Consider the following 50085-nt stretch of genomic DNA (forward strand, 5'->3'; position numbering starts at 1 on the left):
TGGCGGGCGTGCTGCGGGAGCGCTACTTCGCCCGCCTCCTGGACGGGGAGACGGCCTCCGGAACCCATGGACGCCAGCGTCATCATCCCGACGCGTAACAACCGCGAGGTCCTGCGCGAGACGATTGCGGCGCAGCTCGGGCAGGCCTTCCCGCCCGATCGGTACGAGATCATCGTGGTCGACGACGGCTCGACCGACGGGACGGCAGAGATGGTGCGCGGGCTCCGCGGCGCGGCCCCGATCCGGTACCTCGCCCAGCCGCCGCGGGGGCTGGCGGCCGCGCGCAACACGGGCGCCCGGGCCGCGCGGGGGCGGACCCTCGTGTTCATCGACGCCGATTTCTGGGCGACCCCCCAGCTCGTCGCCGCGCACCACGCGCACTATCCGCCGGAAGCCCGCCGCCTCTGGGTGCAGGGAGCGACGCGTACGCATCCCGACGCCCTGGTCACCCCGTTCATGCGCGACCGGGTGCGGCTCGATCCTCCCGACCGCGGGTCGCACGCCCTCTCACCGTTCCACGTCGTCGGGCGAAACTTCTCGATGCTGCGCGCGGATCTCGAGGGGCTCGGCGGGTTCGACGAGAACTTCACCGAATACGGGTGGGAGGACCTCGACCTGGCACTGCGCCTCCGGGCCTGCGGGGGCACGTTTCTCTACGACGGGGGGGCGCTCGGGTACCACTATCACGTCGAGACGCTGGAGAGCGTCCGGCGCAAATTCGGGCAGGCCGGCGCGGGCGCGGTCTACCTTTGGCGGAAGCACCGCCGGGCTTTTCGGCTCGGCATCTTCTTGGAAATCGCCCCGCTCATGCTTCCGCTGAAGTGGCTGGTCTTCCGCACCCCCCTCTTCACGCCGCTGATGCGCCGGCTCCTCCCCCACGCCGAAGCCCACCGCTGGTGGTCGCTCGCGTTTGCCGCCTACACGCACCTCACCTGGGAGGCCTACTACGAGGGGGTGTTCCGGGCGCTGCGGGAGCCGGAGCCGGACGCGCGCCGGGCGCGCCGCTCGCGGGACGCGCGCGCCACCTAGCCCATGGACTGCAGCGTCATCATCCCCACGTACAACAACCGCGAGGTCCTCCGCGAGGCCCTGGTCCGGCAGGTCGGGCAGGACTTCCCCCGCGACCGCTACGAGATCGTGGTGATCGACGATGGATCCACCGACGGGACCGCCGAGATGATCCGCGATCTGCGCAGCCCGGTCCCGATCCGGTATCTGGCACAGGCCAACCGGGGCCGCGCCGCCGCCCGCAACGCCGGCGTCCGGGCGTCCTCGGGCCGGGTGCTGGTGTTCCTCGACTCCGACTTCTGGGCGGAGCCGACCCTCCTCGCCGAGCACGCCAAGCACTACCCGCCCTCCGCCGCGCGGCTGGGGGTCCAGGGGGCCAGCCGCACCCATCCCGATTCACTCGTCACGCCGTTCATGCGGGCGCGGGAGATCCGCCTCGAGCTCCCCCCGCCCCGGCCGAACGACATCTCGCCGTTCCGCATCAGCACCCGCAACCTCTCCCTGCTGCGCGACGAGTTCATCGCCGCCGGCGGCTTCGATGAGGGGTTTGGCGGATACGGCTGGGAGGACATCGAGCTGGCCTGGCGCCTGCGCGCGCGGGGGGTGACGTTCCGGTACGAACCCCGGGCGACCGGGGACCACTACCAGATCCAGGACCTGGAGGGGCTGCGGCGGAAGCTGCGCGAGGGCGGGCGGAGCGCGGTGTACTTCTGGCAGAAGCACGGCCGGCCGTTCCGGTTGGGGATGCTGCTCGAGATCGCCCCGCTGCTGCTGCCGTTCAAATGGCTGGTCTACCGGACCCCGCTGGTCACCGCCCCCATCCGCTGGCTGCTCCCCCGCGCGGAGCGACGGGGGTGGCACTGGATCCTGAGCGAGTGCACGAACCACATGGTCTGGGAAGCCTACTATGAAGGGGTCTTCCGGGCGTTGGCCGGGGATGGGGGACGCCGCTCCGAGGCGGGCCGGGAGGACGGCAGCCAGGCCGAGACGACGTAACGCGGCCCGATCCGCCCCGACGACGCTGCGCAGCGGAGCGCCGCGGGCTTCTCGAGCACCAGGGTCCCCACCCGCTGCGCCACCGGCTCGAGCGGGGGCGGCTCCCACGGGAGCCTCGCCAACTCGTCCCGGGTGATGACGAGGAATACCCGGCCGGGCGCGCAGAGATCGCGGCGCAGCTCGCCCGGCATCTCGGCCCACTCGACCCGGTGCCCCGTGTAGTAGATCAGCGAGGTCGCGGTGTTCATCCGGTACGCGACGATCCGGTCGCCCGGCCGGAGCGTCGCGTCGATCGCCGACGCCAGCGGCCTGATCGGCTTCTGGGCCTCCGCCAGCGGCAGCACCCAGGTCAGCACCGCGACCCACGTCGCCGCCAGCGCCGCGCACACCAGCGCGAAAGCGGCCCGGCTGCTCCCGCGCCGGCCGGCGACGAGCGCGGCGGCCAGCCCGACCACGAGCGTCGCGGCGGTCAGGAGCAGGTCGCCGCCGGCCGCGCGCAGCGGCCCGGGGTACAGGGCTCCCAGGACCGCCCAGGCCGCCCCCAGCAGCACCACGACGAACCCCAGCAGCCAGCCGAGCGCGCGCGTCACCCGAGGATCGGCGCCGCCCCGCTCAAGGATCGGCCCCCAGAACGCCGCCACCCCGATCGCCGCAAACGGGAAGATCGGCATGATGTAGCCGGGAAGCTTGGTCTGTGCCGCCGTGTAGAAAAGCACGGGGATGGCCGTCCACAACAGCACGACCAGGCTGCCGTCCGCGCTCCGCCACTGCCGGAGGTGCAGGCGCGCCGCGTCCGGCCAAAAGGCCGTCCAGGGAAGCCCCCCCAAGGCCGCCACTGGCAGATAGAAGTACCAGGGGGCGGAGTGCTTCTCGACGACCCCGAAGAACCGGCCGACCATATAGTAGCCGACGTTTGAGACCAGGAACGCCCCGCCGTGCCGCACCGTCTCCGCGGCGTACCAGGAGAGCCCCACGATCGCGTACACCGCGACCCCCGCCCCCCACGGAACTTCCCGCCATCGGGCCCACCCTCGGCGCAGGGTGACGAAGGCGACGATGACCAGTCCCGGGAGGAGCGCGCCGATGGGGCCTTTGGTCAGCGTGGCCAGCCCGGCAAACAGAAAGCACCGCAGGTAGTCCGCGCGCCGCCCCGACCGATACCCCTGGAGGAAAGCGTGAAATGCCAGGAGCATCCACGCCAGCAGGACCGTGTCGAACACGGCCAGCCGGGACTGTCCCAGGAACTGCAGGGTCACCGCGAGGATCGCCCCCGCGATCAGCCCCACCCGGCCATCGAACAGCGCGCGGCCCAGCAGCACGGTCGCGTACACGGCGAGCAGGCTGAAGAGCACGGACCAGATCCGCACGGTCCACTCCGAGAACCCCAGCGCGCGGCCTGTCGCCGCGACCAACCACATATAGAGCGGGGGGTGCACGAACCAGGGATGGCCGTTGACGTGGAGGGTCACCGGATCGCCGGTCTGGACCATCTCCACCGCGATCTGGGCGTACTCGCTCTCGTCCTGGTCGAAGAGGGCGGGCGCGCCGAGCCGGTACAGATCCAAGCAGGCCGACGCCAGCAGCAGGACGACGATCCACCGGCGCTCCCGGTGCGGGGTCACCTACGCGCTGAGCCGCGGGGCGGTCAGCCGATCGAGCAAGTACCGGGCGATCGCGGCGGCCGCGCCGACGCCCCCCTGGCGCTCGCGGCCGATCCGGCCCCGACGCTCGCGCTCGCCCTGATCCCCGAGCAGGGCCGCCAGCGCGCGGCCGGCCTCCGCCCAATCGGACGTCGCCACCAGCGCGTCCCCCAGCAGCCGCTGCTGCTCCTCGAGGAAGCTCGGCGTGAACTGCGGACCGCTCCCCGGGAAGGCGACGACGGGCTTGCCCAGCCCGGCCGCCTGCTCGTGCGCCGCCCCCGCCATGCCGAGGACGGCCGTCGCCCGCCTGAGGGCGTCGCCGTAGCGGTCGGTGACGACCATCACCTCGATCTCCTCGAACCGGAAGCGCCGGGGGGCGAGCCACACCCCCCCCGAGGCGGTGACGACCTCGGCCAGCCGATCCGTGGACAGCTGGGGCGACCACGCCAGGATGACGGCGGGAGGGGCCGTGACCAATCGGGCGGCGGCGTTCGTCGCCCGGAGAAGCGCGCCGAGGTTGTCGAACGCGGGAGGCTTGCTGCCGGGGAGGATCGTGATCACCGGGCGGGCGGGGGCGAGCCCGAAGTCCTCGCCCGTGAACTGCAGGGCGTCCATCACCCAAAATCCAAGAAACTCCGCACGCACCCCCCGCCGCCTGAGCGCCGCCGCGGTCACCTCATCCCTCGTGAACACCTGGCAGGCCAGCCTGCGGATCATCCACAGCTCAAGCGGCGTGTGCGGGGCGATGTGCTCGGATTTGGGAGCGGCCAGGAACACCACCGGCCGCCGCGCCAAGCTGGCCATGGCGAGGCAGTAAACGTCTCCGACCGCCACGACGAGATCGGCGTGCCCCCGCTGCGTGCGCAGCGACCGCCGCTGGGCCCGCCAAAACCCCAGCCACCCACTGGATAGATCTTCGCGGAGGGTGCGCAGGGTCCCCCACCCCGCGCGCAGGCCGAAGCCCCGGCTAGGGAAGTTCCGGCGGGGGTCGAGCAGGCGGATGCCGGCAGGGTACAGATGGCCGAGCCCGACCAGCGGGTACACGGAAACCTCGACGTCGTGAAGCGGCAGCGCTCGAATCACTTCCGCGGCACCGACGTCTTCCCCGTACCCGTTGCTGACGACCAGGATTCGCCCGAGGCTCACGCCGCGTGATCACCCGGGTGGCGGTCCAAGAACGGCGCCATCTCCTCCAGCATCCGCGCGGCCGGGGAGACGGGCGCGGCGTACAGCCCGCGCAGCTCCTCGGACATCTTCGTCAAGCCGGGCTGGTCCTCGAGCATCGCCACCGCCTGCCGGGCCACCTCGGCGGGGACGAGGCGCCCCACCAGTTCCGGGACGAGCATCCGTCCGGCGTGCTGGTTCGGCCACGCCAGCAGCCGGTGGCGGCGGAGATACTGCCCGACGACGATGGCCTTCACGAGGTGCGCGAGCCCCGGGATCCGGCCGAGCCACTCGCTCAGCCCCGGGGTGCGGATCGACGTCATCCGCGCCAAGGGCACCAAGACGATCATCGGCACCCCGAGGATCGCCAACTCGTCGTTGTTCGTGCCGGGATAGGTCAGCGCGAGCCCGCACTCGGCCATCGCGCTCAACCGGTCGTGCTCGATGAGGTCGATCCCAAGATCATCCAGCGAGGTGCCGCGGCGGGTGAGGGCCCGCGCAAAGTTCTCGCGGGAGAGAAACGGCGAGGCCATCAGCGAGAACCGGAGGTCGGGGCGCAGCGCCCGCATCGCCGGGACGAGGTCGCGGATGAACGGCAGCGCGATGCCGGCGATCCAGCGGCGGCTGCCGGGGAACAGCGCGACGCGGGATCCCGACCGCACGCGGGGCGCGGCGGCCCGGACCGACTGCAGATGCTGCACGCGAAGGTCGCCGACGACGGCCAGCCGCCGGGAGGGGACCCCGAGGGCGGTCAGGCGCTCGCCCAGAGACGGCGTGGGGAGGAACACCCGCTCGAACCAGCGGGCGCGGCTCCGGATCGGGTGCGTGGCCTCGACGTAGGCGAAGACGGCAAACCGGAACCGCCGCGCCAGGGTCGCCGAGTACCAGAGGTCGCCGCCGAAGTGCAGCACGCACCCGGGCCCGGCGGAGGGAAACCGCCGCAGCCGGGCGGCAAAGGCGAGACACTCGCGCGGGCTGAAGATGCGGTCAAACACCGCCGCGGCGCGCGCGACCGCGGCCTCCTGCCCGCTCGCCCACTGGCACGGAGGGAGAATCAAGGAGACGGCCAGAGGGAGGCCCCTCGAGTTCGCCCAGGCCTTCGCCGCGTGGGCCATCGGGATCGCCAGGTAGGAGACCTCGCCGGGGCTGTTGGCCAGCAGCACCAGCTGTCGCGCGCCCACCGCAGCGTCCCGCCGTTCGGCCGTGCCGTCCGCCGCGCGGGCCCCGGTGAGCACCGAATGCATGGTGCGATTATACTCTGCACGAAATTGCGACGCAAACCGGACGCCGCTCGAGCGGCGATCAGCGCGAGACGTCGGCGGTCCGGCTCTTCGGCCCGGGCCCGGAGAGCCAGAACGCCTGCGACCACGCCGTCCCTCGCGCGTCCAGGCACTCGACGCGTACGAATCCTTCATCGCCGCCCGGATGATACGCCGCCTCGGGTCCTCCGCGCTCGTGGCGGACGGCGCCGTGCGCATCGAGGAATCGAATCCTGGCGGCATCCGTCGTGCATGTGATCGCGCCGTCGCGCACCCCAAACTCCGCACGGGGGCCGGTCGACGCGTACAGAGCCAGACTCCGCAGCGCGTGGAGGAACGCCTCGGCGGTCACCTCGGCGGCCTTCACCATCACCCAGCCGGTGTCGAAGTCCCGGTCTCGGTGCAGGTCGTCGACGGCGACCGCGCCGACCGGGGCCTCGGGCCCGCGGCAGGCGAGCACCGCCGCCCACCGCTTCACGTCGGTGCTCGCCGCGCTGTGGTGATTGCTGACCTCGATCAGGTGGTACCCCCGCAGCCGCACCATCTCGGCGACCGACCAGGAGCCCGTCCAGAGGTTCCCCCTCCAACCCGGGTGGTGCAGGGACACCACGCCGCCGGAAGCGACCGTGGCGTCGATGCAGGCCTGCGCGCCGCGCACGCCGAGCGGCCCCGGCGTCCCCAACCGCCCCAGATGGGGCCCGAGTGGCCAGAACGGCCGGCCGACCGCGGTCTCCACCCCCGGCAGCGCGAGGAAGGCGGCGTCGTTGAGCGCGTCGCACCGGGTCACCCGCTCGTGGTCGGTGAACACCACGAAGCTGTAGCCCGCGGCCCGATACCGCTCCAGCAGTCGGAGGGGCGGGGAGGTTCCGTCGGAATTGGTGGTGTGGCAGTGCAGCTGTGCTTTGCGGTACTGGCCCGGGACGGCGTACGGGTCGGTGACCGACGGCGGCATCACCGTCGACAGATTCGCGCGCGGCCCGCGGTCACCTGTCGGGGGGGACGGGGCGCGACGGGGCGGCGGTCGCCCTCGCCGGGCCGGTGGGGGCCCCCCACGCCGGCAGCGGCGGGGCATCGGCCGGCGCGGCGACCTGATACCCCAGCGCGTGCAGCTGCTCACGCAGCGCCTTGATCCGATCGGGCGTGTCCGGATGGCTCTCGAACGCGTTGGTCAGGCCGGGCTGCGACTTGTCCAACGCCGCCAGCCGCTCGAAGAAGCCCAGCGACGCGACGGGGTTGAACCCGGCCTTCCGCGCGTAGATCACGCCGTAGTGGTCGGCCTCGAACTCTTTGTCCCGCGAGTACTTGGCATCGATCAGGCCGCGCGCCAACTGGGAGATCTGGTACGCGGCCAGGCTGCCGCCGAAGACGAACTGGGTGAGCAGCACCGCGCCGAACTGCAGCGCCATGTCGCGCTGCGCCAGGTCGACCGCATGGCGGTGGGCGACGTGGGTCGTCTCGTGCCCCAGCACAAACCCGAGCTCGTCCTCGGACTTGACGAAGCCCAGCAGCCCCTGATCCACGAAGAGAAAACCCCCCGGCGCGGCAAAGGCGTTCACGCTCTTGTCGCGGACGATGTGGTAGGTCCAGGGAAGGGTGGGCCGCTCGGAGACCCGGGCCAGCCTCAGCCCCAGCCCGGTGACGTACTTGGTCAGCCCGGGATCGGCCACGAACCCCGGCTTGCTCGCCACCTCGGTCTCGACCTGCCGCCCGATCTGGATCTCCTGCCCCTCGCTCATCCCAAAGAACTGGGCGTGGGCCCAGGGCGCCGGCGGCGTCCACAAGACCAAGGTCGCGGCGACGGCCATCGCGGCCGCGCCCCATCGGACCCGGCTAGGCATCGACCCCACCCCCCTCCACAGACGGCCCACACTTCCCACAACGCACGGCGAGCCGCAGAGCGTTCCCCATCCTCCCGATAGTATTGTACACGGTGCGCGCCGGGCCGAAACCTCCGGAGAACGCCTGTGGTACAATCGGGGCTGTGAAGATCACGGTGCGTTTGTTCGCCTCCTACCGCGAAGCCGTGGGTGCGCCCGTTGTGGAACTCGCCCTGGACGGCGGTGACGGAGGCTCGGCGGTCTGGGCGGCGCTGGTCTCCCGCTTTCCCGCCCTGGCACGCCTGCCCAAGCCGTCGGGATACGCCGTGAACGATGAATACGTGCACGGGACCCTGGCGCTCCGGGAGGACGACGAGGTCGCCATCATTCCCCCGGTCAGCGGGGGGGCCGTCACCCGCGCCGCGCTGATCGAAATCACCGATCGGCCGATCCAGCTCGACCGCCTCCTGGGGGCGACCGCGGATCCCGGATCCGGGGCCGTCGTCGTCTTCCTCGGGGTCGTGCGCGACAACGCGCGCGGCCGGCGGGTCGACCACCTCGAGTACGAGGCCTACGACACGCTCGCCCGCCGGGAGATGGAGAGGATCGCGGAGGCGATCGCCGCGAGGTGGCCGGGCGCGCGTGTCGCGATGATCCACCGCACCGGGCGTCTCGGGGTGGGAGACGCGAGCGTGGCGATCAGCGTCTCGGCTCCGCACCGCGCCGAAGCGTTCGAGGCGGGGCGATTCGCGATCGACACCCTGAAGCAGACCGTGCCGATCTGGAAGAAGGAAGTCTGGGACGGCGGGGAGGCGTGGGTCGGTGCCGAACCCTGACCGCCCGAGCCCATCCCGGGACGCGGTTGAGGCGGCGCCAACCCCGGTCCGGCCGCGCGGCATGAAGGCGGCGCTGTTCGGAGAGTACGTCCGCCACCTCCCCGCGGCGGTGGGCGCGGCGATCGGCCTCTACTCCGCCGTGCTGCTGTGGAGCGCCCACGAGACGGTGACCGGGGCGGTGGCGCTTGCCGCGGGAATCGCCGCGGGCCTGGCCCTGGAGCACGAACCGTCCCCTCGCCTGCGGGCGGTCGGGTATCTGCTCGGACTGCTCGCCGTCGGCCTCGCCGTGCGAACCACCGGCCTCGCCGTCCTCGCCTACGGGCCGTGGATCGTGCTCGCCGCCGGCCTGTTTCCTGCGTGGATCGCGCAGGTCGGATTCGGCGCCGCCGGGGTCGCCAGCTACCTCCTCGCCGCCCTCGTCGCACGACCTCCTGCGACCCCGGCCGACGTGCTCGTCCCGGCGGCGGCGATCGCCGTGCTCCACCTGGGAGCGGTCCTCGTGGCGCGCGAAGCGCGCGCCACCAGCCAGCTCGCCCTTACCGACCCCCTGACCGGCCTGGCCAACCGTCGGCTGCTCGACTGGCGGCTGGCCGAGGAGCTGTCCGAGGTCCAGCGGACGAACGGCACGTTCACGCTGGTCTATCTCGACATCCAAAATTTCAAGGAAGTGAATCACCGCGTCGGACAGCGTGCCGGGGATCGGGCGCTGATCCGCATCGCGCAGATCCTGCGGGACACGATGCGGACCCACGACGTCATCGCCAGGATGGGTGGCGACGAGTTCGCGATCCTGGCCCCCGCCCTCGCCGAGACGGACATCACCGCGGTCATCGAACGGATCCGGACGGCCGTGGCGCGCGCCACGACCCTCCCCTACCCGCTGCGCGTGGCGGCCGGGTGGGCGATCGCGCCGCACGACGGCCGAGACGCCGCGGCCCTCCTGGAAACGGCCGAAGCCGCCGCGTACGAACAGAAGCTTCAGGCGCACCTATCCGGACCGTCGCTGCAGATGGAGCTCACCGCCGCGCTCTGGAACCTGCCGGACGGGGCGCAGCAGCTGGTCCGCCTTCTCCACGCCGAAGGGATCGAACTCGAAGAGCACCTGAACCGGGTCGGTCAGTGGAGCCTGGACCTCGGGAGGGTCGCCGGGCTCGACCCGGAGCGCCAGCAGACGCTGGCGCAGGCGGCGGTGGTGCACGACGTCGGGAAGCTCGTGCTCCCCCGCTCGCTCCTCCGCAAGCCCGGCCCGCTCTCCCCTGAGGAGCAGGCGATGCTGGTCAAGCACGTGACCAGCGGCGTGGCGCTGCTGCGGGCGGTGGCCGTCGACGAAGGGGTGATCGCGATCGTCGCGGCGCACCACGAGCGCTGGGACGGCGGCGGGTATCCCGACGGGCTGGCCGGGGACCGGATCCCGCTCGAAGCCCGGATCCTCGCCATCGCGGACGGGTGCGACGCCATGACCGCCCGCCGCCCGTACCGCAAGGCGTGGACGACGGACGAGGCCATCGCCGATCTCCAGCTCGAGGGGGGCCGGCAGTTCGACCCCGAGCTGGTCAACCTGATCATCCCCGTCCTCGGGGCGGCGGGGTAAAAGGAGGAGAAGGATCGCACGCCCGCGCGTGCGGTCGGGGGAAATCTCACGCTGAATCGGAGGGTGTCTATGCTGCGGTCTGTCGCCACCACCGTCACATCCGTCCTCGTCGCCGTCGCCCTCGCCGCCGTCCCCGCGCGCGCGCAGCGCGCCGGTCAGAGCTGGAGGCCCCTCCTCCCCGGACTCAAGGCGGAGCTGGCCGCCAAGCACGATCCCGAGGTGGCGCTGCGGCTGGCCATGGTCTACGCGCACGAAGGCATGCTGATCGACTGGTGGCACACGCTCAAGCAGATCGACCAAATGATCGGCGGGGACGCCCACCGGGAAGGGATCGCCCGGCGGGTGTTGCCCAAGGCTACCGCTCAGGTCCAGCGGGATCCCGGCGACCTCCTCGCCCGGTACGAGCTGGCGTTTGCGTCGTGGTTCGCCGAGAGCGACCGGCACACCGCCCTCCGCCAGTTTCTGGAGATCACCCGGCAGGAACCGCGCAACGCCATGAATCACGGCTACCTGGGTTACCTCTACGCCGACCGCGAGGACGCCAAGGACACGGTGGCGCAGTGGGAGGAAGGGGTGCGGCTCGATCCCAACAACAACGCGATGCACTACCTGCTGGGGCTGGCCTACAGCCACGTCGGCCGGTCGCGCGACGCGGCGGTCCAGTTCGCGATGGCGTACCGCGACCGCACCGTCTACAACTACGTCACCCGCGGGGAGCTGCCGTAACAACGGGAAGTGAGGTCTAGCCGACTCTCCGCCGCGCCGCCCACCGCACCACGATCAGCACCGCTGCGCCCGCCACGGCCATCCCGGTCCACGACACGCCGAAGATCAGGATGACCGCCACCCCGAAGTCGGGCGGCAGGGCCACCCCGTGGAGCATCCCGATCGCCCGGTCCACCCCGATCCGGGCCCAGACCGTCGACGCCGCGGCGAGCATCGGGAGGATCACACCGCGCCCGCTGGCCCAGGCCGCCGCCGCCCCCGCAATCCACGGCGATGCCAGGCTGAGCCATCCCGCGGCGGGGAGCTGCGCGGCCAGCAGGTCGAGCCCGTCGAAGAGCGCGGCGCCCACACAGACGGCGCCGATCCACCGCAGCCCCGCTGGCATCTGCCCGACCGGATCCGGGGAGCGACGCCGGGCGGGGGTTCGGCCCCCCGCCCGTTCACCCACCCAGACCGCCGGACGACGCACTAGTGAGCGGAGGAATCCCCGGCATCCCCGGAATCGATGTAGGTGAGGTGGGTCGCCCCCTCGGCGACGAATCGCCGCGCGCGGTAGAACACCGTCACCCGGTCGGCCCACAGCGTCCCCTGCCGCCGCTTGACGATCACGCTCCCGGTGATGACGGCGATGCCCTGCCGGAGGTCGATCGTGGCGCCGGCCCCGCGCAGCTTCGCGTCGTAGACGTCCGCGTCGATGGGCCCCCGGATCACCGCCCGATCGGTCGCGCGGAACAGGTCCATCCGGCTGCCCAGCATGCGCCCGTCGCGGTTCTGGATCGTCGCCCGGGCGGATCCGCCGCCGAAGATCACCGCGTGCTGCGCGCGCTCATCGTAGGTGACCCGCGAGCCCGTGGCGATCAGATCGGGTTGGGAGAACAGCGTGACGTTCCCGTCGGCCGCGAGCGCGCCGGTGTCGCGGTCGGCGGCGATGCGGTCCGCCAGCAGCGCGTAGGATCGGCTTTCCACCGAGGCGTGGCCGGCCAGCAGGGCCCGGGCCACCCGCTGCTCGTGCACCACAAACAGGGTCACCGTGTCCGCGACCGCCTTGACCGTCGGATCCGCCACCGACACGTGCCCGGTGAAGACCGCCACGCCCGTGGGCCGGTACAGCCGCAGGGCGTCGCTGGTCGCGCGCAGCGAGCCGTAGGTGACCGCCACGTGCCCCGTGGCGATCAGGGTGCTGCCGCGGGCATCGACCGATACCTGGTCGGCGGCGAACGTCGCCGATCCGGCGGAAAACTTCGCGGCGGCCGACGCGGACGGCCCGCCCGGTCCGGGGAACCCGGCGAGGCCGACGGCGACCAGGGCCGCGGCCAGCCGGAGGCGGCGCGGCATCGCTAGCGCCCGGCGCGAGATGCGGCGTTCCGGCAGGAGGCGCAGTACCCGTAGAACTCGATGCGGTGGCCGACCACGACGAACATCCCGTCGGTCAGCTTTGACTGCTCCTGTTCCAGGGTCTTGGTGACCCGGCCGCGTGGGATGTCCACCACCGCGCCGCATCTGAGACAGGTGCCGTGATAGTGCGGGTGCACGTTCGGGCAGAACACGCTCCGCCCGTCGCCGTAGGTCAGGCGTCGGACCATGCCCAGCCGGCCGAACAGATCGAGGGTCCGGTAGGTGGTGGCCAGGTTCACGGTGGGGCAGACCGTGCGGGCGCGGCGGCAGATCTCCTCGGCGGTGACGTTCTCGCGGCCGGCGTTGAGCATGCTCCCCAGGATCGCCCGCCGCTGCGGGGTGGCGCGGTAGCCCTCGCGCGCCAGCACGGTGAGGCGTTCGTCGAGGGTGGCCGGCTCGGTCCGTTGAGCCGCCACCCCTGCGTCGGCCCGGTACGAGGTCGTCGGCACGGCGGTGCGCCTAGAAGAACTCTTGGCGGAGAGCGTCCGCCTGCGTCGCGGTGAGCGGCGCGAGCTCGCGCTTGGCGACCGGCCCGATCCGCAGCTCCGAGACCTGGTCCTCGTAGGTCGGCTCGCCCTGAACCTGGTACAGGATCCCGATGGGGATCTTCTCCCCCCACTCCTGCGCCTTGCGCCAGGCGGTCTCCCGATCCGCGGGATTGTGCCCGGCCTCCTCCAGCTTGTAGACGCGCTCCCGGTAGTAGTCGTAGGTGTTGATCTTGTTATAGATCACGCACGGCTGCAGCACGTCCACCAACGCGTAGCCCCTGTGCTGGATCGCCGCCATGATCAGCTTGGCCAGGTGCTTCGGATCTCCGGAGAACCCGCGCGCCACGAACGTCGCGCCGCCATTGATCGCCGTCGCCAGCGGGTTGAACGCGATCTCGATGCTCCCCTCCGGCGTGGTGCTGGTGACGAACCCGCGCTCACTCGTCGGCGCGTACTGCCCCTTGGTCAGGCCGTAGACCATGTTGTTCTCGGCGATGTGGACGATGTCGGAGTTCCGCCGCATGATGTTCATGAAGTGGTTCCCGCCGATGCCGTACCCGTCCCCGTCCCCGGTGATGCAGATCACGTGCAGGTCGTGGTTGGCGAGCTTCGTCCCCTGCGCCACCGGCAGCGACCGCCCGTGGATGGTGGTGAACGAGTTCGCGTTCATGTAGTCGGGGAGCTTGCTGCCGCACCCGATCCCCGAGAAGAACATCACCTCGTGCGGGTGGATCTCCAACTGCGCGAGCGCGCTCTTCACGGCGTTCAGGATGCCGTAGTCCCCGCACCCCGGACACCAGGTGACCTTGATTTGGTTGTTAAACGTCTTCTGATCAAGCATGGACCTTGGCCTCCTCCAGCTTCTCGATGATGTATTCCGCGCTGATCGGCCGGCCGTCCCAGCGCAGGATCATCCGATCCGCGCGCCGGCCGGTCATCGCCCGCACCAGGTGCGCGAACTGGCCGCTCTGGTTGCCCTCCACCGCCACCAGTTCGCGGGCCGCCTCGATCAGCGGCGCCGCCTTCGCCTCCGGGAACGGCCAGATGTCGACGAAGTGCAGGAGGTTGGCCCGGGTCCCCCGGGCGTTGAGCATATCGACGGCCTCCCGCATCGCGCCGTACGTGCTCCCCCAGCCCATCAGGGTGACCGCCGCCCCTTCCGGCCCGTAGAGGGTCGGCTCGTGGAGGTCCTCCACGATGTGCTGGAATTTCCGCCACCGCTTCCCGGCCATCTTCAGCCGGTTCGCCTGGTTCTCGTCCTCGAAGTGCCCGTACTCGTCGTGCTCGTCGCTGCAGGCCTGCTGCACCGCCTTCGGATGCCCGGGGATCGCCCGAGGGGAGATGCCGCTCGGGGTGTCGCGGTACCGCAGGTACGGTCCGGTGAGCCCATCCAGCTGTGCCGGCGTCAGCATGTCCCCGCGGTCGATCTGCACGCGCTCGATCGGGAACTCCGACGGCAGCAGCGTGCGCATCATCGTGGTGAGGTAGAACTCGGTCATGACGATCACCGGGCACTGCCACTTCTCCGCCAGGTTGAACGCCCGCACGGTGGTGTGGAAGCACGCTTCCTGGGTGCCCGGGGCCAGCACGATCCGCGGGAACTCCCCCTGGCTGGCGAACAGCGCGAAGAGCAGGTCGCCCTGCTCGGTCTTGGTCGGCATTCCGGTGGAGGGGCCGGGCCGCTGGGCTTCCACGATCACCACGGGCACCTCGGCCATCCCGGCCAGCCCGAGGGCCTCCACCATCAGCGAGAAGCCGCCGCCGCTTGTGGCCGTCATCGCCCGCGCCCCGGCGTTGCCCGCGCCGATCGCGAACAGGATCGCCGCGATCTCGTCCTCGGTCTGCTTGACGACGATGTCGAACTTCCTCTGGTGCCCCGCGATGTACTCAAGAATCGAGCTCGCGGGGGTCATCGGATACCCGGACATGAACCGGCACCCGGCGGCGATCGCCCCCACGCCGATCGCCTGGTTCCCGTTGATCAGCAGCCGGCGGCCCCGCTCCTTGAGCGGGGAGGCCTTCCATTCGAAGGAGGTCGAATACTTGTCGCGCCCGACCTTGTACCCTTCCTCGGCCACCTTGAGGTTGCCCTCGACGACCGCGTCGCCCTTGCGTTTGAAGTTCTGGCGGATGACGTCGGCCACAAACTCAAACGGGTACTCGACGATGCCCGCGAGCGCCCCCAGGCCACAGGTGTTGGCCATGATTTTGTTGCCGCCGATCTCCTGCGCGAGCTTCGTCAGCGGCAGGCCGTAGAGCTGCACCCCCCGCCGCGTCAACACGTCGTGATCGAACTTGAGCGCGTCGTCGAACACGAGCGCGCCGCCCTGAACGATGTGCGCGCCGTAGTCCGTCACCGCCTCCGGGCTGAACGCCAGCAGCAGGTGCACGCCTTCGGTGTGGGCCCACAGGGGATGATCGGCGAGCCGGATCTGGAAGAAGTTGAGCCCGCCCCGGATCCGGGACATGTACTCGGTGTAGGTGTGGAGCCAGAGGCCGCCGTGGCTCAGCGCCTGCGCGAACCCGGCCCCGCCGGACTCCACGCCCTGACCCGCCTCGCCCGCCAGCCTGATCGTCATGTTGTTGATCCGCTTACTCACGCTGTCTCACCCCCGATGAAGGCTGGGCCTCCCGCTCAGGTGCTGCGCGCCTTCGTGAGGCGCCCCCTTGCGATCACCCGACTCACCCACTCCCTCCGAACACACATTCCATGCGGCTGCCGCCCCACCCTCCGGGCAGGCAGCCGCCCCGGCTACTCTCGTCGCGCCGGACCCCGTCCCTCGGGCGCCGGGGAACCCGGCCCCTCCCCTTGGGATTCCTCCCACAGCGTGTCCAGCCGCCGGTACTTCTCCGGGAACTCTCCGGTGTAGCGCAGCCACGCCGGGATCGGGTACCGCACGCCGCCCTGGTGCGTCCCCCGGAGGCCGACCACGAGATCCTCCGCCCCCGCCCACGGAACCGCAAAGGCCATCTCGTGGTCCTCGGTCTGCCCGTAGATGCGATCCCCGTAGCACGGCAGGATCACCTGCGGCTGCCCGGCGCGCATCGTCTCGATCACCGCGTCGGCGCAGTCCAGCCGCGCGGAGAAGCTGCTGTGGATCCGGCCGCCCCCCCGGTACAGCGCCGCCGCCACCAACCGCATCACCTGCGCGGCGTTGCCGTACATCAGCACGACATGCGGCTCGAACGCCGACCGGCCGAGGGGAGCGACGATGATCCGCTCGTACGTCCCGAAATCGAACTTCGGGACCTCCGCCTCGGTGCGCTTCCCGGCCTCCGCCGTCTCCGTGTACATGCCGCAGGCCAGGTTCCCCTCGGCGTAGTACGGGAGCACCTCCTCGAACCCGAACGCGGTTTTGGCCAGCGGGCAGCTGAGATCGTCCCGGCCCACCGCGAGCGCCCACCCGTACCGCCGGGCGATCGAAAACGTCTGACAGATGGCCACCTTGATGCCCATGTCTTGGGCGGGACGCCGGACCTTGTCGGGCAGCGGCTCGCCCGGCTTCGCCATCCGGATGCCGAGGGGAAACGTCTGCGGGCGGACGAATTTCTCGATCTCTTCGTTCAGCGCAGCCGGCGTCATCGCGCCCACGGTATCCATCACCCGGTCACGCCCGCGCCTTCAGCAGCGCGTCCGCGATCGCGTAGAAGACGAGCGCGGAAGGAGCCTCGGGATGCGTCAGGGTCACCGGCTGCCCGGTGTCGCCGCCCTCGCGGATGGCCGGATCGAGGGGGATCTGCCCCAGCAGCGGTGCGCCGATCATCTCCGCCAGCCTGGCGCCCCCGCCCTGGCCGAAGATGTAGGAGGGCTCGGCCCCGGGGGTGGCGAGGTAGTAGGACATGTTCTCGATGATCCCGATGACCGGCATGTTCACCTTCTCCGCCATCCGTCCGGCGCGGAAGGCCACCGTCGCCGCCGCGGCCTGGGGGGTCGTCACGATCAGCATCTCCGCCCTGGGCAGCGTCTGCGCGATCGTCAGCGACACGTCGCCGGTGCCGGGGGGGAGATCGATGAGCAGGTCCTGGACGTCTCCCCAGTAGACCTCACCGAGAAAGGTGGTGACGGCTTTGTGCAGCATCGGCCCGCGCCAGACGACGGCCTCGGTCTCGTCCACCATGAACCCCATGGAGATGGCGCGGACGCCCGCGCGCTCGAGCGGGATGATCATCTGGTCGATGGTCGTCGGCCGACCCTTGATCCCCAGCATCTGGGGAATGCTGAACCCGTAGACGTCGGCGTCGGCGATCCCGACCCGCCGTCCCCGCGCCGCCAGCGCCACGGCGAGGTTGGTGGTCACCGTGGATTTCCCGACGCCGCCCTTCCCGCTGGCGATGACGAGCACCCGCGTGGTGGATGTCGGCGAAAGCAGCGGGGCCTGCCGCTGCGGCCCGGGGCGGAGTTGGCCGATGAGCGCCTGGCGCTGCTCCTGCGTCATCACCCCGAGCTGCACGTCCACCTGGTCCACGCCCGGGAGTTCCTGAACCTTGGTCTTGATGGAGTCGATGATCGTCTCGCGCAGCGGGCAACCGCTGATCGTCAGCAGGGCCTCGACCCGCACCGCCCCATCGCGGATCGCCACCTCTTTCACCATGTTGAGCTCGACGATGCTCCGGTGGAGCTCCGGGTCCATTACCCCCCGCAGCGCCTCGATCACCTGGTCTTTCGTCACGCCAACCCTACGGGCAAACACGATGCCTCCTGGGAGTCCAGCCGGGTGCGTTCGAGGTGGTTAGCCGGACGCGCGGGTGCTGAGAGTAATTATCACTTTCATCATGAGCGTAGCACCCGTCGCGGAACGCTGTCAAGGAAACGGGCGCGAGGGCGATCGGTCGCTACTGCGCGGGCGGCGCGCCCGTCGCCTGGCCGCCCGGACGTCGGCCGCGACGGCGGTGCCGTCGGCGGCGGCGACCCGAGGGCCGGGACGGTTCCCTCTGCGACCCCGCCGGGCCGACGGCGGTGGGGCCGGGCGAAACCGGGGGGCGCACCGCAAGGGCATCCCCGGCGGAGTCCAGAGGCATCGAGCGGTCGCCCTCCTCGACCTCGCCCGTGGACGCGTCTTCCGGGGCCGGCGCCAGGGTGTCGTCGGCGAGCGAGTCCACCTCCCCTTCCTCATCCGGGGCCGCGGGCTCGGGCGCACCAGGGGCCGGACGGGCAGCCCGACGCTGCGGAGCCTTGCGCTCCGCGGCCAGCTTGATCCGGGCGAGGAACCGCTCCACAAACTGCACGAAGAACTGACGGGCCGCATCGTCCGAGATCATCGCGATGGCGGGATCGACCTCGAGGCGGTACACCACCTCGGTCCCGTCCTCCACGACTTTCAGGGTGCACTCTCCGCCGAAGGCGCGCAGCGTCCCCCGCAGCTGCTTGAACTCGATGGAGTGCGGCGGCCGCAGGGTGACCCGCTGGACCGACTCGATCGGCAGGCCGATCAGATAGCCGGTCAGTGTCACCATCTGGCCGCCCCGGCGCTTCTCCACGGACTCCGCCGTCATCCAGAGGGGGGCGGCGTAACGGGGGAGGTGATCGACGCGCCCGATGTGAGCAAAGACCTTGTCGGGAGAGGCGCGCATCACCCGGCGCGCCTCGATGGCCAGGATCGGTGGCGCCGGGGCGGCTATCGGGTCAACTCCTCTCGGATGCGTCGGGTGCCCGCCACCATCGAGGTCAATTTGGCGACCGTCTCCTCGATTGTCCGGGTCTTCAGGCCGCAGTCCGGCGTGACGTAGATCTGCTCGAGCGGGATCACCTTCAGCGACCGGCGGATCCCGTCGGCCACCTCCTCGGGCGTCTCCGCGCGGTGGCTGTGGGCATCGAGCACCCCCAGGCCGATATCTTTGGTGAACCGCGGGGTCCGAAACGTCTCCAGCAGCGCGAAGTCGTCGTTCTTGAGGGCGAGGTCGATCTGATTCACGGCCAAGCGCAGCATCGCCGGATAGATCCGCGGCACGTCCCCGTAACAGACGTGGGTGATCGTGTAGGCGGAGAGCCCCCGGGTCACCATCGCCATCGCCTCAACGGCGAGATCGAAATCTTCGTCCGGCCGCGTGTGGATGGCGGGCTCGTCGATCTGGATGTACCGGGCCCCGGCGCGCTCAAGGTCCGCCGCCTCGTCGTGGATGGCCCGGGCGAGATCCAGCACCAGCTCCCGGCGCGTGGGGTAGTGTTCGTTGAACGACCACTCCGCGATCGTGTACGGACCCGTCAGCATCCCCTTCACCGGCCGGGGGGTCAGCCCTTGGGCGAACTTCCACCAGTCCACGGTGACCGGGCCGCGGCGGCCGACCGGCGCCACCACCGCCGGCTTCGGGTAGTACCGGTTGCCGTACGAGCGCACCAGGCCGGGGATGGCGAACCCGTCCATCTGGTCCGCGAAGAACGCGACCATATCCCCGCGGTACATCTCCCCGTCCACCAGGACGTCCAGCCCGATCTCCTCCTGGCGGCGGATCCACTCCTCGGTCGCCTGGCGCTCCAGCGAGCGCAGCTCTTCGTCCGGCAGCTGTTTGCGTGCGTGCTTCCGCCTCGCCTCCAGGATGTACGCCGGCTTGGGGAAGCTTCCGACCGTCGTGGTGAGCAGTGACGTGGTCATGCCGCCTCCTTCCCGGCCCGGCGGACCCCGGCCACCAGGACCTCCAATTTCCGCCGCGCGATCCGGCGGGGCAGGAACTCCAGCCCCGCGCTCGGCCCGACGTGGAGGTGCGGGGCGGGCACGATCTCCGCGGCCCGACGACACGCCTCCGCGATCGCCTCGGGCGTTTCCATCTTGGTATTCCGGGCGTCGAGGATCCCCAGCCCGAGTTGCTTGGTGAACTTCGCCCGGCGGAGCACCTCCCAGTTGCGGGTGCCGGCGACGAAGTCGACGCCGACGATGTCCACGGGGATCTCGAGGATCGCCGGGTACAGCCCGTCGATGTGGCCGAAGTAGGTGTACAGCGCGCGCGTCGCCGTCACCCCGTCCCACAGCACGTCCATCGCCCGCCGAAACAGCGGGAACCGATCGCGGTGTGTGAGCAGCCCAGGTTCGTCCACCTGAATCACCGGCGCGCCGGCCGCGGCCAGCGCCCTAAGCTCGTGGTTGAGGGCCGCGGCGAGGGCCATCACGAACTGGTCGAGGTTTCCGTAGAATTCGTCCCGGCTGAGGACCGCCAGCGTCAGCGGCCCGGTCACCACCGGCTTCACCGGACGCAGGCTGTGGGCGGCGGCGAACCGATAGTCGGCGACCCCGATCGGGCTGCGCCAGCCGATCTCGCCCACCGCCACCGGCTGCCGGTAGTAGACGTTCGTGTCGAAGTACCGCTGCAGGCTGTGGATCTCGAACCCCTCCAGCCCGTGTGCGAAATAGGTTTGGCCGTCCTCCCACCGAATCTGCCCATCGGTGAGGAGGTCGACCCCGGCCTCCGCCATCTCCGCGAGCACCTCGGACGTCACCTCGTCCTCCACCTGGCGCAGATCGGCCGGGGTGATCTCGCCGAGCTGCCGCTTTGCCACGCTCGTCCGCCACCGGCCCGGGGCGGGGGGATCGGGAATCTTCGGGTAGCTGCCCACAACCGTCGTCTTCAACTGCTGCACCTCCGGCCCGCATGCGCGGGGGAATTCGGTGGACTTTCCGCCGGCGACGGACCACCACGCCCGCCGCCCGCGCTCACGCCAGCACCTCACGGGCGATCAGCATCCGCTGCACTTCCGAGGTCCCCTCACCGATCTCGCAGAGCTTCACGTCCCGGTAGATCCGCTCGACCGGATAGTCCTTGATGAACCCGTACCCGCCGTGGATCTGCACCGCCCGGGTCGCCGCCCGCGCGGCGGCCTCCGACGCGTACAGCTTCGCCATCGAACTCTGCTCACGATACGGCAGCCCCCGATCGGCACGTGACGCCGCCTCCATCACCAGGAGTTCGGCGGCGTCCAGTTCGGTCGCCATGTCGGCGACCATCCACTGGATGGCCTGAAACTCCGCGATCGGCCGACCGAACGCCCGCCGCTCTCCCGCGTACGCCACCGCCGCGTCGAGCGCCGCCCGCCCCAACCCCAGCGACATCGCGCCGATCCCGATCCGGCCGCCCTCCAGCACGCGCAGCGCGTCGCGGTACCCTTCGCCCGGCTCCCCGAGCATCTGCGCCGCCGGGACGGCGCAGTCTTCCAGGACGACCTCCGCGGTGTCGCTCGACCGGACGCCGAGCTTGTCCTCGTGCTTCCCGACCCGCAACCCGGGGGTGCCGCGCTCCACGACGAAGGCGGAGATCCCACGCGGTCCCGCCTCGGGGTGCGTCCGGGCCATGATGACGTAGGCGCCGGCGATGCTGCCCTGCGTCACGAACACCTTTGTCCCGTTCAGCACCCACCGGTCGCCCCGGCGCTCCGCCCGCGTGACCAGCGCGGCGGCGTCGCTGCCCGAGCCCGGCTCGGTCAGCCCCCACGCCCCGAGCGCCTCACCGCTGGCCAGTCGCGGCAGGTAGGCCCGCTTCTGCGCCTCGGTTCCCGCGCGCACGAGGTGCCCCGCGCACAGCGAGTTGTGAGAGGCCACGGTGAGCGCGATCCCGCCATCCCCCCAGGCCAGGGCCTCGATCGCCAGCGCCGTGCTCACCGCATCGAGGCCGGTGCCGCCGTAGGCCTGAGGGATCACCATCCCGAACAGCCCCAGCCTCGCCAAACTCGGAATCAGCGAGACCGGAAACGCCCCCTCGGCGTCCCACCGCCGGGCATGCGGACGCAGCTCGCGGGCGGCAAACTCCCGGAGGGTATCGTGGATCAGCCGCTGCTCGTCGGTGTAGTCGAATCGCACGCCATGCTCCCGCCGCGCCCGACGACCAAATGAAAAGCCCCTCATGCCGTTCCATGAGAGACCCAGGGTTCCTTCCGACCTACCCCTTCCCGACCGGGACGTCGGGCCTCCGGCTCGGGCCGTTCAGAAGGGCGCGGCTTCGACCGCCTTGATCTCCGGGACCTGTTCCTTCAGCATGCGCTCCACACCGGCCTGGAGCGTCATCATCGAGTACATGCACCCCACACACGACCCCGCCAGCCGGATCTGCACGATCCCGTCGACGATGTCCACCAACTCGAGATCGCCGCCGTCCTGCTGCACGGCCGGGCGGATCTGGTCGAGGACCTTCTCCACTCGAGCGTGGAGGTCGTCGACGTCCGCGGTCGCCTGCCCGGTGGGCCGGTCCATCGCCTACTCCCCCGCCTCGGCTTCCTCGCCGCAGGGGTCGGCGTGCCCCGCCTCATCAGCGGTCTTGAACGAGTGCCCGCACCCGCAGGTGGCCACGGCGTTCGGGTTGCGGATCGCAAACCCGGTCGCGGTCACCGAATTGACGTAATCGACCTCCGACCCGCGCAGCAACCTCGCGCTGGTCCGGTCCACCAGGAGGCGCACCCCACCCCGCTCGATGACCTCGTCGTCGGCTTCGGGCGAGTCGAACGTCATCCCGTAGGAAAATCCGTCGCACCCGCCCGGCTGAATGAAGACCCGGAAGCAGAGGTTCGGATCGTCCTGCTCCGCCAGCATCTCCTTCAGCTTGGCGACCGCGCTCTCCGTGAGCAACACCGTTGGACGCCCGACTTCAACCGACATCGTGTGTCACCCCGTCTGATTGAACTGCCCTACATTGCTCCTCAATTGTATCTATGCACCGTCCGGTTTGTCAAACCGCGTTTGTCAAGCCGACGAGGCCTGTGCTACAATCCAGTCGATTTTCCGACGGGAACCCGCTCCCGAGGAGGCCCGACGCGTGCGACAGACACTCACCGCGGCCAAGGCGTTCACCACGACCCTCACGGTGCCGACGCGCGACCCGGTGGAGATCGTCAACCTCACCGACCAGATTCAATCGCTCGCGGAGATGCGCGAGATCGTCCGCGGATTCGTGCTGGTGCACAGCCTGCACACCACCACGGGACTGTGCCTGAATGAGTTTCAGGAAGCCCTGCTCCACGACATCAAAGCGTTTCTCGCGCGCCTGGCCCCGCGGGACGGGGGGTACCGCCACAACGACCCCGCCTTCTCCGACGACACTCGCAACAACGCCGCCAGCCACCTCGGCGCCATCACCCTCGGGCAGACGCTGCAGATCCCGATCGAGCAGGGAACCCTGGTCCTCGGCACCTGGCAGCGGATCCTGTTCTGCGAGCTCGACGGTCCGCAGACCCGCCGCGTGTACGTCCAGGTGATGGGGGTCTAACGCTCGGCTACTCGGTCGGCAGCTGCGCGTTCACCCAGGCCAGGATTCCGCCCGCCAGGTTCACCGCCTTGCCGTATCCCTGCTCGCGCAGCAGCGTCACGATCTTTCCGCTCCGCCCGCCGGACCGGCAGTAGATCACGGCCGGCGTCCCCTTGTCGATCTCCCGCAGGCGGGCGACCACCTCGCCCATCGGGATCAGCCGGCAGCTCGGGATGTGGGATTCCTCGTGCTCCCACGGCTCGCGCACGTCGACGAGCTGCACTCCGCCCCGGTCCAGTAGCGCCTTCGCCTCCTGCGGGGTGACCTCAGGGATGTCGACCTTCACCGCCTGAGTCCGATCGTGGGCGGGCATCCCGCAGAACTGCTCGTAGTCGATCAGCGCGCGAATCGTCGGCCGGTCACCGCACACCGGACATTCCGGGTTCCGGTTCCACCGCACGACCCGCGTCTCTCCCTCCAGGGCATCGAAGATCAGCAGCCGGTTGGCGAGCGTCTCCCCGGCTCCCAGCAATAGCTTCATCGCCTCCAGCGCCTGCCGGCTCCCCATGAACCCGCACAGCGCGCCGAGGATCCCACCCTCGGCACAGCTCGGCACGGCGCCGGGAGGCGGCGGGGTCGGGAACAGACAGCGGTAGCATCCCCGGCCGGGCACGAACGTCGTCGCCTGCCCCTCCCACTTCAGGATGCTCGCGTCGACGAGCGGCTTGCCGAGCAGCACGCAGGCGTCGTTGATGAGGTAGCGGGTCGGAAAGTTGTCGCTGCCGTTGATCACCACATCGTAGGGGCGGATGGTGTCCATGGCATTGGCGCTCGTCAGCACGGTCTGGTAGGTCACGACGGTCACGTCGGGGTTGAGGCCGGTGAGCGTCCGGCGTGCCGATTCGGTTTTGGGCTGTCCGATCGCCGGGGTCGTGTGGAGGATCTGCCGGTGCAGGTTCGTGAGATCCACCTGGTCTCCGTCCACGATCCCCAGGGTGCCGACCCCGGCGGCGGCCAGGTACAGTGCGGTCGGCGACCCCAGCCCGCCGGCGCCGATAATCAGCACCTTGCCGTGGAGCAAACGCGCCTGCCCCGCGATCCCCATCTCCTCCAGGATGATCTGGCGGGAGTACCGCTCCATCTGGCCGGCGGTGAGCAGCGGGGCCTGCGGCTGCGCGCCGGACACCCTCGTCGTGGCCATCTCATACCCTCCGTCCAACCGTCCTGCGGGCTACACCCCACGATAGGGACTGCCCCTTGGGCTGTCAAGAACGGAGAACGCGCGGCGGAGCCCTGCGCTTCCCCCGGCGGCGCGCCCCGCGTGAAGCCTCGGTGCTATAATGTCCCCTGGCCCCCGCCGCGCCGCGGGCCCGCCCCGAGCACGACCGGCGCAGGGCGCGGCGGGGCATAGTAGGGATGGGCAGAAGTTCAAGTGGAGGGTCGCGATGGCTTCGGAGTTGTACGACGTCACCATTCTCGGCGGCGGTCCGGTCGGATTGTACGCCGCGTATTACGCCGGCTTCCGGACGCTGCGCACGAAGATCGTCGAGAGCCTCAACGCGCTCGGCGGACAGATCACCGCGCTCTATCCCGAGAAGTTGATCTTCGATGTCGCCGGATTTACGCGCGTCATCGGCCGTCAGCTGGTGGACAACCTGGTCGAGCAGGCGATGCAGTACCAGCCCACCGTCTGCTTGGGGGAAACCGTGGAATCGCTGACCACCCTCCCCGATGCCACCCTCGAGCTGAAGACGGGCGCCGCCACCCACCGCAGCCGGACGCTCTTGATCACCGCCGGCATCGGCGCGTTTCATCCGAAGATCTTCAAAAATCCGCAGATCGACGGGTTCGACGGCCGGGGGCTCTACTACTTCGTGCGCAGCTTCCAGGACTTCAAGGACAAGCGCGTCCTCATCGTCGGCGGCGGAGATTCGGCGGTGGACTGGGCGCTCGGGCTGCTCGGGGTCGCGCGGTCGATCACCCTGATCCACCGACGGGACGAGTTCCGCGCCCACGAGGACTCGGTGCAGAAAATGCTCAAGTCGTCCGCGCAGATCAAGACGTTCTACGAGTTGCGGCGCCTGGAGGGCGGCGCGCAGGTGGAGCGGGCGGTGATCTACCAGAACAAAACGAACGCCGAGGAGACGCTGGAGGTCGACGCCGTCATCGCCTCGCTGGGGTTCCTCAGCACGCTCGGCCCGATCCAGGACTGGGGGCTCGAGCTGGAGCACGACAGCATCCGCGTGAACACCCGGATGGAAACGAATCTCCCCGGGGTCTACGCCGCCGGGGACATCGTCACGTATCCGGGGAAGGTCAAGCTGATCGCGACCGGCTTCGGCGAAGCGGCAACGGCGATCAACAACGCCGCCGGCTACATCAACCCCAAGGCGAGCCTCTTCCCCGGGCACAGCAGCTCGCAGGCGGTGCACGACAAGCAGAAGGCCTCGGTCGGGACGTAAGCCCTCAGCGCGCGCCGGCCCCCGCCGCCTGCTCGTCGGCGTGGTAGCTGCTGCGCACCAGCGGCCCGGACTCGACGTGGCGGAAGCCCATCGTCAGCCCCTCGCGCTTCAGCGCGGCGAACTCGTCGGGATGGTAGTAGCGGACGATCGGCGCGTAATCCCGCCCCGGGCTCAGGTACTGGCCGACCGTCAGGATGTCGCACCCCGCCTCCCGCAGGTCGCGCATCGTGTCCAGCACCTCCGCCCACCCCTCGCCGAGCCCCACCATCATCCCGCTCTTGGTGAGCCCGCGTCCGCCCCACGCCTTCGCCCTGGCGAGGAGATCGAGCGAGCGCCGGTAGTCCCCGCCGGCGCGGACCGCCCGGAACAGCCTGGGCACCGTCTCGATGTTGTGGTTGAGGATGTCCGGCCCGGCGTCGAGCACGGTGCGCAGCGCCGCGGGGTCGCCCTTGAAATCGGGGATCAGGACTTCCACCGAGCAGGCGGGCCGGCGCTCCCGCAGCAGCCGGATCGTCCGGGCGAAGAGCGCGGCGCCGCCGTCGCGGAGATCGTCGCGGTCCACCGAGGTGATGACGACGTGGCGAAGCCCCATCGCGGTCACCGCCTCGGCCACCCGCTCCGGCTCCTGGGCGTCCACTTCCGTCGGCAGCCCGTGGGCGATCGCGCAGTAGGCGCAGTGCCGGGTGCAGACATTGCCGAGGATCAGAAACGTCGCCGTCCCCCGCTCCCAGCAGTCCCCGATGTTGGGGCAGCGCGCTTCCTCGCACACGGTGTGCAGCGCCTGGGTGCGCATGATCCCCACCAGCTCCCGGAAATGGGGGCCGGTGGACAGCTTCACCTTGAGCCACTCAGGCCGTCGCCGTTCGTTCATCGTCCCTCCGCGCCGCCGGTCCCCGCCGGGGAACGACGGCCCACCTAGAATTCGGGGGAGTCCCCCACCGGCGTGAACCCCTCCACCTGCTGCTTGATATGACCGAGGAACTGCATCCCCACGGCGCCGTCGAAGATTCGATGGTCGAACGCCAGCCCCAGGTACATCATCTCGCGGACGGCGATCCCCTCCCCCACCACCACCGGGCGCCGCACGATCGCGTCGGTGGCCAGGATCGCCGCCTGCGGATGGTTGATGATCGGCATCGACATCACCGACCCGAACACCCCGGCGTTGGTCAGCGTGAACGTGCCGCCGGAAACCTCCTCCAGCGTCAGCGTCCCCTCGCGCGCCCGGGTGGAAAGCCGGGCGAGCTCCTTGGCCACGGCCACGACGGGTTTCCGATCCGCGTCCTTGATGACCGGGACGATCAGCCCGTCGGGCACCGCGACGCCCACCCCGAGGTTGATCGCCTGCTTGTACAGGACCCCGTCCGCGGTGAAGGTCGAATTCACCATCGGAAACGCTCGAAGCGCCCGGGCGGCCGCGCAGACGATGAAGGCCGTGATCGAAATGTTCACGCCCTCCCGGGCGCTCCAGGCCGCCTTGTGCGCCTCGCGATGGCGGACGATCCCGGTGACGTCCGCCTCGATGATCCCGTACGCATGCGGGATCTCGCGCTTGCTGCGGGTCATCCGCTCGGCGATCGCCCGGCGGAGCGGGGAGAGCCGGTGGAGTTGGTCGCCCCCGGCGGAGGCGGGCGCGGCCGCCTCCGCCGGGCGCGGGGCGGAAGCGCGGGCGTCGAGGTAGCGGAGGACGTCGTCTTTCGTGATCCGCCCCCCCTCCCCGGTCCCGGAGAGGCCTGCCAGTTCCTGGGCGCTGAGACGGTGCTCCTCCGCCAGCCGGCGGACCAGCGGCGTGAGCTTCACCCCTTCGGGGCGGGGACGCGCCGGGGCGCGACGCTCGCCGTCGTCCGCGGAGCGAGCCGCGGCGGGTGGGACGGACGCGGTCGCCGGAACCGCAGCTCCCTGGACGGCGGCCCCGCCCTGCTCGTCGATCACCGCGATCGCCGTGCCGACGACCACCGTTTCCCCTTCCGCGACCAGAATCGCCCGCAGCAGTCCGGCGGAGGGTGACGGCATCTCCACGTTGACCTTGTCGGTGATCACCTCCACCAACGGCTCGTACTTGGCCACCGCCTCCCCGGGCTGCTTGAGCCACCGGCCGATCGTCCCTTCGTGCACACTCTCGCCGAGCTGGGGCATTTTGATCTCGGTGGGCATCTGCGAAATCCTCCGGACCGCGGACGGGCTAGTAGACCACCAACGCGCGGGCGGCGTCGGCGATCTTATCGGCGGTGAGCATAAACCACGCTTCGAAGGGCGCGGAGAATGGGACGGCCGGAACATCCGGACCGGCCAACCGCGTGGGGGGGGCGTCCAGGAATCGGAACCCCTCCTCGGCGATCGTCGCCGCGATCTCCGCCCCAAAGCCTCCGAACCGGTTGTCCTCGTGGACGATCAACGCGCGGCTCGTCCGCTCGACGCTCGCCAGGATGGTCTTCGTGTCGAGGGGGCGCAGGGTCCGCACGTCGACGACTTCCGCTTCGATCCCCTCGCGCGCCAGCGCCTCCGCGGCTCCCAGCGACTCCTGCAGCATCAGCCCGTAGGCAAAGATGCTGAGATCCCGCCCCGGGCGCCGGGTCACCGCCGGGCCGATCGGAACGGTGACGTCGGCGTCGGGGACGTCGCCCCGCAGCGACCGGTACATCTTCTTGTGCTCAAGGTACAGCACCGGGTCGGGGTCGCGGATCGCGGACTTCAGCAGCCCTTTGGCGTCCGCGGGGGTGCCGGGGACCACGACCTTCAGCCCGGGGATGTGTGCGTAGAAGGCTTCGATCGACTGCGAGTGGTAGAGGGCACCGTGCACCCCTCCGCCGAACGGCGCGCGGATCACGATCGGACAACCGAAGTCGTTTTTCGACCGGAACCGCATCCGCGCCGCCTCGCTCAAGATCTGGTCGAATGCCGGATGGATAAAATCCGCGAACTGGATCTCCGCGACAGGCCTCAGGCCGTTCACCGACATCCCGATCGCCACCCCGACGATGCACGACTCGGCCAGCGGCGTGTCGATGACCCGGGCCTCCCCAAACGCCTCGGACAGCCCCTCCGTGACCCCAAAGACCCCGCCCTTCAGTCCGACGTCTTCCCCCAGAACCACGACGGACGCGTCCCGGGACATCTCCTCGTGGAGGGCGTCGTGGATGGCGTCGATGAAGCGCTTATCGGCCACGGCTACCGGGGGACGTCGGGAGATTCGGCGTAGATGTAGCGGGTGACGGTCGCCGGGTCGGGCAGCGGGGCCGCCTCGGCGAGTTCGCTGCCCCGGTCCACCTCGTGCTGGATCCGGGTGCGGATCTCCTGTTCGCGGGCGGGGGTGAGGACCCCCCGCTTCCTGAGCTCGGCGGCAAAGACGTGGACGGCGTCCCGCTCCCGATCACGTGCCAGCTCCTCCGAGCTGCGATACTTCTCCTGGCGGTCATCGCTGCTGTGCGCCGTCAGACGGGGCACCTTGACCTCGAGGAGGGTGGGCCCCTCCCCGCCCCGGGCGCGCGCCACCGCTTCCTTGGCGGCGGCGTACACCGAGAGCACGTGGCTGCCGTCGACGGTCACCCCCGGCATCCCGTACCCGGCCGCCCGGGCGGACACGTTCGCCACCGCCATCTGCTTGCTTTGGGGGACCGAGATCGCGTACCCATTGTTCTCCACGACGAAGATCACCGGGAGGCGGTGAACCGCCGCGAAGTTCAGCGCTTCGTGAAAATCCCCTTCGCTCGTCGCTCCCTCGCCCAGCACGACGAGGCAGACCTCCCCCGTCCCCCGCAGCTTCGCCGCGTAGGCGATCCCCGCGGCGTGAAGCAGCTGGGTGGCGACCGGGCTGCTCGTGGACAAAATCTTGTGCCGGGAGTGCCCGTAGTGGCCGGGCATCTGACGTCCACCGCTGCTGGGATCGCTGTCCCGACCGAGCTGGATCAGAAAGATCTCCTCCGGCGGCATCCCCTTCAGCAGCACCGCCGCCACCGAACGGTAGTACGGGACGAGCCAGTCACGCTCTCGGTCCAGCGCGTAAACCGTACCGACCTGGGCGCCCTCGTGCCCCTGACCCGAGATCATGAACGCCGCCTTGCCCGACCGCTGGAGCGCCCACATGCGCTCGTCGACCGCGCGGGCGAGGCAGACATAGTAGTACATCTCCAGGGTCTGGGCGGCGCTCGGTTCGCCCGTGTTCGGGGAGACTCGGGTCTTGATCGTTCTGGTCTCCTTTGCGCTCATGGAGCCTCCCGTGTCCAGAAGATGCCGCGCGACGCTCCCGCGAAGGGTTCCCCACCCGGCGAAGGCGCTCCTCCCCCCCTCGCTCCCATCATACCCCACCCGGGAACCCCCTCACGATCAGGCGTGCACCGCGCGACCGAGCGCGGCGAGCGCCGCCTCCTTCACCGCCTCGGAGAGGGTGGGGTGCGCGTGCACCGCCTGGCCGATCTCGAGCACCGTCGCCTCGAGCGTCTTTCCCAGCACCCCTTCGGGGAGCAGCTCGGTCACCTCCGGACCGACGAGGTGCACCCCGAGGATTTCGCCGAGCGCGCGGTCCGAGACGATCTTGACGAACCCCTCGCGGTGGCCGAGGATCGCGGCCCTGGCGTTGCCCGCAAAGGGGAAGCGGCCGACCGCGACGTCGTGCCCCCGCTCGCGCGCCTCCCGCTCCGTGAGGCCGCAGCTCGCCACCTGGGGGATCGAATAGGTGGCGCGGGGCATCAAGGTCGGGTCGAGCGCGGGGGGAACGTTCCCCGCGATCGCCTCGACGGCCAGGGTGGCCTCGGCCGACGCCACGTGCGCCAACAGCAATCCCCCCGTGACGTCGCCGGCGGCGGAGATCGACGGGACCGCGGTCCGCATCCGCTCGTCGACGCGGATCCCGCCCCGGGCGGGCTCGAGCCCCGCCGCCTCCAATCCCAGCTCCTCGACCACGGGGGCGCGCCCCACGGCCACCAGCGCGTACTCGGCCTCCACCACTTCCTCGACCGCCCCCGCCCGAAGGGCGACCCGCACGCCGTCGGCGTGCGCCGTCACCCCGGCCACGGCGGTCCCCGGCCGGACCGTGACGCCGCGCTGGGCGAGGGCCTTCGACACCACCGCGGACACCTCGTCATCCTCGAGCGGGAGGATGGTGGGCATCATCTCCACCAGCGTCACCGCGGAGCCAAAGGCGGCGAAGAGACTCGCAAACTCGGTGCCCACCGCCCCGGCCCCCAGGATCGCGATCGACCGCGGCACCTCAGGGAGTCGCAGCGCACCGGCGTTGTCGAGCACGCGCCGGTTATCGATCGCCACGCCGGGCAGGCTGCGGGGGCGCGATCCGGTGGCGAGCAAGATGTGCCGGCCGTCGAGGTGCGCCTCGGACCCGTCGGTCGCGGCGACCCGGACGCGGGTGGGGTGCACGACGCGGCCGTCGCCGGGGAACACCGCGATACCGTGCTTGCGCATCAGGAACTCGACTCCACGGAAGTTGGTCCCGACGACCCGCTCCATCCGGCGGCGCAACTTCGCGTAGTCCAAGGAGACCCCGGTCGCCGCGATGCCGAGCTCGTCCGCCCGGCGCATCGTCTCCAGCAGTTCCGCGGTGTGCAGGAGCACTTTTGTCGGGATGCACCCCACGTGGAGGCAGGTTCCGCCGAGCTTCTCCCGTTCAACGAGCGCGGTCCGCAGGCCCAGCTGGGCGGCGCGGATCGCGCCCACGTACCCCGCGGGGCCTCCGCCGATGATGATCAGATCGTAAGATCCCGCGGGTGCGGTGCTCATGTCTGATCCAGGGGGAGCCGTGCGATGGGTTGGCGACCGGCGAAGCCCTCATCGGCCCCGTGCCAGAACGCGATGGCGGGCTCTCCCACCCGCCAGCAGAGGAACACGGTGGCCCCACCGCGGGCGCGAAAGGGAAAATCCACCAGCCCGGCGTCGAGATCGCGCAGCACGCACCCCGTCGATTCGATTTCGCCCGCCAGCGCCACCAGCCGCTCCGTGATCGAGTCCAGGACGCGCTGCTCGTCGGCGAGCGCGCTCAAGACCAGCTCGCCCTCCCCCAGGCGCTTCCAGAGGAGATCGAGCCGGGCCTTCTTGACCACCGCCTCGTCCCGCAAGCGCCGGAGGGCGGTCAGCATCTCGGTGAGCCCGGGGAGAAGATCCGTCGCCTCGCCGAGCGTGAAGTGCCGGATCGGCATCGTGACATCACCGCCCTCGCCGCGCGACGCGCGGCCGGCGATCGGGCCACCGCCGCCGCAGCAGACGTCCCGGATCGACGAACAGCACGCCGTTCAGGTGGTCGATCTCGTGCTGGAACACCCGGGCCAGGATGTCCTCGCCTTTCACCACGATCGGCCGGCCGTGAATGTTCCGGCCCTCCACCTCGACCCGCTGCGCGCGCCGGACGTCTCCGTACACCCCAGGGATGCTGAGGCAGCCCTCCGTCCCGACCTGGCTGCCCCGGCGTCGACGGATCCGAGGGTTGATGACGGCCAGCGGCTCCTCGCCGATGTCGATCACCACAACGCGGAGCGGTGTGCCGATCTGGGGAGCGGCCAAACCGATTCCGTTGGATCGGCGCATGCTGGCGAACATGTCGGCAACCAACTGCCGGATCGCCCGGTCGACGAGGCGAATTCTCCGGCTGCGCCGCCGCAGGATGCCGGCGTCCGCATCACGCAGGGTGACGATCCGGCGGGAGCGCGCCCGAACCCCCCGGAGTCTCCGGACCCGCCCGCCACGGGGACGCGGGCTCACCGACGCCGAAGCGACACCCGGACCCGGTCCGACTCGGCGGCACCGCCGAACCGTTCGCGCCGGCCTCCGGAAGGGACACCTCGGCCCGCGCTCCTCATACCCCTCCGAGACCCTTCGCCGCGAACGGGCGCATCGCCGAGGGTATTCTTGGTGGTGGGGTGGGGAAAATCCTTGCCCGCCCGCCTCAGCGCGCGGCGATGCCCGAAACCAGAAGCGTGACCCCACCCACGGCGAGAAGGGACCCGGGCAAATGTCCGGATCCCTTCCCCTTCATCGGACGATCGGAGGGCACTTATCCGAAGCGCACCTTCACCGTATGATACCCCTGCCCGCCGTCCGGCAGGGTCGGCTCCGGCTTGGCCGGCTGGAGCGCGCCCTTCCCGTCGGTGGCGCGCACGCTGATCGCGTACTCGCCGGCCTTCGGGGGCGTCCAGGTCGCCGACCAGAACTGCCAGGTGTTCACCCCCAGCGGCTCCTTCACGGCGGCGGGCAGCCAGGTCTTGCCGCCGTCGGGGCTGAACTCGACCTTGGAGATCCCGCGGTTGCCCGCGAACGCCCAGCCGCCAAGGGCGAGCGCGGCGCCGTCTTTCGTCTCGACCCGGAACGCGCTGTTGGTCTTGACGATCGCCTCCTGGTCCCACCCCTGCTGTTCCCAGTAGCCCCGGACGTCCTTGTACTCGAGCGCCGACGCCTCGATCGTGGTGAGCCATTTGGGTTGCTTCATCCCGTAGCGGTTGAGCAGCAGCACACGGACCGGGGCGCCGTGCTTTTGCGGAATCGGAGCGCCGTTCATCTCGTAGGCCAGCATGGACAGCGGGTCCATCGCCACGGCCAGCGGGATCGACTCCTTGTACCCGTCGGCGGCGGTCCAAATGATCGTCTTCACCTCCGGCTTGACCCCCGCCTGATCCAGAAGGTCCTTCACGCGCACGCCGTTCCACCGGGCGGTCCCGATCAGGTCGCCGCCCACCTCGTTGCTGATGCACTCAAAGGTCTGGTAGCGCTCGACCGGGGGGGCGGCCTTCTTGAGCTCATCCAGGGTGAGCGTGAGCGGCTTCGCCACGAGCCCCTTCACTTCCAGCTTCCACCGCGCCACGTCCACCGTGGGATCGAAGAAATTCTTGGAGACCTGGTAGAACTGCCCGTCCGGCGTGATCTCCGGCGGCATCCCCTTGACCAGCTGGAACGCCTGGGCGGCGGCCGCGGCGACCCGTGAGGTCGCTGTCCCGATCCACGTCGCGCAGCGACTCCCCGCGGCGGCGGCGACCAGCACGATCGCCGAGCGGCGCAGAGCATCGCGGCGGGTGACGCGGTCCCGCGAATCCCGCGCGCCGGAGGCGGGCCGCGCCGCGCTCGGCTGGCTGCTCGAGGCGGTCAGGCCGGCGGTCGCCGCCCGGACGGGACGCCGCCCGCCGGGCGCCGGACCGAGCCCGGCGAGGACGATCCCGTACGCGACGCTCGCCAGCGCCATCGGCACGGCGGGAGCCAGGACCATCGTCGTCAGCGGAACGCCGAGGATCCCGCCCTCGATCAAGGGGAGAAAGACGTAGGTGAGGAACGCCCAAGCCAGCACCGCGATCTCCAGGGCGAGGACGAGCCGGGGGCGCCGCGTCCGCCGGCCGAGCCGGGCGTAGAGCATCCCGCCGATCCCGAACCCGATCACGCCGGTGATGACGGCCATGACCAGCCCCAACGGTTTCGCGAGGTGCTGGAGTTTGGCGAGAAAGAGCGCGAAGATCTGGTACGGGATCAGACGGATCATCCGTTCGGCGAGCGCCTCCGGAAGCGTCGGCGTCCCGGTGGCGGACCGGTAGGCGAAGAACACCAGCATCGCGGCCACCCCGCCCGCCGCGCCCGCCCAAAACCCCCGCATAAGAGGAGTCTGTTTCACAACCGCTCACCTCGTAATGAAGCTCCTGGTATCAATCCTAAGCGGCGCGTGTAAAGACCAGATAAAGTCCCGATGAAGGCGGAAAGGTGGGCAACAGTAACCGAACCCCGCGGTCGTGGAGGAGAACCGGTGCCGTCAGGTGCGTGACCCGCGGCCTTCCCATTCTTCCCCCGTGGCGGCGATCTCGCGCTGCCGCTCGGTCGCGATGTCCACAAGCCACTGCGGGTCCTCGTAGACATAGTCCTTGCGCAGCGGGTGCCCCTTCCAATCCGGGCTCATCATGATCCGGCGGAGGTTGGGGTGGGCCTCGAACACGATGCCGAAGAGATCGTACGCCTCGCGCTCGTGCCAGTCGGCGCCCCGCCACAGCCCCGTGACGGACGGGATCCGCGGATCGCTCCTCGGGATCGCGACCTTGAGCACCGCGGCATGGTTGCGCACCAGCGACGCCACGTGGTAGACGACATCGAAATGATCCGACCAATCGATCGCGGAGACGAAGGAGAGGTACGCCATGTCGAACTCCGGGTTGTCCCGGAGCCAGCGGCAGAGATCCAGGATCTCGTCCCCCGGCACCAGGAACGTCGGCTGGTGGTGATGATAGACCTTGGACTCCTCGCGCTTCAGCGGGCGGGGCGCGGGCTTTCCCGCCGCCTTCGCCGCCTCCGCCGCGGCCCGCCACTCTTGCTCCTTGCCCTGCCACTCCTCGTCGGCTTTCGCCTCCTCGACCTGCTGCTCGGCCAGGAGATCGCGGACGTGCGGAAAGCGCGCCAGCAACTGGGCGACGCGAGCGGGGGTCATCGCACCATCCCCCCCACGATGCCGCGCGCCACCGGCTCTTTCGGCGCCGCGGCGTGGAGGTCGTCGAGGTCGTAGAGCAGCCGGTCGCGGCTGTACGTCGACGCCTCGTAGTGCGGCACGAACACGATCGCCTCGGTCGGGCACACCTCGACGCAGTACCCGCAGTAACAGCATTTGTCCATCTCGATGTCGAACCGGGTGAGCACCCGCTCCTTGCCCTTCCCCTCCGCCTCGATATGGATGCAGCGGTCGGGACAGATCCGCTCGCACTGGAAGCAGATGATGCAGAGATCCTTCCCCGTCGCCGGGTCGATGGGCAGCGCCAGCAGCCCGTGAAACCGGTTGGACACATCGACGTGCTCAAGCGGATACTGCACCGTCACCTTGCGGCGGACCATGACGCGAAATGTCAGCGCCAACCCCGTCGCCAGCGCGGTCACCGCCCGGGTCACGCGAGTCACGAGTGGCATCCCGACCCTCCTACCGGTCGACGTCCGAGAGCACGATATCGATGCTGCCGAGGATCGCGATCACATCGGCGATCTTCCAGCCCCGCATCATTTCGGTCAGCGCGTACAGGTTGCTGAACGACGGGGCGCGGACTTTGACCCGGTACGGGGTCTCGCCGCCGTCGCTGACGATGTGCACGCCGAGGTCGCCCCGCGGCGACTCGGTCTGGACGAACGCTTCCCCCCGGGGCGCCTTCATCGTCATCGGCACGCGGGTCCGGATCTCACCGCCGGGGAGCGCGCGCAGCACCTGCCGGATGATCCGTACCGACTGGCGCATCTCCGCAAGGCGCACCAGGTAACGGGCGAAGCAGTCGCCGTCCTCCAGGACCGGGACGTCGAACTCCATCGCGTCGTAGACCTCATAGGGGGCCGCCTTGCGCACGTCGTACGCGATCCCGCTCGCGCGGGCGACGGGGCCCGACGCGCCCATGGCGATCGCATCGGCGCGGCCGATCCGGCCGATCCCTTTGACGCGCGCGAGGAAGATGGGGTTCTCGGTGAGCAGCGCTTCATATTCGTCGACCCGGGGGAGGAAGGCGTCGAGGAACGCCCCGCACTGCTCGCTCCACCCCTCCGGCAGGTCGGCGTACACCCCCCCGATGCGGAAGTAGACGTGGTGCAGGCGGCCGCCGGTGACCCGTTCGAACAGGTCCAGGATCGCCTCGCGCTCCCGGAAGCACCAGAGGAACACCGTGGTCGCCCCGAGGTCGATCGCCCAGGTCCCCAGCCAGACGAGGTGACTCGCGATCCGGTTCAGCTCGCAGAACAGCACCCGGATGTACCGCGCGCGGTCGGGCGGGCGGATGCCGGCCAGACGCTCCACGGCGAGGCAGTACGCCTCCTCGTTGTTCAGGGCGATGAGGTAATCCAATCCCCGGTCGACGAGGGCGACGTTCTGCACGTACGTCCGGTGCTCCATCATCTTTTCGACCGAGGAGTGCAGGTACCCGATGTCGGGCTGCACGTCGACGATGTTCTCGCCGTCGAGGGTCACGATGAGGCGCAGCACCCCGTGCGTGCTGGGGTGCTGGGGCCCCATGTTCAGCATCAACTCTTCGGTCCGCAGCGCCATCCCCGTTCTCCTAGGACCCCCGCAGTGCCGCGGCGGCCTGCTGGCGCAGGAACGGCTCGCGCTTGATCTTTTCCTGGAGCTTGAGGATCCCTTCGATCAGCGCCTCGGGGCGCGGGGGGCACCCGGGCACGTAGACATCGACGGGGATCACCTGGTCGATTCCCTTCAGGATCGAGTAGTTGTCGTAGAAGAACGGTCCGCCGCACGTCGCGCACGAGCCCATGGAGATCACGTACCGGGGCTCGGGCATCTGCTCCCAGAGCCGGCGGACGATCGGGGCGATCTTGAGCGTCGCCCGGCCGGCGACGATGATCAGGTCCGCCTGCCGCGGGGTCGCGCGCGGGATCAACCCCATCCGGTCCAGGTCAAACCGGGCGGCGTAGGCGGCCATCATCTCGATCGCGCAGCACGCCAGCCCGAACGTGAGCGGCCAGATCGACGACGCCCGCCCCCAGTTCAGCGCCGCCTCGACGGTGGTGAGGATCAAGCCGCCGCCCGGAATGTTGTCGAGGATCGCGACCGCCTCGGCGATCGGGGTGATCTGGCTGCGGCGCGGCGCCGCGGCCCCTCCCCCGACGACGTTCATCGACATGGTCGCTCCCCTCTCTTCGGCTCGGCGCCCGACGCTGATCAGGTCCCCGTCGACCGCGACGCGAGCACGACGGGAATCCCGGCCCTCGGTGCCGACCGCGCCGGCGGCCTTCGCGTCCACCGGCCGCGGTCCTTCTGCGGATAAAATAACACGCGGGCGGGACCACCGCAAACCGGCGATGCCGCCGCCCGACCCGGCCTCAGCGGTTCCCCACCTCCGCCAGGGCGCCCTCGAGGGTCACCCACCCCAGCGTCGCGCACTTAACCCTGACCGGAAACTTCCGGACGCCCTGCAGCGCCTCGAGATCCCCCAGCGCTTCCGCCGGTGGCTCCCCGTGCATCATCGCCTTGAACGCCGCGATCAACCGCTCGGCCTCCGCGACCGGCTGCCCCTTGATCCGCTCGGTCATCATCGACGCCGACGCCTGGCTGATCGAGCACCCCCGGCCGTCAAAACGCACGTCGGTCACCACCCCGTCCCGGACGGTCAAGAACAACCGGATCTCGTCGCCGCAGAGCGGATTGGCGCCCTCGCGGACGACGTCCGCCGGGTCGAGGGTCCCTTTGTTGCGCGGGTGGCTGTAGTGATCGAGGATCACATCGCGGTACAGATCATCCAGCGACACTGAACAGCTCCCGAGTCTTGAGAAGGGCGCGGGTCAGGACGTCGATCTCCGCCGTGGTCGTGTAGACGTAGAAGCTCGCGCGCGCGGAGGCTCCAATCCCCAGCTTGCGGTGGAGCGGCTTCGTGCAGTGGTGGCCGGCCCGGACGCAGACGCCTTCGGTGTCGAGCACCTGGGCGATGTCGTGGGGATGCACGCCATCGATCGAAAATGCCACCACCCCGCCCCGCTCGGCGCCGACAGCCGGCCCGAGGATGCGCAGCCCGGGGATCTCCCCCAGCCGACCCATCGCGTACGCCGTGATCTCGCGCTCGTGCGCGGCCACCGCCTCCATCCCCAGCCGCTCCAGGTAGTCGACGGCGGCGCCGAGGGCGATCGCATCGCCCACGTTGGGGGTTCCCGCCTCGAACTTCCACGGGAGCTCGTTCCAGGTGGCGTGGTCCATCCAGACGTCGCTGATCATCTCGCCCCCGCCCAGGAACGGCGACATCTCCTCGAGCAGGGCGCGCCGGCCCCAGAGCCCCCCGATGCCCATCGGCCCGAGCATCTTGTGCCCGGTGAACCCGAAGAAATCCGCCCCCAGGGCGCCGACGTCCACGGGGCGGTGCGGGGTGCTCTGAGCGCCGTCCACGACGACCACGGCCCCGCGGGCGTGCGCCGCGCTGGCGATCTCGGCCACGGGGTTGACCGTGCCGAACGTGTTGCTGACGTGGACCAGTGCCACGATCCGCGTCCGGTCGGTGAGCAGGCGATCGAGATCGTCGAGGATCAGTCGTCCTCGGTCGTCAAACGGGATGGAGCGCAGGCGCGCGCCGCACGCCTGCGCCAGCATCTGCCAGGGGACGAGGTTGCTGTGGTGTTCCATCTCGGTGACCAGGATCTCGTCGCCCGGCCCGACGTGCGACCGGCCCCAGGCGAAGGCGACGAGGTTCAGCGCCTCGGTGACGTTGCGGGTAAAGAGGAGCTCCTCCGGTCCCGCCGCGCCCAGGAACCGCGCCACCTTGGCGCGGGCGGCCTCGTACTCCGCGGTGGCCCGCTCGGCGATGGAATAGACGCCGCGGTGGACGTTGGCATTGTATTCCTCGTAGTAGCGGACCAACGCGTCGATCACCTGGCGCGGCTTCTGCGAGGTGGCCGCGCTGTCGAGGTACACCAGCGGTTTTCCGTTGACGCGGACGCGAAGAATCGGAAAGTCGTCGCGAATCGTTGCCGGGAACCCCATCGTTCGCCTCCTCGCCCGCCGCTACCGGCGGTGGGGAACCTCCCCCGAGCGGTGCGCCTCGGGGGACACCAGCACCTCGCCCCCGTCGACCCGCACCGGGTAGACCGCCACCGAGCGCACCGCCGGCAGCGCCAGCACCCGGCCGGTCTTGGCGTGGAACCGGGCGCCGTGCTTGGGACAGACCACCACTTCTCCCGACAGCGTCCCCTGGCTGAGGGACGCCTCTTCGTGGGTGCAGGTATCATCGATCGCGAAGAACTCACCGCCCAGGTTGATCAGCGCGACGGCCCGGCCGCCCACGTCCACCCGCTTCATCGACCCGGGCGCCACCTCGCTCGCGCGGGCCACGCGAATGTACTCGCTCACACGTAGTCCCCCATCTTGCGTTCCACGGTCTCGCTCAGCCGCTGGCGGATCATCTCGAGCGGGATCCGGTCGAAGATCTCGGCCAGGAACCCGTCCACCATCATCCGGACCGCGACCGCCCGCGGCAGCCCCCGGCTCATCAGGTAGAAGATCTGGTCTTCGTTGAGCCGGCTGGTGCTGGCGCCGTGGGTGCAGCGGAGGTCGTTGGCCAGGATCTCGAGCTTGGGCATGCTGTCCGCCCGCGCCCCCTCCGAGAGAATCAGGTTGCGGTTGAGCTGAAAGGCATTGGTCTTCTGGGCGCCGTGATCGGCACGGATCAACCCGGAGAACACCGAGCGCGCCTTGTCCTTGAGCACGCCCTTGTAGAGGAGGTCGCTCGTGGTGCTCCGCGCGACGTGCTCCTGCAGGGTATGGTAGTCGAAGTGCTGGGTCCCGTCGCCGAAGGCGATGCCGAGCATCTCCGATGTGCTCCCTTCCCCGACGAGCCGGCTCTCTACGTTGGTCTTGACGAGCCCCGCGCCGAACGCCACCATCAGGCTGTTCACGGTGGCATCCCGCTCCAGGACCATCCGGACGATGCCGAACTCCCAGAGGTTGCGCGCCCAGTCCTGGAGATTGACGTAGCGGATCTGGGCTCCGGCCTTGGGGATCAGTTCGACCGCGTGGTTGACGAGGGTCCGCGAGGCGCCCGGGGCCGAGCCGAAGACCTCAACGAGGGTCACGCGACTGCGCTCCTCGGCCACCACGAGCGTGTGCGGGAGGAACGCCGCGCCATCCCGATCCAGCCAGGTCCCCGTGACCAACTGCAGGTCCACCTCGAGGGCCTTCGGGACGTACAGGAAGGTCCCGCCGCTCCACAACGCCCCGTGCAGCGCCCGGAACTTGTTCTCGTCGTCCCGCACCACGGTCCCGAGGTACGGCCGGACGAGGTCGGGGTGCTTGACCACCGCCTCGGAGAGCGAGGTGAAGATCAGCCCGCTTCGGGCCAGCTCGCCCGCCAGCCGGCTTTGGACCTCGACCCCGTTGGCCACCAGCCGCAGCCCGGCCGCCTCGGTCGGATCGCCCACCAGCGCCAGAAGCGGCGCGGGCGGCGCGCCCCGGTGCACGCGGTGGGGCAGCACTCCGAACGCGTCCAGATCGAGCCCGCCGATGTCGGTGCGGCGCCATTCCTCGCCGACGTTCGCCAACGGCAGGGGGAGCCGTTCAAAGGCTTCCCACGCCGCGAGACGGTGCTCGCGCAGCCAGGCCGGCTCGCCCGAGGCGGCGCTGTGCTCCTCGACCACTGCCCGGCTCAACGATGCCGGAGGGGCGTCACTCACAATGGTGCCTCCATCTCCCCGCGGTGCGCTCGCGCGCCCGTCTGGTCCCGTGCGCCTCGACGGACGGCAGGCGGTCAGAGAGGGCAGAGCCCGACGCCCTGCCCTCCCGTGCCCTCCTCACGCCAGCGGGGCGCGGCTAGCCGACCGAGCCCTCCATTTCGAGCTGGATCAGTCGGTTCAGTTCCACGCTGTATTCCATCGGCAACTCTCGGGAAATCGGCTCGATGAACCCGCGGACGATCATGCTCATCGCCTCGTCCTGGTTGATCCCGCGGCTCATCAGGTAGAACAGCTGTTCATCCGAGACCTTGGAAACGGTGGCCTCGTGGGTCACCTGGACGTCGTCCTCGTCGATTTCCATTGTGGGGTAGGTATCCGACCGCGACTGGTCGTCGAGGATCAGCGCGTCGCAGCGCACCGCGCACTTGCTCCCCTTGGCGCCGGGGTAGATCTTCACCAGCCCGCGGTAGCCGGCCCGCCCGCCGGACTTGCTGATCGATTTGCTGACGATGGACGACTGGGTGTGCGGAGCGGCGTGGATCACCTTGCCGCCGGGATCCTGGTGCTGCCCTTCGCCGGCGAAGGCCACGGAGAGGATCTCCGCTTTCGCTCCGGGCTCGAGCATGTAGACGCTCGGGTACTTCATCGTCAACTTGCTGCCGAGGTTCCCGTCCACCCACTCCATCGTCGCGTCGCGATAGGCCACCGCCCGCTTCGTGACCAGGTTGTAGACGTTCTTCGACCAGTTCTGAATGGTCGTGTACCGGACGCGCGCGCCCTCCTTGACGATGATCTCCACGACCGCACTGTGCAGCGAGTCGCTGGAGTAGGTGGGGGCGGTGCACCCTTCCACGTAGTGCACGTACGACCCCTTCTCCGCAATGATCAGGGTCCGCTCAAACTGCCCCATGTTCTGGGCGTTGATCCGGAAGTAGGCCTGCAGCGGGATGTCCACGCGCACACCCTCGGGGACGTAGACGAACGATCCCCCGCTCCACACCGAACTGTTCAGCGCCGAGAACTTGTTGTCCTCAGGAGGGATGACGGTCCCGAAGTACTCCTTGACGATGTCCGGATGATCGCGCAGGGCGGAATCCATGTCGAGGAACACCACGCCCTGTTTCGTCCACTCCTCGCGCAGGCTGTGGTAGACGACCTCGCTCTCGTACTGAGCCCCCACGCCGGCCAGGTATTTCTTCTCCGCCTCGGGGATCCCCAGCCGGTCGAAGGTCTTCTTGATGTTCTCGGGGACGTCGTCCCAGGTCTTCCCCTGGTTCTCCATCGGCCGGACGTAGTAGTAGATGTCGTTGAAATCGATCTCGCCGACGTTGCCGCCCCAGGTGGGCAGCGGCTTCTTCTCCCACACCCCGAGGGAGTGGAGGCGGAACGCCCGCATCCACTCGGGCTCGCTCTTCATGTGCGAGATCATCTCCACGATCTCGCGGTCGAGTCCCTTCCGGGATTTGAACGCGTACGCATCCTCGGGATCGTGGAACCCGTACTTGTACTGGTCGAGATCGATGCCGAGCGGGCTCGTCACTGCCATGATGCCTGCGCCTCCTCGCGAATCTCGCCCCGACCGACGGCCCGACGCGGCGCGCCGATGGGAGCTAGTGCCTGACCCAAAAGACCTTCCCCGCGCTCCGGACCTCGCCCTCCGAGGCGACCTCGGCGGCCACCTGCTCGTACTGCGCCCGGATGCCATCGTACCCGATCTGATCGAGCTCGTCGGCAAGCGCCGCGCCGCCCGAGGTCACGATCCGGCCGTCGAACATGACGTGAACCGTGGTGGGCTTGATGTACTTCAGGATCCGCGGGTAATGGGTGATGACGAGCGCCCCCATCTTCTGCCCGGAGGTCTCGTACATCCTGTTCACCCCGGCCGCCACGATCTTGACCGCGTCCACGTCCAGCCCCGAGTCGGTCTCGTCCATGATCGCGATCTCCGGCTCGAGCACCGCCATCTGCAAGATCTCGGCACGCTTCTTCTCCCCGCCGCTGAACCCCTCGTTCACGTAGCGGCCGAGGACCGCCGGATCGACCTGCAGCTCCGCCACCTTCGCCCTGACCAGCTTCTGAAACTCGGCCAGGCTCATCAAACTGTCCTTGTCAAATCCCCGCCGCGCGCTCACCGCGGTGCGCAGGAAGCTGGCCATCGTCACCCCGGGAATGCTCACCGGGTACTGAAACGCGATGAACAGACCCCGGCGGGCCCGCTCGTCGGGCGCCATCGCCACGAGGTCCTCGCCTTTGTAGAGCACCTCGCCCTTGGTCACCTGGTAAAACGGATTGCCCATCAACACGTTGGCGAGCGTGCTCTTCCCCGACCCGTTGGGGCCCATCAGGGCGTGGATCTCTCCCGCGCGCACGGTCAGGTTGGTCCCTTTGAGGATCACCTTATCCTCGACCTGCGCCCACAGATCCTTGATCACGAGCTCGGCGTCCATCCGTCTCCCCCGACCGCGCCCCGGCCCCGCGGCGGCGCTTGGCCGCAGCGGCTCCGGCAATTCTGGAGTGAATTACTCATCTATTATTCTATGGTCGGACCGGGGCAATGTCAACACACCGCTTGCGAAAGTCCCGCCGCGGGCAGGGGGCCGTCACGCCGCGCGCGGAATATCTCGAGGGCACGCCTCCGGTTCGTGCCGGCGGCACGCGGAGCAGCGGAAGGGAGATGGCGATGCCTCTTGCCACACCCGATCTCGTGCGCAGCGTCACCGAACGGCGCGTCTACGACCTGGAGCAACCGCGGACGGCCGGCATGCCCATCCATCCCGCCCACCGACCGGGCTACGTCTACCAGCTGCACCGCCGGCACCGAGACAGCTACTTTCCACGGCGGCACGGACCGCGGTCCAGCGCATCCGGCATCCTCGTGATGATGGAGCACTCCGGGACCCACATCGACGCGCTCTCGCACCAGGCGGCCGATCTCCGACTCTACGGAGACGTGGAGATCACGCCGGAGGTCGAAACCGCGCGGGGGTTCACCAGCCACGGGATCGAGACGATGAACCCGATCGTCGCCCGTGGGATCCTCCTCGACGTCGCCGCCGCCAAGGGGCAAGACCCGCTGCCGGAGCACTATCCGATCACCCCATCCGACCTGGAAGCGGCGGCGCGGTTGGGCGGGGTGTCCGTCCAACCCGGGGATGCGCTCCTTGTGCGCACCGGGTACGCGAAGCTGTGGGCGGATGAGAACCGCTACCTGGCCGCCGCGGGGGTCGGGCGCGAGGCGACGGAGTGGGCGGCGGCGCGCAAGGTGCGCTGCGTGGGGTGCGACAACATGACGTGGGACGAGACCGAAGAGCGGGACCCACAGACGGGCGGCATGCTGTTCGCGCACCTGCACCTCATCGCCCGGTGCGGAATTGCCATCATGGAGAACCTCAACCTGGAGGAACTCAGCCGGGATCGGTGCCGGGAGTTCCTGTTCGTCTGCACCCCGCTGAAGCTCGTCGGCGCGACGGGGTCCCCGGTACGGCCGATCGCGCTGGCCTGACGGTCACTTCTGCGGGAGCGGCCACTCGCCGAGGGTGAAGAGCGCGCGAAACGCGTACCCGGCGGCCCCGACGCCCTCGGCGCCCCCTTCGTTGCGGTCCACCACCGCGAGCACGAGCAGCACCTTGGCCCCCGCCGCCTCCACCGTGCGGGCGGCCCGCACCACCTGCGCGCCGGTCGTCACCACATCCTCGATCACCACCACCGCATCGCCGGGCTCGAGGACCCCCTCGATCAAGCGGGCGGTCCCGTGGTCCTTGGTCTCAGGACGGACGATGACAAAGGGAAGCCCGGTCTCGAGCGCGACCGCCGTCGCGAGCGGGATGCCGCCGAGCGCGGGGCCCGCGAGCCGGGTCGTCTCGCCGGGGAGGAGGTGGGCCAGGAGTCGGGCGATGTCGCGCAGCAGGTCCGGCCGTGTCTCGAACCGGTACTTGTCGATGTAGTGGGTGCTCCTCCGCCCGGAGCTCAGCACGAACTCCCCGCGCAGAAGAGAGGTTTGGATCAATCGGGACCACGTCCGCCCCTGGAGCGCCCCCAGCACGGTCGCGGGAACCTGATTCGCCACCGGCGCGGGCCGCCCCGGCGGGGGGATCACCGGGAGGCGAGGGGGACGACGGTGAAGCCCACGCTCCGGAGCAAGAGTGGGGTCAACGGGGCCAGCACGTCTTCGAGGGGGTCCGGCTTTCCGGTGTTCAGCCACCTGAGCACCACCTCGCTGAGTGCGCCGATCCATACGTACGCCGCGGTCTCGGTGTCCTGTGGGGTCAACTTGCCATCCTCGACCGCGCGGTCGAGGTACCCGCGGAGCACCTCCACCAGCATGGCCTTGAGGGCGATCCGCTTTCCCTGGAACTCTGCCCCGACCGACGGCCAGTCGACGAGGACGATCTTCGCGATATCCCGATCGGCCTGAAAGGTCCGCACCACGGTGGCGACCGCCGCCTCGACCTGGGCCACTAAGCCGCGCGCCCGATGGACGGCCACCTGGATCTCACAGGCCAGGGTCGTGGCGTACTCCTCGACCAGGGACAGGAAAATCTGCTCTTTGCTTTGGAAGTAGAAGTAGACCGCCCCTTTTGAGGTCCCCGAGGCTTTGACGATGTCATCGACCACGGCGTTGTGGAAGCCTTTGGCGGCAAACACCTGTGCTGCGGAGTGCAGGATCCTTCTTCGGGTCTCTTCGCGCTGCTGTCCTTTGTGTAATCGATCTAAGGTGGTGGCCATCAAACCCCCCTCACCCCAGACTGACCAGTCGGTCTGGAACGGATTGTACTGCGGTCGGGAAAAGATGTCAACTTTGAGGGAAGTTAGTCCATCTGCTCGTCGGTGAGGCCGAAGTGATGCCCGATCTCGTGGATGACGGTCTGGCGCACTTCCTCGACGATCTCCGCGTCGGTCTGGCAGATCGCCTCGATGTTGTCCTGGTAGATGACGACCACCTCGGGCAGCTCATACGCCGCCATCGGCGACCGCTCCATTTCGCTCACGCCCTGGTACAGCCCGAGGATGTCGCCGCCCAACTCCCCGGCGATCTCGCGGGACGGTCGGGCTTCCACCATGACGGCGATGTTCACGAGCCGCTCCGCGAACCGGGCCGGAAGATCGTCCAGCGCCAGCGCGACCAGGCGCTCGAAGCGGGCTCTACGCATCGCGCGTCCCGATCCCGCGTGCGGGAACGCGCACGCTCAGGCTTCGGAAGCGAGGTGCCGGCGGATCGCGGCCTCGGCGGGGGGGACGACGGTTCCCCAGTCGATCCCGTCCTGCCGCGTCAGGGTGATGAAGTCGTTGAGGAAGAAGACCTGCCGCACCCCGGGAATCGCGAGCAGGTCACGGGCCAGCGGGGACGTCGCGGTGTTCGGGTCCGTGAACGTTTGGCTGCGGCCCTCGGTCATCCGCCGATTGACGATGAACTTCAGCGCGTTCACGTTCGGGGTGGGTTGGACGGTCACCTGAAGCGGGTTCGACACGACAGCACCCCTCCTGATGGGTGAGCATCGGCGGCGTCGCCGGCGGTTTGGGATCGAGCGGAGCGGCGGCCGGCGTCTTCGGCAGGAGCGATGCCGAACCCACTCCCATCGGCCCGAGGCTCACCAGCACGTCCACGGGGGCGTTGGGTCTCACCTGCTCCCCCGGCGGGGTGAACTGCTCGAGGACGGTGCCGGGCGCGGCGTCATCGTTGAGGTAGCTGACCCGCCCCAGGCGCAGGCCGACCACTTCCAGCCGGCGGGCGGCGTCGCTGACCGGGATGTCGCGCAGCCGCGGGACCGTGCCCGATCCTTCGCTGACGGTCAGTTGAATGATCGAGCGCCGCTGGAGCGGGCGGCCGGGCGGAGGGTCCTGGGCGAGCACCACCCCGATCGGCGCGTGCGGATCCTCGCGGTGCCCGGCGACGATGACCCCGAAGCGCAGCGGCACGATCATCTGCGCGGCCTCGGCGACGGTTTGACCGATCAGGTTCGGCACGCGGGGATGGGCCTCCAGCCATGCATCGCGCTGCTCGACGGAGGCGAACGCCACGACCGACGCCGCCAGTACGGCGAGGATGGCCACCCCCACCAGCGCCCGCCGCGGAAGCCGGCGCCAAGCCGCGCCGGGGATCCGCGGGCGTGTGCGCTCGACGAGCGGGGCTGAACCGTGACGCCGCATAACCCTCCCTCCGGTACCCGTGATCAGTGAAGCCGCTGGTTGGTGGAGAGACCAGGCAGCTCCGTGGTCCACGAAGCCCGACGGGCAAAGGTGATGATGGGAGGGAGGTAGTTGCGAATCTGGGAGATGACCCGCTCAGGGACCATAGCACTCGTTCCGGTCAACAGCGTCCACCGCGTCTCCACCATCGCCGAGAGGTGGAGCGCGAGTTCCATCGGGATGATGCCCGTGTCGGCGAGGGGCAGGAACACCTCCCACCGCCGGCTGGGACGCGGGATGCCGAAGGTGGTGAGCATCGCCTTGGCGATGCCCGTGGCCGCCCCGCTGGCGTTGCCGAACACGCCGATGATTTGGGTGACACGCTCGGCGTCTTGGGCCACGGCCTCGATGTCCCGGGTGAACATCTCGATGATCGGAACCGAGGTCAGCACCCGGCCGAACCGCCAGCCTATCCGGACGGGATCGAGGGGGCGCGACAGCTGCGCGAGCGTGGGGACGGGATCGCCGGAGGTGGGGAGCCCGAACGTGCGCGCCTGCATGATCGACTCGTGGGCCTCTTCCAGCAACCGCGGGCGCTCCTGCTCCAACCGCTCGGTCGTGCGCTGGACAAACGCCTCGCGCTCGGAGGGGTCGTTGTCCGCGAACACCCGGCCCCAGTTGAGGACCTCGTGGACGACCGGGAGGATGTGCGCATTCAACGCGAACGGCATCAGAATGCCGGGACACTCCCCCAAAGGGTTGCTGCTGGCGAGCCCTTCGAGGTACTCGGCGATCGCCTCCGCCTCCATGGCGTGGCGAAACAGCAGGGCGATCTCAATGTCGGAGTCGGGCCAGGTCCGTTCCGTGGCCGGCTGACCGTACAAGTAGGCGGCAACCACCTCGTCCTCGCCGCGGAAAAAGGCCTCCAGGTGTTCGTACGCCGTCATCGCCGCTGGTCCCCTCAGGTCCAAATTGTATCACAGCGATGCGGCGCGGGCTCTGGATCGCCCGGTTGCGCCGGGTCAGTTCCTCTGGCGGCGCTCCGGAGACGCCGGCGAAACGGGGGGAGTCGCGGGGACGGCACGCGGGGCCACCTTCCAAAACCGGCCCACCCACGCCTCCCAGTCCTCGAGGATCGCCCGCGCCCGCGGAGAGCCCGTCGCCTCCCGGTGGGCGGTGACGAGGCGGTGGAGTTCGGCGGCGTCCGCGCCGTCGGCGACCCGCGTCACCGTCACCATCCCCGGGTTGACCCGGCGATCGAATGTCTCCGGTTCATCGAGGACGTAGGCGACACCGCCGGTCATGCCCGCCCCGAAGTTTCGGCCGGTCTCCCCCAGCACGACGACGATCCCGCCAGTCATGTACTCGCAGCCGTGGTCGCCGAGTCCCTCCACCACCGCGGTCGCACCGCTGTTCCGAACCGCGAACCGCTCCCCCGCCCGGCCGGCGGCGAACACCCGCCCCCCCGTCGCTCCGTAGAGCACCGTGTTGCCGACCACGACGTGCCGGGAGGATTCCGGCAGGAGCGACCCCGGCGGGGTGATCACAATTTCGCCCCCGGTCATCCCCTTCCCGACGTAGTCGTTCGCTTCCCCGGTCAGGAGCAATCGCATCCCGGCGAGGCACCATGCCCCGAATGACTGGCCGGCGCTGCCGGTGAAGCGAAGGGTGATCGTGCCGTCGGGAAGGCCGGCGTCTCCGCGGTTCCTGGCGATCGCGCCGGCGATCCGCGCCCCCGCCGTCCGGTCGACGTTCCGGATCGGGAACGCCCGATCGACGGGGCGGCCCGCGGCCAGATCGTCCCCGATTTCAACGAGGATACGGTCGTCAAACGGCTCGCCCGGCCGGTCGTTTCGCTCCTGAACGTGGCGCCGGGCGCGGGTCCCCGAGGGGTCGGGGTCGGTGAGAATCGAGTCCAGCACCAGCCGCTTGGCCCGCGCCACCGGGATGTCCTCTCGCACCCGCAGGAGGTCCGCCCGCCCCACCAGCTCCGACACCGCCCGGCGGCCGAGCGCGGCGAGGATCCGCCGCACGTCCTCGGCGATCGCGAGGAAAAAGTGGATGACCCGTTCCGGGGTGCCGGGAAACTTCGCCCGAAGATCCCCCCGCTGGGTGGCGATGCCCACCGGGCAGGTGTTGAGGTGGCACTGACGCGCCATCACGCACCCCAGCGCGACGACCGCGGCGCTGCCGAAGCCGAATTCCTCCGCCCCGAGCAACGCGGCGATGACGACGTCCCGGGCCGTTTTCATCCCCCCGTCCACCCGCACCCGCACGCGCCCGCGCAGGTTGTTCGCCACGAGGGTCTGCTGGGTCTCGGCCAGTCCCAGCTCCCAGGGGACGCCGGCGTTCTTGATCGACTCCAGCGGCGAGGCGCCCGTCCCGCCATCGCAGCCCGCGATGTGCACGATGTCGGCGTACGCCTTGGCCACACCGGCGGCGATGGTGCCGACGCCGGCTTCGCTGACGAGCTTGACCGACACGCGCACCCGGGGGTTGCCCTGCTTGAGATCATAGATCAGTTGGGCGAGATCCTCGATGCTGTAGATGTCGTGATGGGGAGGCGGAGAGATGAGCGAAATCCCCGCCTGCGCGCGCCGGATCCTGGCAATCTCCTCGGTCACTTTCGTCCCGGGGATCTGCCCCCCTTCGCCGGGCTTGCTCCCCTGCGCCATCTTGATCTCCAGCTCCTGCGCCGCCACCAGGTACTGGGTGGTCACGCCGAAGCGGCCCGACGCGATCTGCTTCACCGCGGAGTTCGCCCAGGTCCCATCGGCGCGCGGGGCGTAGCGGGCGGGATCCTCCCCCCCCTCCCCGCTGCTGCTCTTCGCCCCGAGGCGGTTCATCGCGATCGCCAGGGTCTCGTGCGCCTCCCGGCTCAACGATCCGTGCGACATCGAGGACACGACGAACCGCCGGGCGATCGCCTCCGCCGGCTCCACCTCGTCCAGGGACACCGGAACCTCCGCCCGAAATTCGAACAGGTCGCGCAGCGCCGTCGGCGGCCGGTGGAGCACCTCCCAGGCGTAGGCGAGATAATCGTCCTCGCTGCCGCTCAGCGCCACCCGGTGGAGGGTGCGCACGACGTGGGGATGGAACGCGTGGTACTCGCCGTCCTTCCGGAACCGGAACAGCCCGGGATCGCCGAGCCCGGGAGGGGCGGCGGCGCCAAACGCGCGCCGGTGCCGGGCCAGGACGTCGTCCGCGATCTCGGCCAGTCCGATCCCGCCGAGGCGCGATGGGGTCCCGGTCAGGGCGAACTCAACGAGGGCGTGATCCAATCCCAGAACCTCGAAGATCTGCGCGCCGTGGTA

Annotated in this window: 53 protein-coding genes (1 of these 53 cut by a window edge); 9 read left to right on the plus strand and 44 right to left on the minus strand. The window is 69.8% G+C overall.

Translation table 11 applies throughout. The features are described from left to right. The 3 genes in view from VKV57_03945 to VKV57_03955 are tightly spaced (at most 3 nt apart) and all read left to right on the plus strand, a layout consistent with a single transcriptional unit that may run on beyond the window. A protein-coding gene (locus tag VKV57_03945; GenBank protein HLW59060.1) for a glycosyltransferase family A protein crosses the window boundary here: on the plus strand, nt 1–98 show its 3' portion. 850 nt of this gene lie to the left of the window's left edge; 98 of the gene's 948 nt are visible here — the last part of the coding sequence; the start codon falls outside the window, past its left edge; the stop codon is at nt 96–98. Further along, a complete protein-coding gene (locus VKV57_03950) occupies nt 67–1029 on the plus strand; it encodes a glycosyltransferase (GenBank protein HLW59061.1) in 963 nt (320 codons plus the stop codon). Before VKV57_03945 ends, VKV57_03950 begins: the two co-directional genes overlap by 32 nt. A gap of 3 nt (nt 1030–1032) precedes the next feature. Then, the gene (locus VKV57_03955) at nt 1033–2004 is read left to right on the plus strand and encodes a glycosyltransferase (GenBank protein HLW59062.1); all 972 of its coding nucleotides are present in this window, start codon (nt 1033–1035) and stop codon (nt 2002–2004) included. Here VKV57_03955 and VKV57_03960 read toward each other — a convergent pair. The 5 genes from VKV57_03960 to VKV57_03980 are packed head-to-tail and all read right to left on the minus strand — an operon-like array spanning nt 1914 to nt 7905. Beyond that, nucleotides 1914–3626 carry a glycosyltransferase family 39 protein gene (locus VKV57_03960; GenBank protein HLW59063.1) on the minus strand — a complete coding sequence of 571 codons (1713 nt, stop codon included), beginning with the start codon at nt 3624–3626 and terminating at the stop codon, nt 1914–1916. The genes VKV57_03955 and VKV57_03960 overlap by 91 nt on opposite strands. Further along, on the minus strand, nt 3627–4790 hold the full coding sequence (locus tag VKV57_03965) for a lipid-A-disaccharide synthase-related protein (GenBank protein ID HLW59064.1): 1164 nt from the start codon (nt 4788–4790) through the stop codon (nt 3627–3629). Beyond that, nucleotides 4787–6052 carry a hypothetical protein gene (locus VKV57_03970; protein ID HLW59065.1) on the minus strand — a complete coding sequence of 422 codons (1266 nt, stop codon included), beginning with the start codon at nt 6050–6052 and terminating at the stop codon, nt 4787–4789. Before VKV57_03970 ends, VKV57_03965 begins: the two co-directional genes overlap by 4 nt. A 58-nt stretch (nt 6053–6110) precedes the next feature. Continuing rightward, nucleotides 6111–7019: a hypothetical protein gene (locus tag VKV57_03975; protein HLW59066.1), complete on the minus strand. Its 909-nt coding sequence runs from the start codon at nt 7017–7019 to the stop codon at nt 6111–6113. A 31-nt stretch (nt 7020–7050) separates the two neighbouring features. Beyond that, the gene (locus VKV57_03980) at nt 7051–7905 is read right to left on the minus strand and encodes a M48 family metalloprotease (protein HLW59067.1); all 855 of its coding nucleotides are present in this window, start codon (nt 7903–7905) and stop codon (nt 7051–7053) included. A gap of 143 nt (nt 7906–8048) precedes the next feature. Between VKV57_03980 and VKV57_03985 the strand changes: the two genes are divergently transcribed. The 3 genes from VKV57_03985 (at nt 8049) to VKV57_03995 (ending at nt 11037) form a co-directional block, all read left to right on the plus strand. Further along, complete coding sequence (locus VKV57_03985; protein HLW59068.1) at nt 8049–8720, plus strand: molybdenum cofactor biosynthesis protein MoaE; 672 nt, start codon at nt 8049–8051, stop codon at nt 8718–8720. Beyond that, a complete protein-coding gene (locus VKV57_03990) occupies nt 8707–10311 on the plus strand; it encodes an HD domain-containing phosphohydrolase (protein HLW59069.1) in 1605 nt (534 codons plus the stop codon). Before VKV57_03985 ends, VKV57_03990 begins: the two co-directional genes overlap by 14 nt. 69 nt (nt 10312–10380) lie before the next feature. Then, nucleotides 10381–11037 (plus strand): hypothetical protein, encoded by a 657-nt coding sequence (locus tag VKV57_03995; GenBank protein HLW59070.1) that lies wholly within the window; start codon nt 10381–10383, stop codon nt 11035–11037. 16 nt (nt 11038–11053) lie between these two features. Here VKV57_03995 and VKV57_04000 read toward each other — a convergent pair whose 3' ends face one another. The 13 genes from VKV57_04000 to VKV57_04060 form a co-directional block, all read right to left on the minus strand. After that, complete coding sequence (locus VKV57_04000) at nt 11054–11422, minus strand: hypothetical protein (protein HLW59071.1); 369 nt, start codon at nt 11420–11422, stop codon at nt 11054–11056. 83 nt (nt 11423–11505) lie between these two features. Beyond that, nucleotides 11506–12372 carry an LptA/OstA family protein gene (locus tag VKV57_04005; GenBank protein ID HLW59072.1) on the minus strand — a complete coding sequence of 289 codons (867 nt, stop codon included), beginning with the start codon at nt 12370–12372 and terminating at the stop codon, nt 11506–11508. A 2-nt stretch (nt 12373–12374) separates the two neighbouring features. Beyond that, nucleotides 12375–12881 (minus strand): Fur family transcriptional regulator, encoded by a 507-nt coding sequence (locus VKV57_04010; GenBank protein ID HLW59073.1) that lies wholly within the window; start codon nt 12879–12881, stop codon nt 12375–12377. 10 nt (nt 12882–12891) lie between these two features. Then, entirely contained in the window at nt 12892–13761 is an 870-nt protein-coding gene (locus VKV57_04015) for a 2-oxoacid:ferredoxin oxidoreductase subunit beta (protein HLW59074.1), read from the minus strand. Continuing rightward, nucleotides 13754–15520 (minus strand): 2-oxoacid:acceptor oxidoreductase subunit alpha, encoded by a 1767-nt coding sequence (locus VKV57_04020; GenBank protein HLW59075.1) that lies wholly within the window; start codon nt 15518–15520, stop codon nt 13754–13756. The genes VKV57_04015 and VKV57_04020 overlap by 8 nt, the downstream gene beginning before the upstream one ends. A gap of 152 nt (nt 15521–15672) precedes the next feature. Further along, nucleotides 15673–16521, minus strand: coding sequence for a DUF169 domain-containing protein (locus VKV57_04025; GenBank protein ID HLW59076.1), 849 nt, complete (start codon nt 16519–16521; stop codon nt 15673–15675). Between the two features lie 7 nt (nt 16522–16528). Beyond that, nucleotides 16529–17611: an Mrp/NBP35 family ATP-binding protein gene (locus tag VKV57_04030; GenBank protein ID HLW59077.1), complete on the minus strand. Its 1083-nt coding sequence runs from the start codon at nt 17609–17611 to the stop codon at nt 16529–16531. Nucleotides 17612–17753: 142 nt separating this feature from the next. After that, entirely contained in the window at nt 17754–18632 is an 879-nt protein-coding gene (locus VKV57_04035) for an SRPBCC family protein (protein ID HLW59078.1), read from the minus strand. Beyond that, nucleotides 18536–19510, minus strand: coding sequence for a methionine synthase (locus VKV57_04040; GenBank protein ID HLW59079.1), 975 nt, complete (start codon nt 19508–19510; stop codon nt 18536–18538). The genes VKV57_04035 and VKV57_04040 overlap by 97 nt, the downstream gene beginning before the upstream one ends. Continuing rightward, the gene (locus VKV57_04045; protein ID HLW59080.1) at nt 19507–20481 is read right to left on the minus strand and encodes a methylcobamide--CoM methyltransferase; all 975 of its coding nucleotides are present in this window, start codon (nt 20479–20481) and stop codon (nt 19507–19509) included. The genes VKV57_04040 and VKV57_04045 overlap by 4 nt, the downstream gene beginning before the upstream one ends. An 82-nt stretch (nt 20482–20563) precedes the next feature. Then, nucleotides 20564–21703: an acyl-CoA dehydrogenase family protein gene (locus VKV57_04050; protein ID HLW59081.1), complete on the minus strand. Its 1140-nt coding sequence runs from the start codon at nt 21701–21703 to the stop codon at nt 20564–20566. Between the two features lie 123 nt (nt 21704–21826). Continuing rightward, entirely contained in the window at nt 21827–22093 is a 267-nt protein-coding gene (locus VKV57_04055; GenBank protein ID HLW59082.1) for a NifU family protein, read from the minus strand. Between the two features lie 3 nt (nt 22094–22096). After that, nucleotides 22097–22495: an iron-sulfur cluster assembly accessory protein gene (locus VKV57_04060; protein HLW59083.1), complete on the minus strand. Its 399-nt coding sequence runs from the start codon at nt 22493–22495 to the stop codon at nt 22097–22099. Nucleotides 22496–22652: 157 nt separating this feature from the next. Between VKV57_04060 and VKV57_04065 the strand changes: the two genes are divergently transcribed. Then, on the plus strand, nt 22653–23102 hold the full coding sequence (locus VKV57_04065) for a secondary thiamine-phosphate synthase enzyme YjbQ (GenBank protein ID HLW59084.1): 450 nt from the start codon (nt 22653–22655) through the stop codon (nt 23100–23102). A 7-nt stretch (nt 23103–23109) separates the two neighbouring features. Here VKV57_04065 and moeB read toward each other — a convergent pair whose 3' ends face one another. Beyond that, nucleotides 23110–24282: a molybdopterin-synthase adenylyltransferase MoeB gene (gene moeB, locus VKV57_04070; protein HLW59085.1), complete on the minus strand. Its 1173-nt coding sequence runs from the start codon at nt 24280–24282 to the stop codon at nt 23110–23112. A 244-nt stretch (nt 24283–24526) separates the two neighbouring features. Here moeB and VKV57_04075 point away from each other — a divergent pair, with 244 nt between their 5' ends. Beyond that, a complete protein-coding gene (locus VKV57_04075) occupies nt 24527–25543 on the plus strand; it encodes an NAD(P)/FAD-dependent oxidoreductase (GenBank protein ID HLW59086.1) in 1017 nt (338 codons plus the stop codon). Nucleotides 25544–25547: 4 nt separating this feature from the next. Here the strand turns inward: VKV57_04075 and lipA are convergent, their stop codons facing one another. From lipA to sufC, 18 genes are all read right to left on the minus strand, one after another. Beyond that, a complete protein-coding gene (gene lipA, locus VKV57_04080; protein ID HLW59087.1) occupies nt 25548–26414 on the minus strand; it encodes a lipoyl synthase in 867 nt (288 codons plus the stop codon). Nucleotides 26415–26458: 44 nt separating this feature from the next. Then, nucleotides 26459–27697 carry a dihydrolipoamide acetyltransferase family protein gene (locus VKV57_04085; protein ID HLW59088.1) on the minus strand — a complete coding sequence of 413 codons (1239 nt, stop codon included), beginning with the start codon at nt 27695–27697 and terminating at the stop codon, nt 26459–26461. A 28-nt stretch (nt 27698–27725) separates the two neighbouring features. Beyond that, nucleotides 27726–28709, minus strand: a complete 984-nt coding sequence (locus VKV57_04090) for an alpha-ketoacid dehydrogenase subunit beta (GenBank protein HLW59089.1) — start codon at nt 28707–28709, stop codon at nt 27726–27728. A gap of 2 nt (nt 28710–28711) precedes the next feature. Continuing rightward, nucleotides 28712–29749 (minus strand): thiamine pyrophosphate-dependent dehydrogenase E1 component subunit alpha, encoded by a 1038-nt coding sequence (locus tag VKV57_04095; protein HLW59090.1) that lies wholly within the window; start codon nt 29747–29749, stop codon nt 28712–28714. Nucleotides 29750–29866: 117 nt separating this feature from the next. Next, complete coding sequence (lpdA, locus tag VKV57_04100; protein ID HLW59091.1) at nt 29867–31273, minus strand: dihydrolipoyl dehydrogenase; 1407 nt, start codon at nt 31271–31273, stop codon at nt 29867–29869. Then, nucleotides 31270–31689: a DUF2203 domain-containing protein gene (locus tag VKV57_04105; protein HLW59092.1), complete on the minus strand. Its 420-nt coding sequence runs from the start codon at nt 31687–31689 to the stop codon at nt 31270–31272. The genes lpdA and VKV57_04105 overlap by 4 nt, the downstream gene beginning before the upstream one ends. A gap of 7 nt (nt 31690–31696) precedes the next feature. Further along, the gene (gene def / locus VKV57_04110) at nt 31697–32248 is read right to left on the minus strand and encodes a peptide deformylase (protein HLW59093.1); all 552 of its coding nucleotides are present in this window, start codon (nt 32246–32248) and stop codon (nt 31697–31699) included. A gap of 292 nt (nt 32249–32540) precedes the next feature. After that, nucleotides 32541–34139, minus strand: coding sequence for a molybdopterin-dependent oxidoreductase (locus VKV57_04115; GenBank protein HLW59094.1), 1599 nt, complete (start codon nt 34137–34139; stop codon nt 32541–32543). Nucleotides 34140–34274: 135 nt separating this feature from the next. Next, nucleotides 34275–34940 (minus strand): NADH-quinone oxidoreductase subunit C, encoded by a 666-nt coding sequence (locus tag VKV57_04120; protein HLW59095.1) that lies wholly within the window; start codon nt 34938–34940, stop codon nt 34275–34277. After that, the gene (locus VKV57_04125) at nt 34937–35410 is read right to left on the minus strand and encodes an NADH-quinone oxidoreductase subunit I (protein HLW59096.1); all 474 of its coding nucleotides are present in this window, start codon (nt 35408–35410) and stop codon (nt 34937–34939) included. The genes VKV57_04120 and VKV57_04125 overlap by 4 nt, the downstream gene beginning before the upstream one ends. 10 nt (nt 35411–35420) lie before the next feature. Then, on the minus strand, nt 35421–36524 hold the full coding sequence (locus tag VKV57_04130) for an NADH-quinone oxidoreductase subunit D (protein HLW59097.1): 1104 nt from the start codon (nt 36522–36524) through the stop codon (nt 35421–35423). A 10-nt stretch (nt 36525–36534) separates the two neighbouring features. After that, nucleotides 36535–37038 (minus strand): NADH-quinone oxidoreductase subunit B family protein, encoded by a 504-nt coding sequence (locus tag VKV57_04135; GenBank protein HLW59098.1) that lies wholly within the window; start codon nt 37036–37038, stop codon nt 36535–36537. Between the two features lie 277 nt (nt 37039–37315). Beyond that, nucleotides 37316–37741, minus strand: coding sequence for an SUF system NifU family Fe-S cluster assembly protein (locus tag VKV57_04140; GenBank protein HLW59099.1), 426 nt, complete (start codon nt 37739–37741; stop codon nt 37316–37318). Next, complete coding sequence (locus tag VKV57_04145) at nt 37728–38960, minus strand: cysteine desulfurase (protein ID HLW59100.1); 1233 nt, start codon at nt 38958–38960, stop codon at nt 37728–37730. Before VKV57_04145 ends, VKV57_04140 begins: the two co-directional genes overlap by 14 nt. A gap of 21 nt (nt 38961–38981) precedes the next feature. Beyond that, entirely contained in the window at nt 38982–39326 is a 345-nt protein-coding gene (locus VKV57_04150; protein HLW59101.1) for a non-heme iron oxygenase ferredoxin subunit, read from the minus strand. After that, complete coding sequence (sufD, locus tag VKV57_04155; GenBank protein ID HLW59102.1) at nt 39323–40645, minus strand: Fe-S cluster assembly protein SufD; 1323 nt, start codon at nt 40643–40645, stop codon at nt 39323–39325. The genes VKV57_04150 and sufD overlap by 4 nt, the downstream gene beginning before the upstream one ends. Before the next feature lie 136 nt (nt 40646–40781). Next, the gene (gene sufB / locus VKV57_04160) at nt 40782–42191 is read right to left on the minus strand and encodes a Fe-S cluster assembly protein SufB (protein HLW59103.1); all 1410 of its coding nucleotides are present in this window, start codon (nt 42189–42191) and stop codon (nt 40782–40784) included. A gap of 64 nt (nt 42192–42255) precedes the next feature. After that, entirely contained in the window at nt 42256–43092 is an 837-nt protein-coding gene (gene sufC, locus VKV57_04165) for a Fe-S cluster assembly ATPase SufC (GenBank protein ID HLW59104.1), read from the minus strand. Nucleotides 43093–43325: 233 nt separating this feature from the next. Here sufC and VKV57_04170 point away from each other — a divergent pair, with 233 nt between their 5' ends. Next, the gene (locus VKV57_04170; GenBank protein HLW59105.1) at nt 43326–44147 is read left to right on the plus strand and encodes a cyclase family protein; all 822 of its coding nucleotides are present in this window, start codon (nt 43326–43328) and stop codon (nt 44145–44147) included. 3 nt (nt 44148–44150) lie between these two features. Here the strand turns inward: VKV57_04170 and pyrE are convergent, their stop codons facing one another. From pyrE to VKV57_04205, 7 genes are all read right to left on the minus strand, one after another. Then, nucleotides 44151–44711, minus strand: a complete 561-nt coding sequence (pyrE, locus tag VKV57_04175; GenBank protein ID HLW59106.1) for an orotate phosphoribosyltransferase — start codon at nt 44709–44711, stop codon at nt 44151–44153. A 26-nt stretch (nt 44712–44737) separates the two neighbouring features. Next, entirely contained in the window at nt 44738–45370 is a 633-nt protein-coding gene (locus VKV57_04180; GenBank protein HLW59107.1) for a TetR/AcrR family transcriptional regulator, read from the minus strand. 83 nt (nt 45371–45453) lie between these two features. After that, nucleotides 45454–45795, minus strand: a complete 342-nt coding sequence (locus VKV57_04185; protein ID HLW59108.1) for a metallopeptidase family protein — start codon at nt 45793–45795, stop codon at nt 45454–45456. 36 nt (nt 45796–45831) lie between these two features. Next, complete coding sequence (locus VKV57_04190) at nt 45832–46038, minus strand: NifU N-terminal domain-containing protein (protein HLW59109.1); 207 nt, start codon at nt 46036–46038, stop codon at nt 45832–45834. Then, nucleotides 45974–46792 carry a PASTA domain-containing protein gene (locus tag VKV57_04195; protein ID HLW59110.1) on the minus strand — a complete coding sequence of 273 codons (819 nt, stop codon included), beginning with the start codon at nt 46790–46792 and terminating at the stop codon, nt 45974–45976. The genes VKV57_04190 and VKV57_04195 overlap by 65 nt, the downstream gene beginning before the upstream one ends. A gap of 23 nt (nt 46793–46815) precedes the next feature. Continuing rightward, nucleotides 46816–47718, minus strand: a complete 903-nt coding sequence (locus tag VKV57_04200) for a nucleotidyltransferase domain-containing protein (GenBank protein HLW59111.1) — start codon at nt 47716–47718, stop codon at nt 46816–46818. 75 nt (nt 47719–47793) lie between these two features. Further along, nucleotides 47794–50085, minus strand: a 2292-nt coding sequence (locus VKV57_04205) for a glutamate synthase-related protein (protein HLW59112.1), incomplete at its 5' end; no start/stop codon positions are given.

It is taken from the genome of bacterium, assembly GCA_035307765.1.
Classification (GTDB): domain Bacteria; phylum Sysuimicrobiota; class Sysuimicrobiia; order Sysuimicrobiales; family Segetimicrobiaceae; genus Segetimicrobium.

Coding starts and splice junctions, on each gene's coding strand:
- VKV57_03950 (HLW59061.1), top strand. CDS start 67: ATGGACGCCAGCGTCATCATCCCGACGCGTAACAACCGCGAGGTCCTG.
- VKV57_03955 (HLW59062.1), top strand. CDS start 1,033: ATGGACTGCAGCGTCATCATCCCCACGTACAACAACCGCGAGGTCCTC.
- VKV57_03970 (HLW59065.1), bottom strand. CDS start 6,052: ATGCATTCGGTGCTCACCGGGGCCCGCGCGGCGGACGGCACGGCCGAA.
- VKV57_03975 (HLW59066.1), bottom strand. CDS start 7,019: ATGCCGCCGTCGGTCACCGACCCGTACGCCGTCCCGGGCCAGTACCGC.
- VKV57_03980 (HLW59067.1), bottom strand. CDS start 7,905: ATGCCTAGCCGGGTCCGATGGGGCGCGGCCGCGATGGCCGTCGCCGCG.
- VKV57_03995 (HLW59070.1), top strand. CDS start 10,381: ATGCTGCGGTCTGTCGCCACCACCGTCACATCCGTCCTCGTCGCCGTC.
- VKV57_04000 (HLW59071.1), bottom strand. CDS start 11,422: ATGCCAGCGGGGCTGCGGTGGATCGGCGCCGTCTGTGTGGGCGCCGCG.
- VKV57_04005 (HLW59072.1), bottom strand. CDS start 12,372: ATGCCGCGCCGCCTCCGGCTGGCCGCGGCCCTGGTCGCCGTCGGCCTC.
- VKV57_04015 (HLW59074.1), bottom strand. CDS start 13,761: ATGCTTGATCAGAAGACGTTTAACAACCAAATCAAGGTCACCTGGTGT.
- VKV57_04025 (HLW59076.1), bottom strand. CDS start 16,521: ATGGATACCGTGGGCGCGATGACGCCGGCTGCGCTGAACGAAGAGATC.
- VKV57_04040 (HLW59079.1), bottom strand. CDS start 19,510: ATGACCACGTCACTGCTCACCACGACGGTCGGAAGCTTCCCCAAGCCG.
- VKV57_04055 (HLW59082.1), bottom strand. CDS start 22,093: ATGGACCGGCCCACCGGGCAGGCGACCGCGGACGTCGACGACCTCCAC.
- VKV57_04060 (HLW59083.1), bottom strand. CDS start 22,495: ATGTCGGTTGAAGTCGGGCGTCCAACGGTGTTGCTCACGGAGAGCGCG.
- moeB (HLW59085.1), bottom strand. CDS start 24,282: ATGGCCACGACGAGGGTGTCCGGCGCGCAGCCGCAGGCCCCGCTGCTC.
- VKV57_04075 (HLW59086.1), top strand. CDS start 24,527: ATGGCTTCGGAGTTGTACGACGTCACCATTCTCGGCGGCGGTCCGGTC.
- lipA (HLW59087.1), bottom strand. CDS start 26,414: ATGAACGAACGGCGACGGCCTGAGTGGCTCAAGGTGAAGCTGTCCACC.
- VKV57_04085 (HLW59088.1), bottom strand. CDS start 27,697: ATGCCCACCGAGATCAAAATGCCCCAGCTCGGCGAGAGTGTGCACGAA.
- VKV57_04095 (HLW59090.1), bottom strand. CDS start 29,749: ATGAGCGCAAAGGAGACCAGAACGATCAAGACCCGAGTCTCCCCGAAC.
- lpdA (HLW59091.1), bottom strand. CDS start 31,273: ATGAGCACCGCACCCGCGGGATCTTACGATCTGATCATCATCGGCGGA.
- VKV57_04105 (HLW59092.1), bottom strand. CDS start 31,689: ATGCCGATCCGGCACTTCACGCTCGGCGAGGCGACGGATCTTCTCCCC.
- VKV57_04120 (HLW59095.1), bottom strand. CDS start 34,940: ATGACCCCCGCTCGCGTCGCCCAGTTGCTGGCGCGCTTTCCGCACGTC.
- VKV57_04125 (HLW59096.1), bottom strand. CDS start 35,410: ATGCCACTCGTGACTCGCGTGACCCGGGCGGTGACCGCGCTGGCGACG.
- VKV57_04130 (HLW59097.1), bottom strand. CDS start 36,524: ATGGCGCTGCGGACCGAAGAGTTGATGCTGAACATGGGGCCCCAGCAC.
- VKV57_04145 (HLW59100.1), bottom strand. CDS start 38,960: ATGGGGTTCCCGGCAACGATTCGCGACGACTTTCCGATTCTTCGCGTC.
- sufB (HLW59103.1), bottom strand. CDS start 42,191: ATGGCAGTGACGAGCCCGCTCGGCATCGATCTCGACCAGTACAAGTAC.
- sufC (HLW59104.1), bottom strand. CDS start 43,092: ATGGACGCCGAGCTCGTGATCAAGGATCTGTGGGCGCAGGTCGAGGAT.
- VKV57_04170 (HLW59105.1), top strand. CDS start 43,326: ATGCCTCTTGCCACACCCGATCTCGTGCGCAGCGTCACCGAACGGCGC.
- VKV57_04180 (HLW59107.1), bottom strand. CDS start 45,370: ATGGCCACCACCTTAGATCGATTACACAAAGGACAGCAGCGCGAAGAG.
- VKV57_04185 (HLW59108.1), bottom strand. CDS start 45,795: ATGCGTAGAGCCCGCTTCGAGCGCCTGGTCGCGCTGGCGCTGGACGAT.
- VKV57_04190 (HLW59109.1), bottom strand. CDS start 46,038: ATGACCGAGGGCCGCAGCCAAACGTTCACGGACCCGAACACCGCGACG.
- VKV57_04195 (HLW59110.1), bottom strand. CDS start 46,792: ATGCGGCGTCACGGTTCAGCCCCGCTCGTCGAGCGCACACGCCCGCGG.
- VKV57_04200 (HLW59111.1), bottom strand. CDS start 47,718: ATGACGGCGTACGAACACCTGGAGGCCTTTTTCCGCGGCGAGGACGAG.